Source organism: Amorphoplanes digitatis, from assembly GCF_014205335.1.
In the GTDB taxonomy this organism is placed as follows: Bacteria; Actinomycetota; Actinomycetes; order Mycobacteriales; family Micromonosporaceae; genus Actinoplanes; species Actinoplanes digitatus.
This window is the reverse complement of record NZ_JACHNH010000001.1, coordinates 5307481-5365151: the sequence shown is the minus strand read 5'-3', so window position 1 is coordinate 5365151 and position 57671 is coordinate 5307481. Positions and strand designations below refer to the sequence as shown.

General features: G+C 71.8%; 49 protein-coding genes and 2 pseudogenes (1 of these 51 running past the window's edge). 27 read left to right on the top strand and 24 right to left on the bottom strand.

The features are described from left to right. Positions 1-175 precede the first annotated feature (175 nt). From BJ971_RS23420 to BJ971_RS23395, 6 genes and pseudogenes are all read left to right on the top strand, one after another. A complete protein-coding gene (locus BJ971_RS23420; RefSeq protein WP_184995375.1) occupies positions 176-3844 on the top strand; it encodes a nitrate reductase subunit alpha in 3669 nt (1222 codons plus the stop codon). Further along, on the top strand, positions 3844-5511 hold the full coding sequence (narH, locus tag BJ971_RS23415; RefSeq protein ID WP_184995374.1) for a nitrate reductase subunit beta: 1668 nt from the start codon (positions 3844-3846) through the stop codon (positions 5509-5511). The genes BJ971_RS23420 and narH overlap by 1 nt, the downstream gene beginning before the upstream one ends. After that, positions 5508-6134 (top strand): nitrate reductase molybdenum cofactor assembly chaperone, encoded by a 627-nt coding sequence (gene narJ / locus BJ971_RS23410; RefSeq protein WP_184995373.1) that lies wholly within the window; start codon positions 5508-5510, stop codon positions 6132-6134. Before narH ends, narJ begins: the two co-directional genes overlap by 4 nt. Next, entirely contained in the window at positions 6131-6853 is a 723-nt protein-coding gene (narI, locus tag BJ971_RS23405; protein WP_184995372.1) for a respiratory nitrate reductase subunit gamma, read from the top strand. Before narJ ends, narI begins: the two co-directional genes overlap by 4 nt. Then, positions 6850-8049 carry an MFS transporter gene (locus tag BJ971_RS23400; RefSeq protein WP_184995371.1) on the top strand — a complete coding sequence of 400 codons (1200 nt, stop codon included), beginning with the start codon at positions 6850-6852 and terminating at the stop codon, positions 8047-8049. Before narI ends, BJ971_RS23400 begins: the two co-directional genes overlap by 4 nt. A gap of 222 nt (positions 8050-8271) precedes the next feature. Further along, positions 8272-8772 (top strand): annotated as a pseudogene (locus BJ971_RS23395) (LuxR C-terminal-related transcriptional regulator); the annotation flags it as partial. On the opposite strand, the gene BJ971_RS23390 reads toward BJ971_RS23395, so the two are convergent. Then, positions 8723-11065, bottom strand: a complete 2343-nt coding sequence (locus BJ971_RS23390) for a M48 family metalloprotease (RefSeq protein ID WP_184995370.1) — start codon at positions 11063-11065, stop codon at positions 8723-8725. The pseudogene BJ971_RS23395 and the gene BJ971_RS23390 sit on opposite strands and share 50 nt — an antisense overlap. 62 nt (positions 11066-11127) lie before the next feature. After that, positions 11128-11613: a hypothetical protein gene (locus tag BJ971_RS23385; protein WP_184995369.1), complete on the bottom strand. Its 486-nt coding sequence runs from the start codon at positions 11611-11613 to the stop codon at positions 11128-11130. A 213-nt stretch (positions 11614-11826) separates the two neighbouring features. Here BJ971_RS23385 and BJ971_RS23380 point away from each other — a divergent pair, with 213 nt between their 5' ends. The 4 genes from BJ971_RS23380 to BJ971_RS23365 all read left to right on the top strand — a co-directional run bounded on the left by BJ971_RS23380 (position 11827) and on the right by BJ971_RS23365 (position 17713). After that, positions 11827-12360, top strand: a complete 534-nt coding sequence (locus tag BJ971_RS23380; protein WP_184995368.1) for a DUF1269 domain-containing protein — start codon at positions 11827-11829, stop codon at positions 12358-12360. A gap of 175 nt (positions 12361-12535) precedes the next feature. Further along, positions 12536-15340 (top strand): cation-translocating P-type ATPase, encoded by a 2805-nt coding sequence (locus tag BJ971_RS23375; RefSeq protein ID WP_203709621.1) that lies wholly within the window; start codon positions 12536-12538, stop codon positions 15338-15340. A 17-nt stretch (positions 15341-15357) separates the two neighbouring features. Continuing rightward, complete coding sequence (gene ppk2 / locus BJ971_RS23370) at positions 15358-16218, top strand: polyphosphate kinase 2 (protein ID WP_239087783.1); 861 nt, start codon at positions 15358-15360, stop codon at positions 16216-16218. Between the two features lie 4 nt (positions 16219-16222). Further along, positions 16223-17713, top strand: coding sequence for an MFS transporter (locus BJ971_RS23365; RefSeq protein WP_184995366.1), 1491 nt, complete (start codon positions 16223-16225; stop codon positions 17711-17713). Here the strand turns inward: BJ971_RS23365 and BJ971_RS23360 are convergent. Further along, entirely contained in the window at positions 17710-18528 is an 819-nt protein-coding gene (locus BJ971_RS23360) for an alpha/beta fold hydrolase (protein WP_184995365.1), read from the bottom strand. The two genes, BJ971_RS23365 and BJ971_RS23360, sit on opposite strands and share 4 nt — an antisense overlap. Before the next feature lie 166 nt (positions 18529-18694). Between BJ971_RS23360 and BJ971_RS23355 the strand changes: the two genes are divergently transcribed. The 4 genes from BJ971_RS23355 (at position 18695) to BJ971_RS23340 (ending at position 24254) form a co-directional block, all read left to right on the top strand. Further along, the gene (locus BJ971_RS23355; RefSeq protein ID WP_184995364.1) at positions 18695-20134 is read left to right on the top strand and encodes an anaerobic C4-dicarboxylate transporter family protein; all 1440 of its coding nucleotides are present in this window, start codon (positions 18695-18697) and stop codon (positions 20132-20134) included. A 31-nt stretch (positions 20135-20165) separates the two neighbouring features. After that, complete coding sequence (pcp, locus tag BJ971_RS23350) at positions 20166-20813, top strand: pyroglutamyl-peptidase I (RefSeq protein WP_184995363.1); 648 nt, start codon at positions 20166-20168, stop codon at positions 20811-20813. Positions 20814-20904: 91 nt separating this feature from the next. After that, the gene (locus BJ971_RS23345; protein ID WP_184995362.1) at positions 20905-23079 is read left to right on the top strand and encodes a two-component system sensor histidine kinase NtrB; all 2175 of its coding nucleotides are present in this window, start codon (positions 20905-20907) and stop codon (positions 23077-23079) included. Beyond that, complete coding sequence (locus BJ971_RS23340; protein WP_184995361.1) at positions 23076-24254, top strand: HDOD domain-containing protein; 1179 nt, start codon at positions 23076-23078, stop codon at positions 24252-24254. Before BJ971_RS23345 ends, BJ971_RS23340 begins: the two co-directional genes overlap by 4 nt. Here the strand turns inward: BJ971_RS23340 and BJ971_RS23335 are convergent. From BJ971_RS23335 to BJ971_RS23310, 6 genes are all read right to left on the bottom strand, one after another. Continuing rightward, positions 24214-25407, bottom strand: coding sequence for an HD domain-containing phosphohydrolase (locus BJ971_RS23335; protein ID WP_184995360.1), 1194 nt, complete (start codon positions 25405-25407; stop codon positions 24214-24216). The two genes, BJ971_RS23340 and BJ971_RS23335, sit on opposite strands and share 41 nt — an antisense overlap. Positions 25408-25447: 40 nt before the next feature. After that, on the bottom strand, positions 25448-27043 hold the full coding sequence (locus tag BJ971_RS42250; protein WP_184995359.1) for a PAS domain-containing sensor histidine kinase: 1596 nt from the start codon (positions 27041-27043) through the stop codon (positions 25448-25450). A 97-nt stretch (positions 27044-27140) separates the two neighbouring features. Next, on the bottom strand, positions 27141-27635 hold the full coding sequence (locus tag BJ971_RS23325) for a GNAT family N-acetyltransferase (RefSeq protein WP_184995358.1): 495 nt from the start codon (positions 27633-27635) through the stop codon (positions 27141-27143). Positions 27636-27707: 72 nt separating this feature from the next. Further along, positions 27708-28715: an ABC-2 membrane transporter-related protein gene (locus tag BJ971_RS23320; protein ID WP_184995357.1), complete on the bottom strand. Its 1008-nt coding sequence runs from the start codon at positions 28713-28715 to the stop codon at positions 27708-27710. Beyond that, a complete protein-coding gene (locus BJ971_RS23315; RefSeq protein ID WP_184995356.1) occupies positions 28712-29590 on the bottom strand; it encodes an ABC transporter ATP-binding protein in 879 nt (292 codons plus the stop codon). Before BJ971_RS23315 ends, BJ971_RS23320 begins: the two co-directional genes overlap by 4 nt. Then, positions 29587-29973, bottom strand: a complete 387-nt coding sequence (locus BJ971_RS23310) for a GntR family transcriptional regulator (protein ID WP_184999052.1) — start codon at positions 29971-29973, stop codon at positions 29587-29589. The genes BJ971_RS23315 and BJ971_RS23310 overlap by 4 nt, the downstream gene beginning before the upstream one ends. 126 nt (positions 29974-30099) lie before the next feature. Between BJ971_RS23310 and BJ971_RS23305 the strand changes: the two genes are divergently transcribed. The 3 genes and pseudogenes from BJ971_RS23305 to BJ971_RS23295 all read left to right on the top strand — a co-directional run bounded on the left by BJ971_RS23305 (position 30100) and on the right by BJ971_RS23295 (position 31671). Next, the gene (locus BJ971_RS23305) at positions 30100-30831 is read left to right on the top strand and encodes a DUF7873 family protein (protein ID WP_184995355.1); all 732 of its coding nucleotides are present in this window, start codon (positions 30100-30102) and stop codon (positions 30829-30831) included. A gap of 25 nt (positions 30832-30856) precedes the next feature. Beyond that, a pseudogene (locus BJ971_RS23300) lies at positions 30857-30951 on the top strand. A 318-nt stretch (positions 30952-31269) separates the two neighbouring features. Further along, a complete protein-coding gene (locus BJ971_RS23295; protein WP_184995354.1) occupies positions 31270-31671 on the top strand; it encodes a YunG family protein in 402 nt (133 codons plus the stop codon). On the opposite strand, the gene BJ971_RS23290 is transcribed toward BJ971_RS23295, so the two are convergent. From BJ971_RS23290 to BJ971_RS23270, 5 genes are all read right to left on the bottom strand, one after another. Continuing rightward, positions 31638-32693, bottom strand: coding sequence for a glycoside hydrolase family 6 protein (locus BJ971_RS23290; RefSeq protein ID WP_239087782.1), 1056 nt, complete (start codon positions 32691-32693; stop codon positions 31638-31640). The two genes, BJ971_RS23295 and BJ971_RS23290, sit on opposite strands and share 34 nt — an antisense overlap. Before the next feature lie 21 nt (positions 32694-32714). Beyond that, positions 32715-34664: a radical copper oxidase GlxA gene (gene glxA, locus BJ971_RS23285; RefSeq protein ID WP_184995352.1), complete on the bottom strand. Its 1950-nt coding sequence runs from the start codon at positions 34662-34664 to the stop codon at positions 32715-32717. Next, on the bottom strand, positions 34661-36373 hold the full coding sequence (locus tag BJ971_RS23280; protein WP_184995351.1) for a glycosyltransferase family 2 protein: 1713 nt from the start codon (positions 36371-36373) through the stop codon (positions 34661-34663). Before BJ971_RS23280 ends, glxA begins: the two co-directional genes overlap by 4 nt. A gap of 513 nt (positions 36374-36886) precedes the next feature. Then, entirely contained in the window at positions 36887-37978 is a 1092-nt protein-coding gene (locus BJ971_RS23275; RefSeq protein WP_184995350.1) for a hypothetical protein, read from the bottom strand. 92 nt (positions 37979-38070) lie between these two features. After that, positions 38071-38295 carry a hypothetical protein gene (locus tag BJ971_RS23270; RefSeq protein ID WP_184995349.1) on the bottom strand — a complete coding sequence of 75 codons (225 nt, stop codon included), beginning with the start codon at positions 38293-38295 and terminating at the stop codon, positions 38071-38073. Between the two features lie 129 nt (positions 38296-38424). Between BJ971_RS23270 and BJ971_RS23265 the strand changes: the two genes are divergently transcribed. Next, positions 38425-39240 carry a sugar nucleotide-binding protein gene (locus BJ971_RS23265; RefSeq protein WP_184995348.1) on the top strand — a complete coding sequence of 272 codons (816 nt, stop codon included), beginning with the start codon at positions 38425-38427 and terminating at the stop codon, positions 39238-39240. Positions 39241-39243: 3 nt separating this feature from the next. Here BJ971_RS23265 and BJ971_RS23260 read toward each other — a convergent pair whose 3' ends face one another. The 3 genes from BJ971_RS23260 to BJ971_RS23250 form a co-directional block, all read right to left on the bottom strand. Further along, the gene (locus BJ971_RS23260; protein WP_184995347.1) at positions 39244-40230 is read right to left on the bottom strand and encodes a helix-turn-helix domain-containing protein; all 987 of its coding nucleotides are present in this window, start codon (positions 40228-40230) and stop codon (positions 39244-39246) included. Positions 40231-40343: 113 nt separating this feature from the next. Beyond that, entirely contained in the window at positions 40344-44045 is a 3702-nt protein-coding gene (locus BJ971_RS23255) for a S8 family peptidase (protein ID WP_184995346.1), read from the bottom strand. Positions 44046-44204: 159 nt separating this feature from the next. Further along, a complete protein-coding gene (locus tag BJ971_RS23250; RefSeq protein WP_184995345.1) occupies positions 44205-44408 on the bottom strand; it encodes a hypothetical protein in 204 nt (67 codons plus the stop codon). A 540-nt stretch (positions 44409-44948) separates the two neighbouring features. Between BJ971_RS23250 and BJ971_RS23245 the strand changes: the two genes are divergently transcribed. From BJ971_RS23245 to BJ971_RS23235, 3 genes are read left to right on the top strand one after another with little or no spacing between them, the layout of a single operon-like run. After that, positions 44949-45887: a phosphotransferase family protein gene (locus tag BJ971_RS23245; protein WP_184995344.1), complete on the top strand. Its 939-nt coding sequence runs from the start codon at positions 44949-44951 to the stop codon at positions 45885-45887. 53 nt (positions 45888-45940) lie between these two features. Beyond that, positions 45941-46702 (top strand): SIR2 family NAD-dependent protein deacylase, encoded by a 762-nt coding sequence (locus tag BJ971_RS23240; RefSeq protein WP_203709610.1) that lies wholly within the window; start codon positions 45941-45943, stop codon positions 46700-46702. Between the two features lie 30 nt (positions 46703-46732). After that, positions 46733-47335 carry a hypothetical protein gene (locus BJ971_RS23235; RefSeq protein ID WP_184995342.1) on the top strand — a complete coding sequence of 201 codons (603 nt, stop codon included), beginning with the start codon at positions 46733-46735 and terminating at the stop codon, positions 47333-47335. A 4-nt stretch (positions 47336-47339) separates the two neighbouring features. On the opposite strand, the gene BJ971_RS23230 is transcribed toward BJ971_RS23235, so the two are convergent. From BJ971_RS23230 to BJ971_RS23220, 3 genes are read right to left on the bottom strand one after another with little or no spacing between them, the layout of a single operon-like run. Further along, positions 47340-47963, bottom strand: a complete 624-nt coding sequence (locus BJ971_RS23230; protein ID WP_184995341.1) for a DJ-1/PfpI family protein — start codon at positions 47961-47963, stop codon at positions 47340-47342. A gap of 2 nt (positions 47964-47965) precedes the next feature. Then, the gene (locus BJ971_RS23225; RefSeq protein WP_184995340.1) at positions 47966-48931 is read right to left on the bottom strand and encodes a GlxA family transcriptional regulator; all 966 of its coding nucleotides are present in this window, start codon (positions 48929-48931) and stop codon (positions 47966-47968) included. Between the two features lie 55 nt (positions 48932-48986). After that, positions 48987-49832 (bottom strand): slipin family protein, encoded by an 846-nt coding sequence (locus tag BJ971_RS23220; RefSeq protein WP_184995339.1) that lies wholly within the window; start codon positions 49830-49832, stop codon positions 48987-48989. A gap of 316 nt (positions 49833-50148) precedes the next feature. On the opposite strand from BJ971_RS23220, the gene BJ971_RS23215 reads away from it, so the two are divergent. Both BJ971_RS23215 and BJ971_RS23210 read left to right on the top strand, forming a co-directional pair. Beyond that, positions 50149-50358: a hypothetical protein gene (locus BJ971_RS23215; RefSeq protein WP_184995338.1), complete on the top strand. Its 210-nt coding sequence runs from the start codon at positions 50149-50151 to the stop codon at positions 50356-50358. 192 nt (positions 50359-50550) lie between these two features. After that, on the top strand, positions 50551-51108 hold the full coding sequence (locus BJ971_RS23210) for a hypothetical protein (protein WP_184995337.1): 558 nt from the start codon (positions 50551-50553) through the stop codon (positions 51106-51108). On the opposite strand, the gene BJ971_RS23205 is transcribed toward BJ971_RS23210, so the two are convergent. Next, a complete protein-coding gene (locus BJ971_RS23205) occupies positions 51075-52580 on the bottom strand; it encodes a two-component system sensor histidine kinase NtrB (RefSeq protein WP_184995336.1) in 1506 nt (501 codons plus the stop codon). The two genes, BJ971_RS23210 and BJ971_RS23205, sit on opposite strands and share 34 nt — an antisense overlap. Positions 52581-52896: 316 nt before the next feature. On the opposite strand from BJ971_RS23205, the gene BJ971_RS23200 reads away from it, so the two are divergent. After that, on the top strand, positions 52897-53751 hold the full coding sequence (locus BJ971_RS23200; protein WP_184995335.1) for a hypothetical protein: 855 nt from the start codon (positions 52897-52899) through the stop codon (positions 53749-53751). A gap of 8 nt (positions 53752-53759) precedes the next feature. Here BJ971_RS23200 and BJ971_RS23195 read toward each other — a convergent pair whose 3' ends face one another. Further along, a complete protein-coding gene (locus tag BJ971_RS23195; protein WP_184995334.1) occupies positions 53760-54674 on the bottom strand; it encodes an SMP-30/gluconolactonase/LRE family protein in 915 nt (304 codons plus the stop codon). Positions 54675-54784: 110 nt separating this feature from the next. Between BJ971_RS23195 and BJ971_RS23190 the strand changes: the two genes are divergently transcribed. After that, entirely contained in the window at positions 54785-55318 is a 534-nt protein-coding gene (locus BJ971_RS23190; protein ID WP_184995333.1) for an Lrp/AsnC family transcriptional regulator, read from the top strand. Here BJ971_RS23190 and BJ971_RS23185 read toward each other — a convergent pair. Continuing rightward, positions 55315-55617, bottom strand: coding sequence for a hypothetical protein (locus BJ971_RS23185; protein ID WP_184995332.1), 303 nt, complete (start codon positions 55615-55617; stop codon positions 55315-55317). The two genes, BJ971_RS23190 and BJ971_RS23185, sit on opposite strands and share 4 nt — an antisense overlap. A 115-nt stretch (positions 55618-55732) precedes the next feature. On the opposite strand from BJ971_RS23185, the gene BJ971_RS23180 reads away from it, so the two are divergent. Continuing rightward, entirely contained in the window at positions 55733-56089 is a 357-nt protein-coding gene (locus BJ971_RS23180; protein ID WP_203709608.1) for a winged helix-turn-helix transcriptional regulator, read from the top strand. A 45-nt stretch (positions 56090-56134) separates the two neighbouring features. Continuing rightward, on the top strand, positions 56135-56704 hold the full coding sequence (locus BJ971_RS23175) for a carboxymuconolactone decarboxylase family protein (protein ID WP_239087767.1): 570 nt from the start codon (positions 56135-56137) through the stop codon (positions 56702-56704). On the opposite strand, the gene BJ971_RS23170 is transcribed toward BJ971_RS23175, so the two are convergent. Next, positions 56691-57671: the 3' portion of a hypothetical protein gene (locus BJ971_RS23170; protein WP_184995331.1), read on the bottom strand. The gene runs 18 nt beyond the window's last position; only the last 981 of its 999 coding nucleotides appear in the window; its start codon lies beyond the right edge, outside the window; the stop codon is at positions 56691-56693. The genes BJ971_RS23175 and BJ971_RS23170 overlap by 14 nt on opposite strands.

Below are 57671 nucleotides of genomic sequence, written 5' to 3'. Positions count from 1 at the left end.
CGCGGGATCGTACGCGATCGCCGGCCCCGTCCGCGCGACTTCCGGTCACCTTCCGCTGGCCCGGTGTGCCTGCCGGATTCGGGACCTTCGGCCCCTGTGGATCCGGCACGATCGGAGTGGAGTGATCCCCGGATCGCGTGATCCCACGGGTCCGTGGACTGGGGGACTGAGGCACATGGCGGGCGCGGCCGAGGGTGCGGGACGGGCACTACTGGCGGTGGGCGGGCTGGTGCGGCGGGCCGAGGTCTCCGCCGACGGCCGGACGCTGCACCAGATCGGCGGCCGGGAGGCGGACGCGTTCTACCGGGACCGTTGGTCCTACGACAAGGTTGTCCGCTCCACGCACGGCGTGAACTGCACCGGGTCCTGCTCGTGGAAGGTGTACGTCAAGGACGGCATCATCACCTGGGAGCAGCAGCAGACCGACTATCCCAGCGTCGGCGCGGACCGGCCGGAGTACGAGCCGCGGGGCTGCCCCCGCGGCGCGGCGTTCTCCTGGTACACGTACTCGCCGACGCGGGTGCGCTACCCGTACGCGCGGGGTGTGCTCGTCGAGATGTTCCGCGAGGCCAAGGCGCGCCTGGGCGGCGACCCCGTCGCCGCCTGGGCCGACATCCAGGCCGACCCGGAGCGCCGGCGGCGCTACCAGCGGGCCCGCGGCAAGGGCGGGCTGGTGCGGGTGAGCTGGGACGAGGCGCAGGAGATCGTCGCCGCCGCGCACGTGCACACGATCGCGCGGCACGGACCGGACCGGGTGGCGGGGTTCTCGCCGATCCCGGCGATGTCGATGGTGTCGCACGCGATCGGCGCCCGGTTCCTGTCGCTGATCGGCGGCTCGATGCTGTCGTTCTACGACTGGTACGCGGACCTGCCGGTGGCGTCGCCGCAGATGTTCGGCGACCAGACCGACGTGCCCGAGTCGGGCGACTGGTGGGACGCCTCGTACCTGGTGATGTGGGGCTCGAACGTGCCCGTCACGCGTACGCCGGACGCGCACTGGATGGCCGAGGCCCGCTACCGCGGGCAGAAGGTCGTCGTGGTGTCGCCGGACTACGCCGACAACGTGAAGTTCGCCGACGAGTGGCTGCCCGCGCAGCCCGGCACCGACGGCGCCCTCGCGATGGCGATGGGCCACGTGATCCTCAAGGAGTTCTTCGTCGACCGGAGCACGCCGCGGTTCGCCGACTACGTCTCGCGCTTCACCGACCTGCCGTACCTGATCACGCTGGAGCCGGTCGAGGGCGGCGGCCACCGGCCCGGCAAGTTCGTCACCGCCGCCGACCTGGGCGAGGCCGGCGCCGAGGCGGCGTTCCGGCCGGTCGTGTGGGACACCGTCACGGACGCGCCGGCGGTGCCGAACGGGTCGCTGGGTGACCGGTTCGGCGAGGCCGGCGCCGGCCGGTGGAACCTCGACCTCGGCGCGATCGTGCCCCGGCTGGGCTGCGCGGGTGGCGCCGCCGTGCAGGTGGCGCTGCCCCGCTTCGACAACGACACGCCGGAGCTCATGACGCGCGGGGTGCCGACCGTGCGGGTGGCGGGGAGGCTGGTCACCACCGTCTACGACCTGATGCTCGCGCAGTACGGCGTGTCGCGTCCCGGCCTGCCGGGTGTCTGGCCGAGCGGCTACGACGACCCGGCGGTGCCGTACACCCCGGCGTGGCAGGAGCCGATCACCGGCGTGCCGGCGGCCGCGGTGGCGCGGATCGCCCGGGAGTTCGCCGACAACGCCGAGCGCTCGGGCGGCCGGTCGATGATCCTGATGGGCGCGGGCACCAACCACTGGTTCCACTCCGACACCACCTACCGGGCGATGCTGGCGCTGACCACGCTGACCGGCTGCCAGGGCGTCAACGGCGGCGGCTGGGCGCACTACGTCGGGCAGGAGAAGTGCCGGCCGGTGACCGGCTGGTCGCATCTGGCCTTCGCACTCGACTGGGTACGCCCACCGCGACAGATGATCGGCACCGCCTTCTGGTACCTGCACACCGACCAGTGGCGCTACGACCGCTACAGCGCCGACGTCCTCGCCTCGCCGCACGCCAAGGGCGAGTTCACCGGCCGGCACACCGCCGACCTGCTCGCCAAGTCGGCGCGGCTGGGCTGGATGCCGTCAATGCCCACCTTCGACCGCAACCCCCTGGACCTGGCCGAGGAGGCCCGGGCCGCCGACCCGGACGACCCGGCCGGCTACGTGGCGCGGGAGCTGGCCGACGGCCGGCTCGGGTTCGCCTGCGCCGACCCGGACGCGGAGCGCAACTGGCCGCGGGTGCTGACCGTGTGGCGGGCGAACCTGCTCGGCTCCTCGGCCAAGGGCAACGAGTACTTCCTGCGCCACCTGCTGGGCACCGACGCGTCCCTGCGGGCGCGGGAGACGGAGCCGGACAAGCGGCCGCGGGACGTGGTCTGGCACGACGAGGCGCCCGAGGGCAAGCTCGACCTGCTGCTGTCGCTGGACTTCCGGATGACCTCGACCACGCTCTTCTCCGACGTGGTGCTGCCCGCCGCCACCTGGTACGAGAAGCACGACCTGAACACCACCGACATGCACCCGTTCATCCACGCGTTCACCCCGGCGATCAGCCCGCCGTGGCAGACCCGCACCGACTTCGACGCCTTCCACGGCATCGCCAAGGTCTTCTCCGAGCTCGCCGGGCCGCGCCTTGGCGTGCGGGAGGACCTGGTCGCGGCGCCGCTGCTGCACGACACCCCCGACGCCATGGCGACACCCGGCGGGGTCGTGCGGGACTGGAAGACCGGCGAGGCGCCCGCGGTACCGGGAAGGACGATGCCGAAGTTCGTCGTCGTGGAACGCGACTACGGCGCGGTCGCCGCGAAGCTGGGCGCGCTCGGGCCGCTGCTCGACAAGCTCGGCACCACCACCAAGGCGGTCACCGTCGACGTCAAGCCGGAGATCGAGTTCCTGAAGAAGGTCAACGGGACCGTGCGCGGCGGCGTCGCCGACGGCCGGCCCCGCCTGGACACCGACATCCGCGCCTGCGAGGCGATCCTCGCGCTGGCCGGCACCACCAACGGCCGGGTCGCCACCGAGGGCTTCGAGTTCCTCGAACGGCGTACCGGTCGTAAGCTGGCCGACCTGTCCGCCGAGCACGAGGGCAAACAGATCCGTTTCGCCGACTGCCAGTCCCGGCCGGTGCCGGTGATCACGAGCCCGGAGTGGTCCGGCAGCGAACACGGCGGGCGCCGGTACTCGCCGTTCACCATCAACGTCGAGCGGCTCAAGCCGTGGCACACCCTGACCGGACGCCAGCACTTCTACCTCGACCACGACTGGATGCAGGAGCTCGGCGAGGAGCTGCCGGTGTTCCGGCCGCCGCTGGACATGCACAAGCTCTTCGGCGAGCCGCGCCTGGGCGGCAACGGCGAGCTGGAGCTGACCGTCCGCTACCTGACCCCGCACTCGAAGTGGTCCATCCACTCCGAGTACCAGGACAACCTCATCATGCTCACGCTGTCGCGGGGCGGGCCGACGATGTGGATGAGCGAGGCCGACGCCGCGAAGATCGGCGTCACTGACAACGAGTGGATCGAGGCCGTCAACCGCAACGGCGTCGTGGTCTGCCGCGCCGTGGTGACGCACAAGATGCCCGAGGGCACCGTCTACATGTACCACGCGCAGGAGCGGGTCATCGACGTGCCGAAGGCCGAGACCAACGGACGCCGCGGCGGCATTCACAACTCGCTGACCCGGCTGCTGATCAAGCCGAGTCACCTCATCGGCGGGTACGCGCAGCTGTCGTTCGCGTTCAACTACCTCGGCCCGACCGGCAACCAGCGCGACGAGGTCACCGTCATCCGCCGCCGATCGCAGGAGGTCGAGTACTGATGCGTGTCATGGCGCAGATGTCCATGGTGATGAACCTCGACAAGTGCATCGGGTGCCACACCTGCTCGGTCACCTGCAAGCAGGCGTGGACCAACCGCTCCGGCGTCGAGTACGTGTGGTTCAACAACGTCGAGTCCCGCCCCGGGCAGGGCTATCCGCGTACGTATGAGGACCAGGACCGGTGGCAGGGTGGCTGGACCCGGACCCGCAGCGGGCGGCTCAAGCCCCGCGCGGGCGGCCGGATCAAGAAGCTGCTCAGCATCTTCGCCAACCCGAAACTGCCGGCCATGCAGGACTACTACGAGCCCTGGACCTACGACTACGAGCACCTGCTCACCGCGCCGGCCGGGGGCACCGACACGCCCGTGGCCCGGCCGAAGTCGCTGCTCACCGGCGAGGACACCAAGGTCACCTGGTCGGCCAACTGGGACGACTCGCTCGCCGGCGGCAACGAGATCGCCGCCGGCGACCCGGTGCTCCGGCAGCTCTCCGATCAGGTACGCCAGGAGTACGAGAAGGCGTTCCTGTTCTTCCTGCCCCGCATCTGCGAGCACTGCCTCAACCCGTCCTGCGCCGCGTCGTGCCCGTCGGGGGCGATCTACAAGCGCGCCGAGGACGGCATCGTGCTGGTCGACCAGGACCGGTGCCGGGGCTGGCGGATGTGCGTCACCGGCTGCCCGTACAAGAAGATCTATTTCAACCACCGCACCGGCAAGGCCGAGAAGTGCACGTTCTGCTTCCCCCGCATCGAGATCGGGCAGCCGACCATCTGCTCCGAGACGTGCGTCGGCCGGCTGCGCTACCTCGGCCTGATGCTCTACGACGCCGACCGGGTCGGCGCGGCCGCGGCCGTGAAGGACGAACACGACCTGTACGACGCCCAGCGCTCGGTGTTCCTCGACCCCCACGACCCCGAGGTGGTCGCCGCGGCCCGCGCGGCGGACATCCCGGACGACTGGATCACCGCGGCGCAGCGGTCACCCATCTGGGATCTGATCATGAAGTACGAGGTGGCGCTGCCGCTGCACCCGGAGTACCGGACCATGCCGATGGTCTGGTACATCCCGCCGCTGTCACCGGTCGTGGACATCCTGCGCGACACCGGTCACGACGGCGAGGACCTGAACAACCTGTTCGGCGCCGTCGATGCGCTGCGCATACCCGTCGACTACCTCGCCGGGCTGTTCACCGCCGGCGACCCCGGCCCGGTGACCGGGGTACTGCAACGCCTCGCCGCGATGCGCGCCTACCAGCGGCGGATCAACCTCGGCGAGGAGCGCGACGAGTCGCTCGCCTCCACCGTGGGGATGACGGGGCAGCAGATGGACGACATGTACCGCCTGCTGGCGATCGCCAAGTACGAGGAGCGTTACGTCATTCCGGCCGCGCACGCCGAGGACGCCCACCACCTGGAGGCGCTGGGCACCGAGTGCAGTCTCGACTTCGAGGGCGGCCCGGGGATGGGTGGGTCGGGGCCGTTCGGTGAGGCTTCCGGCACCCCGGCGCCGATATCGGTGGAGAACTTCCACATGCTGCGCGACCGGCAGACCGCCGACTCGGTCGCCGCGCCGGAGGACAAACAGGCCCGGGTCAACCTGCTCAACTGGGACGGCAAGGGCCACCCCGAGGGGCTGTTCCCGCCGAGGAAAGACGAGGGCGCGCCGTGACCGCCGAGCCGGCGTGGCGGGCCGTCGCCGCCCGCGCCGCTTCGCTGCTGCTGCGCTACCCGGACTGGGACGTGCTGGCGGCACTGCCGACGCTGGAGGCCGCGCTCGGCGGCCTGCCGGCCGCGGTGGCACACCCGCTGCGGCTGGTCGCCGAGCATCGCGGGCACACCGATCCGGGCAGGCTCGTCACCGCGTACGTCGAGCTGTTCGACTTCCGCCGCCGGTGCTGCCTGCACCTGACCTACTACACCGCGGGCGACACCCGCCGGCGGGGCGAGGCCCTGGTGCTGTTCGCCGGTGCGTACAAGGCGGCCGGCCTGCGCGTGGTCGACGGCGAGCTGCCGGACTACCTGCCGGCCGTGCTCGACCTCGCCGCCGCCGCCGACGACGGCGGGTGGCGGCTGCTGCGGGAGAACCGGGTCGGGCTCGACCTGCTTGCCAAGGCGCTCGACGCCGAGGACTCGGTGTACCGCCACGTCATCGCGGCCGTCCGGGCGATGCTGCCGCCCGCGCAGCCGGGTGACATCGCCGCCGCGATCCGGCTGGCCCGGACCGGGCCGCCGGTCGAACAGGTCGGCCTGGAGCCGTTCGGCCCCGTCGACACCACCGGAGGCCGCAGATGAGCACCCTGCTCTGGGTCGTCTACCCGTACCTGGCCGTCGCCGTGCTCGTCGGCGGTCTCATCTGGCGCTACCGCTACGACAAGTTCGGCTGGACCACCCGCTCCTCGCAGCTCTACGAGTCGGCGGTGCTGCGCTGGGGCAGCCCGATGTTCCACTTCGGCGTCCTCATGGTCCTCGTCGGCCACATCGGCGGCCTGCTCATCCCGAAGTCGTGGACCGAGGCCGTCGGCGTCACCGAGCACGCCTACCACCTGATGGCCGTGTTCGTCGGCACCGTCGCCGGATTCTGCACCCTGATCGGCATGGCCATCCTCATCGCCCGCCGCCGGTTGACCGGGCCGGTCTTCGCCGCGACGACCAGGAACGACAAGGCCATGTACGTGGTGCTCGCCGCGGTGATCGTCCTGGGCCTGTTCGCGACGCTCCGGGCGAACGTCGCCGGTGACGGCTACGACTACCGCGAAACCATCTCGCCGTGGTTCCGCTCGCTGTTCTACCTCAGCCCGGACCCGGAGATCATGGCCGGCGTCCCGTTCGCCTTCCAGATCCACATCATCGCCGCGTTCGCGCTGTTCGCGTTCTGGCCGTTCACCCGCCTCGTGCACGCCTTCAGCGCGCCCGTCGGCTACCTGACCCGCCCGTACGTCGTCTACCGCAGCCGCGACGCCCGCGCCGGCCTGCGCCCCGCCCGCCCCGGATGGGAGGGCCCGCCGCGATGACCACAGCCACCACGGCGAAGCGCGGTGCCACGCTGAACCTGGCGCTGGCCACCGTCGGATTCACGATCAACTTCTGGGCCTGGGCGCTGCTCGGCCCGCTCGGCCCCGGCGTCAAGGAACGCCTCGGCCTCAGCTTCGCGGCGCAGTCGCTGCTGGTCGCGGTGCCCGTCGTGGTGGGCTCGCTGGGCCGCATCCCGGTCGGCGCGCTCACCGACCGGTACGGCGCCCGGATCATGTTCCCGATCGTCAGCCTCGCCACCATCGTGCCGGTGCTCACCCTGACCGTCGTGTCCTCGTACCCGGCGCTGATCGTCACCGGGTTCTTCCTCGGCATCGGCGGCACCACCTTCGCCGTCGGCGTGCCGCTGGTCTCCGGCTGGTACCCGCCGGCCCGCAAGGGCTTCGCCATCGGCGTCTTCGGCATCGGCACGGGCGGCACCGCCATCGCCAACTTCACCACCGTCAAGCTCGCCGAGACCTACGGAAAGAACACCCCGTTCGTGCTCGTCGCCGCCATCCTCGCCGGCTACGCCGTCATCGCGGCCCTGTTCATCCGCGACGCACCCGGCCGGCAGCGGCCCGCCGGCTCCGCGTGGGCGCGCACCGCCGAGGTGGGCCGGCTCGCCGTGACCTGGCAGCTCTGCTTCCTGTACGCGGTGAGCTTCGGCGGCTTCGTCGCGTTCAGCGTCTACCTGCCCGCGTACCTGCGTACCGTCTACGAGCTGAGCGCCAACGACGCCGCGCTGCGCACGGCCGGCTTCGTGGTGCTCGCCGTCATCGCCCGGCCAACCGGCGGATGGCTCTCCGACCGGTTCCACCCGGTGCCGGTGCTCGTCTGGTGCTTCTCCGGCACCGCACTGTTCGCCGTCGTCCAGGCGTTCCAGCCGGCGCTGATGCCCGTCGCCACCATCGCCTTCCTCGGCCTGGCCGCCCTGCTCGGCGCGGCGAGCGGCGCCGTGTTCGCCCTCGTCGGCAAGGTCGCACCCACCGACAAGGTCGGCACCGTCACCGGCGTCGTCGGCGCCGCCGGCGGGCTCGGCGGCTTCGTGCCGCCCCTGGTCATGGGCTGGGTGTACGGCGTCGAGGGCTCCTACGCCATCGGGCTCATGCTGCTGTCCGATGTGGCCCTGGCGGCCGCCGTCTACACCGCCGTCAAGATGAGCGGCCTCGCCCGCGCGGGTCAACCTGGGCGGTAGGCCACCTACCGCGCGGGTATGACGACCGGCCCGGCCCGGTCGGCTAGGGTGCGGCGATGCACCCCCAGGAAGCCCAGGTACGGCGGGGTACTGGGACGTTGTCGCGGTTCACCGGGCTGGGCGAGCGGCGGCCGGTCCTCGTCGACGTGATCGCGGCGGCGGCGGTCGCCATGGTCAGCCTGATCCTGGTCATCGGGCAGCAGCCGCAGGAGTACCGGCGATTCGACGCGCTCGATCCTCGCCGCGGCCGACGGCCACCCGCCGCGGATCCTGATCCTGACCACCTTCGACCTCGACGACTACGTCTACGCGGCGCTGCGCGCCGGCGCGAGCGGCTTCCTGCTCAAGGACACCCCGCCGGAGCGGCTCATCGCCGCGATACACCTGATCGCGGCCGGCGACATGCTCTTCGCGCCGACCGTCACCCGGCGGCTGATCGAGGCGTACGCCCGCCGCTCCCGGCCGGAGCCGGAGCCGGTCGACCTGGGCGGGCTCACGGCCCGGGAGTCCGAGGTGCTGCGCCTTGTCGCCCGCGGCATGAGCAACACCGACATCGCCGGGCGGCTGGTGGTCAGCGAGGCGACGGTGAAGACGCACCTCAACCGGACGATGTCCAAGCTGGGCCTGTCAAGCCGGGCGCAGGCGGTGGTGGTCGCGTACGAGAGCGGCCTGGTCACCCCAGGGCATGCTCCAGCCAGACGCGGTAGGCCGGGGGCAGGATGAGTGCGGACAGGAACACGATGGCCACGACGAGCAGACCCAGCGCGACGCCCGCGGGTATGCCGATTCGGGCCGGCGCCGCGTTCGCCGATTCACCGTCGGCGCCGGTGGGAGGCCGAGCCCGGTACCGGCGGTGCAGTGCGCCGAGCGCGCTGGCGGCGACCAGGGCGGGAACCGCGACGAGCAGGGCCTGCATCATGATCCAGTGGGCCCGGATGCCGAGCAGTCGCAGGGTCATGCCGTCGAGGCACTGCCCCGTCGGCGGCGAGGTTCCCGCGAAGTCGGCGTAGCAGGCGAACGGACCGGCGATGTAGGTGTCCACGGCCGCGGCGAGGACCGTCGTCAGGCAGGCGGTCAGCACGACCAGTACGGGCCGGTATGGCCCGCGGCGGGTCACCACCACGGTCATCGCGACGGCGACGGCGACGGCGACGGAGGCCAGGACCAGGGTGGCGTTGTCGTAGACCGTGACGAAGGGGACTCCGCCGTCGTCGGCCGCTCGCACCCGGCCGGGCAGGACCTGCCTGGCCAGATAGGGTAGTGCCGCTACGGCGACGGCCAGGCCCGCCGCGCAGGTGATTGCGGCGACGATTGCCGGCCCCAGAGGGATCGGCCGGGACCGTGGGCGGCCGAGACCGGCCAGCACGGGTATCAGCCACATCAGCATCAGGCCGGGCAACGTGAACGGGTTGTACACCAGCAGCGCCATGGGCCAGAAGTCGGCCCCGGCCACCGCCGTCACCCATGCGTACCATCCGATCTGCCCGCCTGCCGCGGGTGAGCCACCCGATTCGGCGGCGAAGCCGTCCTCGAGCAGGGCGGTGCGGAGCCACACGGCGAACCAGACCGCGCCCACGAGAACCGTGACCGCGACGATGGCCGGCATCGCCCAGTGCGGAGGATCGGGCCGTCGGAGCACGCCCCGGGCTGCCGATGTGGCCCAGGCGGCAAGGAACACCGCGCCGATCGCCAGCACAGACGTCGAGATGAGCGATGACGACAGGCTCGTCGAGAGTCCGGAGACAGACGCCTCCCGCAGGTTCAGGAAGGTTCCGGCCAGGTAGCCGCCGACCATGGCGACGGGGTACAGCAGCCACGTCCGCCACGTCGGCGTCGCCGCCGGATCCCGCGCCGTGGTCCGCCAGATCGCGGCGGCGAGCAGCCCGGCCGCCGGCCCACCCACGACCAGCCCCACCGCCGACACGGCCAAACTGGCATCGGCAAGGATGGTCGTGCCCACCAGGAAGCCGACGTTGGCGCAGACCAGGCCGGCGGCGATGCCGATGCCGGCCAGTTCCCAGAAGCCGGCCGGGTACCACCGGCCGGGGTCGCGGACCGCGTCCAGGCGGTGCCGCGGGTGGGGATGGGTGCCCCATCGGCGCCACGCCGGCGGTGCGGGTAGGCGGCCGAGCACCGAGGGCAGTGCGCTGCCGGCGCCGTCGACCGCCGCGGACGTCGCGTCCGCATGGGTCTCCCGCTCCCGCAGGATGGCGTTGCGGGTCAGGTAGACGAGCGCGGTCAGCGCGGCGAGGGAACCGAGCCGGTAGGCGGCACCAGCAGGGTTGTGCGCGAACGGGAAATCCTCCCAGCGCCATTCCAGCGGCGCGATGAGCAGGCCCGGATGCAGCATGAGGACGAGGTACGGAAGCACAACGACGACGACGAACGCCCTCCAGGTGCCGACCGCGAAGTAGGTCTTGTCCACGTCGGAGTTGCGCAGGTGAGCCAGCTCGTGCAGCACCACGGCGCGGAACTCCGCCGGACTCGTCGCCCGCAGTATCACCAGCCCGGCGTCGATCTGGACGTACCGATGCCACGGCAGGCCGAAGGCCTGGCCGCCGGCGGTCCCGGCGTACGGAGCGAGTCGCCAGTCCGGTGGGCGGGGCAGCCCGATCTGGCGACTGAGCCGGTCGAGGTCGCCGACCAGCGCGGCCTGACCATCGGCCGTGAGGCTTCTGAGCCGCCGTCGGCGAACGATCCACCATGGATGGGTGAGATAGGCGACGGTGGCCGCCCCGAGCAGCACCACCACGCCCGCGCCGACGAACGCCACCCGATCGAGCGTGACCGGATTCATGCATGACTGCAGGCGCCGGCTGGCCTCTCGGATCTTGCGTGGGTCGGCCGTGGCCAGCGCCGCCGGTAAATCGGCGTCGGCCTGGCACACCTGCAAGGCATCGTTGAGGTGCGCCGCCTTGGCCGGGAGGAGGAGATAGATGCTGATGAAGGCCAGCCCGCTGGTGGCCACTACGGCGGCGATGAGCAGTAGGAAGCGCAACAGCGATGCGGTCGGCACGTTGCCTTGACCGCGGACAGGCGCCGGCGGGGCATCCTCCGCGCGGTCAGGCGCGGGCGGCATCACGTTCCGTCTTGGGTCAGGCCCTGCCCGGCGACGGCGTCGGCGATGAGCTCGGCCTGGTCGGCCGGCACGCCGCCCTTCAGCGCGACCCGCTCGACGATCTGCCGTACGTGTGACCACTGCTCGGCGGTGAGCACCAGTTCCGGGCCCGGCGTCACCTCCGCGGCCGCGCCCCGCTTGAACAGCCGCCGCAGGGCCGCGGCCGTGACTTTCGTGCCCCGCTCGGCCGCGCTCTCCACCAGGTAGCGGACGGTCTCGTTCGTGGCCGCGAGCAGCACCGGCGTGAGCAGCACCGTCAGCTCCGGCAGACCGAACGCCAGCGGGCCGAGGGCCTTGTCCCGGTCCCGGCGGCTGAACCCGCTCGGATCCGCGAAGTACGCGTCGCTGAGGAGCAGGAACAGGTCGCCCTGTTCGGCGGGGGAGAACTCCGCGACCAGCGGTTCCGCGAGCTCGCGTAACAGCGCCTCATCCAGGTCGGCACTCAACGGGCACCTCCGGTGCAGGGATCCCAGGCGCATCAGCATAGTCAGTGCTCGATGGCTGGGAGTGCCGCTCGGCGGTGTCTCGATTGGAGTGTCGGGACGAAACGGAACGCCCTCCTCCGGTTGCGCTTTTCATCTGCGGGGAGTGAGGCGGTGTCCGTTTTGTCGGGCCATCGTCATCGGGGGACAGGAAGTCGGCCTGAGAAGGGGACGAGCATGGCTATCGACACGTTCATGGTCTTCGTCGCGGTGTATCCCGATGCCGCGGCCGCGGAGGCGGACTACGAGCTGGTGAAGGACCTGCATACCGAGGCGAGGCTGATCGACGCCTACGACGCCGCCGTGGTGGAGCGGCGCGCCGACGGCAAGGTGAAGATCGTCAAGAAGCACGAGACGCCGACCAGGGTCGGCGGGGTGCTGGGCGGCGGCGTCGGGCTCGCCACCGGCCTGGTCGTCGCGCTGTTCCCGTTCGCGGCGATCGGCGGCGGCCTGCTGGCGGCCACCGCGGCCGGCGGGGCCGTGCTCGGGTCCGTGGCGGGCCACGCGGCGGCGGGGATGAGCCGTAAGGACCTCAAGGAGCTCGGCGAGCACCTCGACGAGGGCCAGGCGGGGCTGGTCGTGGTGGCGGTCTCCGACATGGGCGCCAAGGTCGAGCGGGCGATGAAGCGCGCGGCGAAGGTGGAGTCCCGGCGGCTGGAGGCCGACACCGCCGCGATCGAGCAGGACGCCAAGAACGCCTCCGCCGAGTAGACGGAGCACCATCGGCGGGACCCGCGCCCGGCCTCTCCGGCGCCGGGTCCGCCGATGATGCCCGGCCTGGCCCGGAAACCATCCCCGTCGGATGAGGAGTACCCGTCACCATCGGGTGACTCTTGGCGGGCATGTCGGCGGGACCCACCATGCCGACAGTGCGAGGGGGACCTCAGTGACGAACGGCACCAGCACCATCGAGCAGAATCCACCCAGCACGGCCGGCGGGCAGCAGACCTGGTATGCACAGGACCCCGCCGCGGTGCTGACCGCGCTGGGCAGCGACGCCGAGCACGGGCTGAGCCGCGCCGAGGCGGCCACCCGGCTGTCGCGGTACGGCCCGAACCAGATCGCCCGCGAGAAGCCGCCGTCGGTGTGGGCCATCACGCTTCAGCTGGTGCGCGACCCGATGAACCTCATGCTGATCGGCGTCGTGGTGGTGAGCCTGCTCATCGGCGAGGTCTCGACGGCCGTCATCGTCGGCCTGCTCATCGCGCTGAACCTGGTCCTCGGCGTCCGTCAGGAGCTGACGGCCCGGGCCAGCGTCGACGCCCTGTCGAGGATGCAGGTGCCCGAGGCCCGGGTGCTCCGCGAGGACGAGACGGTGATCGTGCCGGCCGCCGACCTGGTGCCGGGCGACGTCGTGCACCTGGAGGCCGGCGACCTGGTGCCGGCGGACGGGCGCCTGCTGCGCGCGGCCACGCTGGAGACCCAGGAGGCCGCGCTGACGGGGGAGAGCGCACCCATCGCGAAGAACGCCGCCACCCTGCCGCCCGGCGACGTCGCGCTCGGCGACCGCGCCAACATGGCGTTCCAGAACACCTCGGTCACCCGCGGCACGGCCGCGATCGTAGTCACCGAGACCGGTATGCGCACCCAGATGGGCCAGATCGCGACCCTGCTGACCGGGGTGACCCGGACGCGGTCGCCGTTGCAGCGCGAACTCGACTCGCTGACCAAGGTGCTGGGCGTGGTGGCCTGGACGGCGGTCGCCTTCATCGTCGCGGTGGGCTGGATTCGCGGCATGGAGCTGGACGAGCTCCTGCTGCTGGGCACCGCCATGGCCATCTCGGCCATCCCGACCGGCATGCCGGCGTTCGTCTCCGGCCTGCTGTCCGCCGGCGCCAAGGACCTGGCGCAGGCCAAGGCCGTGGTCAAGAACCTCACCGACGTGGAGACCCTGGGCGCCACCAGCGTCATCAACACGGACAAGACCGGCACGCTGACCATGAACGAGATGATGGTGTCCGTCATCTACGCCGACGACACCTGGTACTCCGTGGAGGGCGAGGGCTACCGCAAGTCCGGGCGGATCACCTCGGTCGCCGGTGCCCCGGTGCCGGACTTCACCAACCTGGCCATGGGCGTCGCCCTGGACAGCGACGCCACGGTGCGCGACGACGGCGGGGTGGTCGGCGACCCGACCGAGGCGGCCCTGGTGGTGCTCGCGGCCAAGCTCGGCGTCGACGCGGAGGAGACCCGGCGCGCCTATCCCCGCCTGGCCGAGGTGCCGTTCGACTCCGACTACAAGTTCATGGCCACGTTCCACCGGATCCCGCTGGGCGGAACGGAACGGGTGATCGAGCTGGTGAAGGGCGCACCGGACGTCGTGCTGGCCCGCTGCGCCTGGGCCGGCGGCCCGCTGCGGGAGCAACGGACGCCGATGGCGGAAGCGCGCGCGGGCATAGAGGCGGCCAACCAGCGCATGGGCGGCCAGGGCCTGCGGGTCCTCGCGTTCGCGGCGCGGTTCGTCGAACCGGACGAGCTGCCGGCGGTGGAGGCGGACCCGATGTCGCTCACCCGGGAGCTGGGCTTCGTCGGCATGGTCGGGATCGTGGATCCGCTGCGCGCCGAGGCCAAGCAGGCCGTCGGTGTCGCGCTGCGCGCCGGGATCGACGTCCGGATGATCACCGGGGACCACGCGGTCACGGCCCGGGCCATCGGTGAGACGCTCGGCCTCGGCCCGGGCGCGATCAGCGGCGCCGAGCTACAGGAGATCTCCGACGAGGAGCTGGTCCGGCGGCTGCCGCAGCTGCACGTCTTCGGCCGGGTCACGCCGCAGGACAAGCTGCGGCTCGCCCGGGCGATGCAGGAGCAGGGCTCGATCGTCGCGATGACCGGCGACGCGGTAAACGACGCCGCGGCGCTCAAGCAGGCCGACATCGGCGTGGCGATGGGCAGCGGCAGCGAGGTCACGAAGCAGGCCGCCCGGATGATCCTCACCGACGACAACTTCGGCACGCTGGTGCACGCCGTCGAGATCGGCCGGCGGGTCTACGACAAGATCGTGGCGTACGTCCGGTTCCAGATGACGCAGCTGCTGGGGCTCGTCATGCTGTTCGTCGCGGCCACCGCGTTCAACATCAACGAGGGCGTCGCGCTGACCCCGTCGATGGTGCTCTACCTGCTGTTCACCGCGACCGCGGTCGGCGTGATCGTGATCGCCGTCGACCCGGGCGATCCCGAGGTCATGCGGCGGCCGCCGCGCGATCCGCGGATCACCATCACCAACCGCGGCGCCGTCCTGCTCTGGCTGCTCTACGCCGCCGCGCTGTTCGTGGCCGCCCTGGTGCCGCTGGTCGCCGGCCCGGACGCGCCGAGCACGACCGCGCCCAGCGCGTCGCTGACCATGACGTTCGTGGTGATGGGGCTCGGCACGGCGTGCAACGCGCTGACCAACCGCCGCGACCCGGCCACCGGGCTGGGCCCGCCGATCCTCAAGGCCGCGGCGATCGCCCTGATCACCGTCGCCTTCGTCGTCCTGGCCACCCAGGTCGAATTCCTGCGGCAGAGCCTGCTCACCCAGCCGCTGACCGGTCCGCAGTGGCTGGCCGGCATCGGGCTCGCGCTGGTCCTGCCGGCGGTCATCGAGACGGTCAAGTGGATCCGCCGCTCGCGGACGCCCCGGGCGCCGCTCGACGTACACCTGGCGGTCGAACCGCGGCGCGCGCGGGCGGACGACGTGCCGGCAGCCGGCTGATCAACGGAGGAACCGACATGGCCAAGCACCAGCCGACCGCCGACCGCGGGGCGGACGAGACCGCCCTGATGGCCGAGCTCGAGTCCGGGGGCGGCAAGCCGCAGCCCCGGATGAAGCGCAAGGAGTACCTCCGCGAGCTGCGCCGCCTGCACGGCGAGCTCGTCGCCATGCAGGAGTGGGTGAAGAGCACCGGCGCGAAGATCTGCGTCCTGTTCGAGGGGCGCGACACGGCCGGCAAGGGCGGCACCATCAAGGCGATCACGGAACGGGTGAGCCCCCGGACCTTCCGGGTCGTCGCCCTGCCCGCGCCGAGCGAGCGCGAGCGCTCGCAGATGTACCTGCAACGGTACGTGCCGCACCTGCCCGGCGCCGGCGACGTGGTCATCTTCGACCGGAGCTGGTACAACCGTGCCGGCGTCGAGCGGGTGATGGGATTCTGCACCGAGGAGCAGGCGAAGGGTTTCCTGCGGGTCACCCCGGACGTCGAGCGTGCCATCGTGGACTCCGGGGTCATCCTGCTCAAGTACTGGCTCGAGGTCGGACCGGACGAGCAGACCAGCCGCCTGGAGAGCCGCATCAACGACCCGCGCAAGGTCTGGAAGCTGTCCGACCTGGACCTGCTGTCGTACAGCCGGTGGTACGACTACGCCCGCGCCCGGGACGAGATGTTCCGCGCCACGGACTCGGCCTGGGCGCCCTGGTACGTGGTGCACAGCGACGACAAGAAGCGGGCCCGGCTCAACATCATCAGCCATCTGTTGAGCAGCGTTCCCTACACCCCGCTGGAGCACCGGGACGTGACCCTGCCGAAACGGCAGAAGGCACACGGCTACGACTCCGGCCATCTGATGGTCCGGCACATCCCGACGCCGTTCTGAGCCGATGACCGACATCAATTCGAGGCCCGCCGCGGGTCGCGCGGCCGGCCTGGGCGTCCTTGTCGCGGCGTGCGTGTCGGCGCTTGTCGTCAACGCGAACACCTCCGCGGTCACGATCCTGCTCCCGGCGATCAGCGCGGACACCGGCGCGCCGCTCGACCAGCTGCAATGGGCGGTGACCGGCTACATGCTGGTCGGCGCCGCGGTGATCGTGACCTCGGGCGCCCTTGGCGACGTGCTGGGCCGCCGGCGGGTGTTCCTGGCCGGGCTCGTGCTGTTCGTCGCCTCCTGCGTGCTGATCGCCCTCGCCGGCAGCGGCGGTGGGGTGATCGCCGGCCGCATGATCCAGGGTGCCGCGGGCTCGACGATCCTGGCCTGCGGCATGAGCCTGCTCTCGGCGGCCTCGTCGGGCGCGGCCCAGATGCGGGCGATCACGCTGTGGGGCGCCGCGTCCGCGGCGGGCGCCGCCGCCGGCCCGCTGGTCGGTGGCCTGCTCGTCGACGCGACCGGCTGGCAGGGCCTGTTCTGGATCGACGCGGCGATCGCCGCCGCGCTCATCCCGGTGACAATGTCCCGGGTCTCGGAGTCCCGCGACCCGAACCGGTCCCGCTCCATCGACATGGCCGGCACGGTGCTGATCGCGGTCGTCCTCGTCCCGCTGGTCCTCGCGCTCAGCGAGGGCAACACCTGGGGCTGGGCCTCCCCGGCGACGCTGGGCTGCCTGCTCGTCTCGGTGCTCGCCGCCGTCGCGTTCGTCGCCGTCGAGCAGCGGGTCGCGGCGCCGATCGTCGACCTGCGGCTGCTGCGCAACGTGGTGCTGGTCGGCGCGACGCTCGCGATCCTGCTCGTCGCCGGCGCCATCAACGCACTCATGTACCTGCTGAGCCTGTACTTCCAGGACCCCGCGGCGTTCGGGATGAGCGCGCTGGAGGCGGGCCTGGCCACGCTGCCCGCCGCGGCCGCCATGATCGCGGTCACCCCGCTGATCACGCCCTTCGCTGTGAAGATCGGGCCGGGCCTCGCGGTCGCGATCGGATTCGCCCTGGCCGCGGTGGGCTTCGCCGCGCTGGGGTTCGTCACCGCCTCCTGGTCCTACGCCGCGTTCGTCCTGCCGCTGGTCGCCGTCGCCATCGGGCTGGGGCTGGCGAACGGCCCCGCGTCCGCCGCCTCGACCGCGGTGGTGTCCACGGACGAGGTCGGGCAGGCGTCCGGCATCTCGAACATGGCCCGCTACATCGGCGGTTCGCTGGCCGTCGCCGCCGCGGCGACGGTATCCACCGCGGTCACCGACGCACACCGCGCGGCCGGCGACCCGGCCGGCGTCGCGCTCGCCGCCGGCCTCTCCCGCGCCGCGCTCCTGATGACCGTCATGTCCGCCGCCGGCATCGTGCTCGCGCTGATGGTGCGGCACCACCGCGCCACGCAGGCGCGCGCGGTCGACCGCGCCGCGGCCGCGGCGGCGACCACGCACACCATCCCCACCGAGCCGCGCTAGGGCCGGAACTGGAGGATCCGGGCGATGCCCGGCTGGTCCGGGTCGTCGGTGATCTCCCGGCCGTCGAGCCAGCAGCCGATCAGGTGGGCCAGCTCGCCGGGGTGGCTGAAGTTCATCGCGTGCGCCGCGCCCTCGATCGCCGCGATCGTCAGGTGCGGCGGCGCCAGGCGGCCGACCTCCTGCACCCGCCGGGGCGGCGGCATCAGCGGGTCCCGGGTGCCGACGACGGCGAGCGTGGGCACCGGCGTGCGCAGCATGCGCTCGAGCGAGGGGAACCGGACCAGCTCGCCGAACAGGTGCAGGGCGTTCAACGGTCCGAAGTGCAGGTAGTCGGGGAGCACCACGCGGATCATGCGCGGGTTCTCGCGCCAGGCGTCGCGCGCGAGTTGCAGCAGGGCCCGGGCGAGCGGCTGGTTGTGCACCCCGCCCGCGGGCGAGGCGAGCACGACGCCGGCGACGCGCTCGGGCGCGCTGTGCGCGACCTCCAGGCACACCGGCCCGCCCATCGAGTTGCCGACCAGCACCGCCCGCTCGACGCCGAGCGCGTCGAGGAGTTCCAGGAGCGCCCACGCCAGCGAGGAGATGCCGAGGGTGTGACCCCAGCCGGCGCTGCGACCGTAGCCCGGCAGGTCGGGGACGAACGTCGTCGCGCGGTGCGCCAGGGCACCGGCGGTCGGCAGCAGATAGCCGCCGGAGACCGCGAAGCCGTGCACGTGCACGATCGGGGTCGAGCCGGGTATCTCCGGGCCCCGGCGCACGAAGACCGGGCGCCCCTGAACCTCGACCCGCAGCTCCTGCCAACCCGCCTCGGCCATGCCGCCAGTGTCACAGACGACGACGGGCGGCCAGCCCATCCGGAACGGATGAGCGTACGGCCGATCTCATGGCCATGGATCGATCATCCGTTCCGGATGATCCCCGTGCGTGACGCGGATGTGATCGTGTGCCAAAGCTGGCGGCGCACGCCGAAGGGTGATCGACATGGATGTGATCTTCATACTCGAGGCGCTCGTCGTACTGGGCGCGATCGTGATGGGTACCCGGGTCAGCGGCATCGGCGTCGGCCTGTGGGGCGGGGTGGGCACCGCCGTCCTGGTCTTCGTCTTCGGCGAGGCGCCCGGCGATCCGCCGGCCACCGCGGTGGCGATCATCCTGGCCGTCGTGACCGCGGCGGCAATGATGCAGGCCGCCGGCGGCATCGACTGGATGGTGATGGTCGCCGCGCACATCATCGAGCGCCACCCGCGGCAGATCACGTTGATCGCGCCGCTGACCGCGTTCGCGTTCACCATCGGTGCGGGTACCAGCAACATCCTCTACCCGCTGATGCCGGTGATCTACGACGTGTCCTACCGCAACGGGATCCGGCCGTCGCGGCCGATGTCGGTCGCGGTCGTCCAGTCGGGCATCGCGCTCGCCGCGTCTCCGGTCTCGGCGGCGATGGCGGCCATGCTGACCCTGACCGAGGTCTCGCCCTACAACTTCGGCCTCGCGCAGATCCTCGCGGTGACGATCCCCGCGTGCCTGATCGGCATCGTGGTCACCTCCCTGGTGACCAACCGGCTGGGCGCCGACCTCGACAAGGACCCCGAGGTGCAGCGCAAGATCCAGGAGGGACTGCTCGCCCCGCCGCAGCCGGTCCTCGCCACGGCACAGCGGGCCACGGTGGCCGCGTCCGGCTCCACCGGCGACACGGTGTCCGGCTCGGCCGGTGACCCGGTCGACGGCCCGCCCCCGGTCCCGGCCTCGGCCGCCCTGACGGCGACCAAGCAGGGGCGCAACTCGGCGCTGGCGTTCCTGACCGGTGTCGTGCTGATCGTCGTGCTGGGGCTCTTCTCCAGCCTGCGGCCGTCCTGGGAGGTCGACGGCGAGTCGGTGACGCTCGACATGACAAGCACCATCGTGATGGTGATGTTCGCCGTCGGCGTCGCGATCCTCTTCCTCGGCCGCCCCGACGTGAAGGAGGTCCCGAACATGTCGGTGTTCAGGGCCGGCATGGTGGCGGCGATCGCGCTGTTCGGTATCGCCTGGATGACGGCGACCTTCATCAACGCCCACGAGGCGGTCATCGTCGACACGGTCGGCGGCTGGGTGAACAACTACGTCTTCCTCTTCGCCGTCTCCGTCTTCATCGTCGCGGCGCTCACGACCAGCCAGTCGGTCGCGACGCGGACGATGGTCCCGATCGGCCTGGCCGTCGGCCTTCCGCCCGGCGTGCTCACGGGCATGTGGGCCGGCGGCCTGGCCGGCGTCTACGCGCTGCCCACCGGCGGCCCGCAGATCGCGGGCGCGAACTTCGACCTCTCCGGAACCACCAAGCTGGGAACGAAGCTGATCGACCACAGCTACTTCGTGCCGAACCTGGTTCTCTCGGTCACCACGGTGGCCGCCGGCGCCACGATCGGCGCGATCTTCTTCTGATCCCGGTCAACGACGTGCGAGGGAAGACGCGATGAGGATTCTGGTAACCGGGTTCGATCCGTTCGAGCACGAGCCGATCAACCCGTCCTGGGAGGCGGTGCGGCGCCTGCCGGACAAGGTCTCGGACGCCGAGATCATCAAGGTGCAGATCCCGACGTCGTTCGCCCGCTCGCCCGAATTCGTCCGGGACGCGATCCTGCGGCACGACCCGGACGTGGTGGTCAGCGTCGGCCAGGCGGGCGGGCGCTTCGGTATCAACCCGGAGCGCGTCGCCATCAACCTCGACGACGGGCGCATCGCGGACAACGACGGCTACCAGCCGATCGACACCCCGATCCGGGCCGACGGCCCGACGGCCTACTTCAGCTCCCTGCCGGTCAAGGCGATGGTCACCGCCATCCGCGCGGCGGGCATCCCGGCCGCCGTCTCGAACACCGCCGGCACGTACGTCTGCAACCACATCATGTACCAGATCCTCTACATGATCGATCGCGAGTTCCCCGGCAAACGGGGCGGCTTCGTCCACGTGCCGTACATCGCCCAGCAGGTCACCGACAAGCCGAACCAGCCGGCGCTCAGCGTCGACGACCTGGTGACCGCGCTGACCTCCGCGATGGCCGCGATCGTGGAGTACCGCGACAAACCGGACGAGCACAGCGTCGGCGGCGCCACCCACTGAGCCCGGTGTTCCCCGCGCGGGACGCGGTCGACTCTGCGACCATGGGCGATATACACCTTGGGCCCGGTAAGTCGTGGCCCGGAGGGCGGCGATGGCTCCTGCGACGCTGCTGGCACAGCGCTGGCTTCCCGGCATCGACACGATGCTGGGGCAGGTACGCACGCTGTTCGTCGGCATCGTCCTCGCCTGGCCCGTGTTCGGCCTGTGGGGCCTGGCCCAGGCCAGCGGCCGCACGGCCGCGGTAGGCGCGGCGGCGGCCCTGCTGTTTCCGGCCTGGATCGTTGTCGGCTACCGGCGGCAGGATTTCCCGGCGTGGAGCTGGATCGGTGAGGGCGCCTGCGTCTGCCTGATCGCCGCCGCCTGCAACCGCGGGGCGACCATCGGTCTGATCTTCGCCTGGATCAGCTTCCGGTCGCTCTACGGCGGCTTGCACGAGAAGTACCTCGCCGGATCCGTCCTGTGCGGGCTCGCGGTGGTCTCCGTCCTGGTCTTCGGCAGCGAACTCGGCGACGCCGTTCCGCTGCTGTTCACCGCGCTGCTGCTGCTCGGCGTGAACCACGCGCTGGCGCGGGGCTGCATCGCCCGGGACCGCAGCGCGTACCGCCGGCGCGCGATGGCGTCGGTCGGCAGCGGCCTGGTCGCCGCCACGACCCGGGCGGAGGCGATGAGCGTGACGATGCGGGCCGCGCTCCGGATGGATCGCGCGGTGAGCGCCGCGCTCATCTTCAAGATCGCCGGTCCCGCCCTGCGCGTGGCGGCGGTGACCGGCCAGGTGGGCGCCGGCGTTCCCGACTGGGTCACCGAGCTGGCCCGGCTGCCCGATGCCGTCCGCGCCGAGCTGCGGCCGGACGGGTACGCGATCATCGAGGGTGCCGCCGCCGCCGAGGCGGCCGAGGTCCTGCGGCTGCCCCGGCGCGACGTCATGGCGGTCGCGCCGCTGACCGCGCACGGCGCCGTCTTCGGCATGCTGGTGCTGACGCTCGACCGGCGGCCGGCCGGCGACCTGTCCGACGCGATGGTCACCCTGGCGGACGGCGCGGCCCTCTCCCTCGATCAACTGCTCAGCCGGACCCGCCTGAGCATCGTGGTCGACAACTCTCCCGACGCGCTCATCCTCGCCGCCGAGGCGGGCTCCATCCGCGTCGTCAACCCGGCGGCGTGCACGCTCCTGGGCTGTCAGGACGCGGAGCTGATCGGTCGCAACCTCTGGTCGCTGGTGCACCGCGACGATGTGGCCACCCTGCTCGGCGCCGATTCGCCGCGGACGGCGGTGCCGTGCCGGATCCGCGGCCGCGACGACGCGGGATGGCTCGAGGTCGAGGCGCAGCTGAAGCACGTGACCGAGCACGACGGTTCCCGGAGCATCGTCTTCACCGCGCGGGACGTCTCCGAGCGGCACCGCCTCGAGCTGGAGCTGCGGCACGCGCAGAAGCTGGAGTCGGTCGGGCGGCTGGCCGCCGGTATCGCCCATGAGATCAACACTCCGATCCAGTTCATCGGCGACAACCTGCGCTTCCTGGAGTCCGCGTTCGCGGATCTGGATCGGCTGTGTGCCGCATACCGGGAGCTGGTCGCGGCGGGGCCGGACGCCGCCGGTTTCGAGGCCACGCGGCGCAAGATCGATGACGTGGCGACCGAGATCGACATGGAGTTCGTGATGGAGGAGGTGCCGGCCGCCATCTCGCAGACCCTCGAGGGCGTCGGCCGGGTGGCGAACATCGTGCGCGCGATGAAGGCGTTCGGCCACCCCGGAACGGAGGAGAAGGTCCCCTCGGATCTGAACGGGGCGATCCGGAACACGCTCATCGTCGCGGCCAACGAGATCAAGTACGTCGCCGACGTCGAGGCGGACCTCGGCGATCTGCCGCCTGTCTGCTGTCACGTGGGCGACATCAACCAGGTGGTGCTGAACCTGGTGGTCAACGCGGCCCACGCGATCGGCTCGGCGGACCGTGGCCGCGGCACGATCTCGGTGCGCACCCGCCTGGACGACGACGGGTACGCCGTCATCGAGGTGGCCGACACGGGCACGGGCGTGCCTCCGGAGATCGCCGACCGGCTCTTCGACCCGTTCTTCACCACCAAGGAGGTGGGTTCGGGCACCGGCCAAGGGCTGCCCTTGGTGCGCAACCTGGTGACCGACCGCCACGGCGGGACGATCGACTTCACCAGTACGGTGGGTGAGGGCACGGTCTTCACGGTGCGGTTGCCCGTGGGCGGCACCGGCGATCCGCGGCACGGTGACATGGCGGAGGCGGTGGTGTGACCGGCCGGCCGCGCGTTCTCTTCGTCGACGACGAGCCCCGGATCCTCGCCGGACTGCGGCGCATGCTCCGGAGTCACCGCGACCGCTGGGACATGTGCTTCGCCGAGGGCGGCGAGGAGGCGCTCGCGGCCCTGCGGGAGAACCCGTGCGACGTGATCGTCTCGGACTACCGGATGCCCGGCATGAACGGCGCGGAGCTGCTGGAACGGGTCCGCGAGCAGTATCCGACGACGGCGCGGGTGATCCTGTCGGGCCAGACGAACGAGGACCACCTGGCGAGCGTCATGGCGCTGGCACACGAGTTCCTCTCCAAGCCGAGCACGCCGGAGCAGCTGGTCGCCTCGATCGAACGACTCATCGGCGGCCGGGACCGGGCGCCCATCCAGTCGCTGCCCAGCCCGCCCGGCACGCTCGTGGAACTGATCGACGCGTTACAGGGCGACGACACGGCGGCACGCTCCGTCGGCACCATCATCGAGGGCGATCCCGCCCTCACGGCCAAGGTCCTGCACCTGGTGAACTCGTCGGCCTACACCGTCGGCCGCGAGGTCAGCGACGTCGGCCAGGCGGTGGCGCTGCTGGGCCTGCACACGATCCGCAGCCTCGTGATGATGCACGACCTGATCCGCACCTTCGACGTCGCCGGCGGGCTACCGGTCGAATGGATCGAGGGTGTGAAGCTGCACTCCGTGGAGACGTCCCGGCTGTGCCGGATGTTCGCCGCGGGCACCGGCTGGGAGAGCACCGCCGCCACCGCGGGCCTGCTGCACGAGGTGGGGCAGCTGGTCATCGCGGCGACACGGCCGGAGGAGTTCGCCCGGACCCTCGCGCTGTGGCACCGCAGCGGGGAGACCGCCGAGGCGACCACGCTGTGCGCCGCCGAGGCGGTGACCCTCGACGCGTGTCACATCGACGCCGGCGCCGATCTGCTGCGCTTCTGGGGCCTGCCCGGTTCGGTGGTCGAGGCGGTGGTCGGCCACGCGGCTCCAGAGCCGCCGGAGGCGGTCGTCGACCCCGGCACCGCCGTCGCCCTGGCGCACCTGGTGGTGGAGGCCGACCTCGGCGCGGTCTGCGGCCCGTTCGACGGGCCGGCACTCGACGAGGACCGGCTCGGCGAGGCCCCGCGCGAGGCGGTCAGCCGGTGGCGCCGGGAGCGTTCCCGGCAGCGGCGCTGACGCCGGCCTCGTCCATGACCATCAGCGGCTCGGCGATCCCATCGTCGAGCGCGGCGAAGTTCTCCAGCCGGCGGTAGAGGGCGACGGTGATCTCGTGCCCGGCGTCGACAAGCAGCCGGCCGGAGCGGCCGCGGGCGGCGGCGGCCAGGACCATGCCGGTCTCCAGGTCGGCCAGCTTGACGGCGCGGACGGGCGCGGCGGACGCGCCGGTCTGCGCGAGGGCGTCCAGCAGCACCGGATCGTAGAGGCCGGCGTGCGAGCGCATCGTCGCGTACGCGGCGGTCGGCGACGGTTCCCGGGTCAGCAGCGCGTCGTGGTCCAGGACCAGCCGCAGCAGGCGACCGCCGAGGGGTATCCGCGCGCCCGCGACGCCGTCGTTCGGGGTTCCGGAGCCGTCGAATCCCTTGCGCGAGTAGCGGATCGCGTCGGCCACCGGTTCCAGCCGGGGGATGGGTGCGATCAGTTGTTCGGCCACCGCGGGCAGCCGGTCCACCATGGTCTGCTCCGCCGTGCTCAGCTCCTCACCCGTCTCGAGCTTGGCGGCCACGCTGGGCGGCAGCGAAACGGCGCCCAGCTGTGACATCTCGACGGCCAGTTCCAGGGCCCAGCGGTCCTCCACCTCCAGCCGGTCGAGGACCACGGCCGCGATCCGGCGCATCCGGCTCGCGCGACCGAACGCGGCCGGGCTGGCCAGGGAGAGCACGTCGGTGAGCGCCTTGACGCTGCCCCGCAGCGTGCGTTCCAGCAGTTCGGCCTCCGCCACCACCAGCCGGTGCTGTGTCACGCATTCGCGCAGCGTGGCGATCATGGCGTCGGTTTCGATCGGCTTGAGGAGCATGCGGAACACGCGCCCCTCGTTCACCGTCGTGGCGGCGTCGGTGAGGCTGGCGTGGCCGGTGAGGAGCACCCGGGTGCTGGTCGGCGCGACCTTGGCGGCCGCAGCCAGGAACTCGGCGCCGTTGATGCCGGGCATGGCGTAGTCGGACACGATCACCTCGAACGGCCGGTCCGGCTTGAGGGCGAACAGTCCGTTCGCCGCGCCGACCGCCGTCTCCACAGCGAACTCGCGCCGCAGCTGCCGCCGGAGCCCGTCGAGCAGGTTCGGCTCGTCGTCGACCAGCAGGATCCGGGGCCGGTCGACGGTGTTGGTCATGCCGCCGAATATATCCCTTGATGAGGTTAAATCAGGCGGATTAGGCAGGCTTGCCGTCGATGGGTAGGCGCAGGGTGAAGACGGTGCCCTCGCCCGGCGTCGAGCTCATCTCGATCGACCCGCCGTGCTTCTCCAGCACGGCACGGGCCAGCGGCAGACCCTGCCCGGTGCCCTTGCCGACGTCCTTGGTCGTGAAGAACTGGTCGAAGATCGACGGCTGTACGTGCTCGGCGATTCCCGTGCCGTTGTCGGCGAAGGCGATCACCGCGGTGGAACCCTCGAGCGCGGAGCTGATCCGGATCTCGCCCCGCCCGCCCTTCTCCTTCACGGCGTCCGCGGCGTTGACGAGCAGGTTGAGGAACACCTGGTTCATGTCGCCGAGATGGCACAGCACCGGGGGCAGTTCGCCCAGCTCCAGTACCACGTCGGCGACGTACTTGACCTCGTTGCGGGCGATAGTGAGTGTGGTACGGACGGCCTCGTTCAGGTCGGCGGCGGCCGGCGCCGCGGAGCCCTTGTGGCTGAACGACTTCATCGCGCGTACCAGTGAGGCGACCCGTTCGATGCCCTCCAGGCTCTGGCTGACCGCCGCCGGGATCTCGTCGACGAGGTAGTCGATGTCCGCCTTGACCTCGGCCGCCTGCGCACGCCGGATCCGCTCGGCCCACTCCAGCTCGCCCAGGTCCGGTGCCAGGCATTCGCGGTAGGTCCGCAGCAGGTCGAGCATGTCCTGGTACGAGTCCGCCAGGAACCTGGTGTTGTCGCCGACGAACTGGATCGGAGTGTTGATCTCGTGGGCCAGCCCCGCCGAGAGCTGCCCGAGGGACTCGAGCTTCTGTGCGTGGCGATGCTCGAGCTCGGCGCGCCGCACCTCGGTCATGTCCCGGAAGGTGATCACCGCGCCGGGCCTGCCGTCGCCCACGTCCAGCGGCGCTATCGAGCAGGTGACCACGAACGTCGAACCGTCCTTGCGGGTGAACGCCTCGTCGAGCCCCTGCGCGGACCGGCCGGACATCCTGGCCCGCCGCACCGCGCAGTCGTCCTCAGGTCGCGGCGTGCCGTTGGCGTGGGCGGCGTGCATTGTCGCGTGTGCCGGCCGGCCGAGCAGCTCCTCCTCGCGCCAGCCGAGCATCTCCGACGCGGCACGGTTCATCGAGGTCAGCCTGCCGTCGCCGTCGACGGTGAACAGGCCGTCGGCCATCTCGTTCATGATCACGGACCGGAACGCCTGCGCCTGTTCCGCCCCGGCGACCTCGTCCCGCAGGGCCGCGTGCTCCTCGACGTCCGTTCCCGTCGCGATCCACCGCCGGACGAGACCGTCGGCGCCGCGGTCGGGCGCGAACCGGACGCGGTGCCGGCGAAACGATCCGTCCGCGCGGCCGATGCGGCAGTCGACCTCGTACGGCCGCGGATCCGCCCCGGCGATCGCCGCTCGCAGTTCCACCGCGGCGACGTCGTCCGGGTGCAGGACCGAGAGCCACCGCGGGCCGGCGTCGGCCCCGGTGTACCGCGCGGCGTGCGGGTTGGCGTACTGGATCGTCCCCGGTGCGGAGATCACCCAGATGCTGTGCGGCACGGCGTCGGCGAGCCAGCGCACGTCGATGTCAGACCCGTGCTGACCTGGGTGAACGGACACGGTCGGCCCTTCTGTGACCGAGGCGCGGTCGGGCCTCTCGATGACTCTTCGGCCGGCCCGGCAACGGCCTGAGTCCGTGGCGGGTGCGAGACGGTGGTCAGCCGTCGCCGACCTGGCTGAGGAAACGCCGCTCGAGCCGCCCCGAGGCCGGATCCCGCTTCACCTCCGCGGTGCCGGCCCAGCCCGACCGCTCGTAGACAGCGATGGCCCGCTCGTTGTCGGCGATCACCCACAGCTCGAGCCGCTCGCGGCCGATCGCCCGCGCGTGCTCCGCCACGCCGCGCAGCAGCCGGGTGCCCACGCCGGTGCCCCAGTCACCGGGGTCGACGGCGAGATAGAACAGCTCAAGGGTCCGCGCGCGGGGCGCGAACAGGGCGAAGCCCACCGGGCGGCCGTCGCGCCGGGCCAGCAGCAGCCTGGCACCGGCCAGGTCGAGGCGCCGCCGGATGCCCGGCGCGGTCTCCTCGACGGTGGCCGGCTCCGGGTCGCCGTCGCGGCGCGCCTTCGCGCGGGCCCAGATCGCCGCGGACTCGCTCACCGCGTCCGCCCCGCTGGCCTCGGCCACCTGCACCACACCGTCCGGGCTGTTCACCCGGGCATTCTCTCAGGGCCGGGCACCCCGGCGGCGGCCACCCGTGCGGCCGCCGCCCCGGTCCACACAGGACTACGTGAGCCGGCGCCGGATCCACCACAGGCAGAACCACGACATCGCCAGGGTCAGGCCGACCAGGATCCCGAACTCCCGCCATTGCAGGGCCCAGAACCGTGCCTCCGGTACGTAGACCTGCTCCTGCCGGAGGTTCTGCGTCGCCAGCCACTCCTTGCAGGCGCCCATGCCCTTGTTCGCCTCCGGGCCGCACTCGGCGGGGTCCACCGGGCCCTTGAACGTGTCGCCGGCGGTGTTGATCACCCGGTTCGAGAGTATCCAGGCGCCGGTCACCGACGGTTCCAGCTCGACGTGGGCGTCGTTGCCGCCGATTCCCAGCCCCGCCAGCCGCTCGAAGTCGGCCGCGGTGGTCGACGTCTCCGGCTGCGCCAGCGCCGGCCGCACCAGCAACGGGGCGGCCACCTGCAGGAGCCCCACCACGAGCAGCGTCAGCGCCATCGCGACGACGGTGCGCCGCAGCAGCATGCCGAGCGTCACGCCGAGGACGAAGGCGAACACGGCGTAGCCCACCGGGACGACACCGCGCGCGGCGAAGACGATAGGGCCGATCCGATTCCCGTACGCCCGATCGATCGGTGCCGACCAGAGCGTCATCGCCAGGCTGATCAGGCCGGCGAGCAGCGCGACCGCCACGGCGCCCGCGGCGAGCTTGACCAGCAGCCAGCGGCGCCGGGAGACGGTCTGGCTCCACACCATCCGGTACGTGCCGGTCTCCAGCTCGCGGGCCACCATCGGCGCGCCCCAGAAGAGCCCGACGAGGGCGGGCAACAGGTACATCGCGGCTATCCCGGCGTAGTAGACCGCGGCCGCCGCGGTCTGGCCCGCCTGCGCGAGGAAGCTGTCGGCGAGGTCCTCGCAGTTGGCCTGGCACGCGGTGAAGCCGCTGGTGCGCGCCAGTTCGGTGAGCCCGGGCCAGGTGAGCGCGACGCCGGCCAGGATCAGGAGCAGGATCGCGGCGCCGGAGAGCGCCTGGATCCGGGACTGCCGCCAGGTCAGCCAGATCATCGCTGCCCCTCCAGCACCCGCACGCGGCCGGCGGCCGCCTCGCTCATGTACGCCAGCACGATGTCCTCCAGATCCAGGCGGTCCACCTGCCACGACGGGTCGTCGATCGGCGCCGTGCTGCGCACGATCAGGGTGGACTGAACGTCGGTGTGGCTCGCCTCGACCACGGCCCGGCCGCCGCCGAGGTCGGCCGGATCACGGCGCGGTCCGACGAGCCGGTGGTGCGTGGCGATCAGCTCCTCGACGTCCCCGGCCACCCGGACCCGGGACTCGCAGAGCACGATCAGGTAGTCGCAGACCCGCTCCAGGTCGGCGACCAGGTGCGACGACATGACGACGCTGACGCCCTGCTCCGCGGTGAACTCCATCAGCCCTTGCAGGAAGCCGCGCCGGGCGAGCGGGTCGAGCGCCGCCACCGGCTCGTCGAGGAGCAGCAGGTCGGGGCGCTTGGCCGCGGCGACGGTGAGCGCGAGCTGGGCACGCTGGCCGCCGGAGAGCTTGCCCGCCTTCTGAGTGCGGTCGAGGCCGACCTGGGCGACCCGCCGCTCGGCGAGCGGCGCATCCCAGGACGGGTTCAGGTGCGCGCCCATGCGCAGGTGCTCGGCGACGGTCAGCCCGGCGTAGACCGGGGTGTCCTGCGCGACGAAACCCACGCGGGGCGAGCCGCTCGCCGGCCGCTCGCCGAGCACCCGGATCTCGCCGGTGGTCGGCGCGAGCAGCCCGCAGGCCAGTTGCAGCAGGGTCGACTTGCCGGCGCCGTTCGGCCCGACCAGGCCGACGACCCGGCCGGCTGGCACGTCGATGGTGCAGTCGGAGAGTGCGGTGCGGCGCCCGTACCTGTGGGTCAGGCCGACCGTCTCCAGTGCGCTAGTCATGCTCTCGCCTCCGAAAAGCTGCGAAAGGTGCTGAGGAACAGCGCCTCGATGCTCTCGTCGTCGAGACCCGCGGCGCGGGCCTCGGTCAGCCAGCGCTCCAGCTCTTTGCGCAGCGGCTGGTGGGCGACGGAATCGTTGCCGAGCGTCCGGGTCACGAACGTGCCGAGCCCCGGCCGGGCGGAGACCAGGCCCGAGTACTCCAGCTCGCGGTACGCCTTGAGCACCGTGTTGGGGTTGATGGCGACCTTGGCCACCACCTCCTTGACGGTGGGCAGCTTGTCGCCCTCGTTCAGCACGCCCAGCCGCAACGCGTGCCGCACCTGCTGGACGAGCTGCAGGTACGGCGCGACGCCCGAGCGGGCGTCCAGATGGAACTCGATCACCATGAACCTCTATTCATCTAGGCAACTAGCACAATAGCTATGGGTGGCCCCCAGGGGAAGACCGAAAACGGGTCGGGGAGGGTGTCCGGCGGGTGCTACGGTTCCGCACGCCGAAAGGGGACATCCGTGCCGAAGCTGAACCAGATCATCGCCGTGGAGAAGGGCGTCAAGAGCAAGTCGTTCGCCGACCTGAGCGAGGCTCACCACGCCGTGCAGAAGACCGGCCCGCTCGCCGGCATCTCCCGGACGTACCAGCCGAAGGACGAGGAGGGCGAGCAGCTGCCCGCCGAGTCGACGCGGGTGCAGATCAAGGCCGAGGACATCCTGCGCGGTGTCTCGGGCACGCTGACCCGGCTGTTCGACGTCACCGCGACAAAGGACTGGTCCAACTGTGTGGCGCGCGCCGACGTGGTGGTCGACGGCCGCACCATCGCCGCCCAGGTGCCGGTGACGTACCTGCTGTTCCTGGAGAAGCAGCTCGTCGACCTCCACACGTTCGTGAAGAAGCTGCCGGTGCTCGACGCGGCCGAGACCTGGCTGCGCGACGATTCCACGGACAGCTGGCGCACCGAGCCGGTGCGCACCAACCGCACCAAGAAGGTGCCGCGCAACCACGTCAAGGCCGAGGCGACCGAGAAGCACCCCGCGCAGGTCGAGGTGTACTACGAGGACGTCACCGTCGGTTACTGGACGACCGTGAAGTTCTCCGGCGCGCTGCCGGCGAAGCGGGTCAACGAGATCCTCGAGCGGGTGCTGGCGTTGCAGACCGCGGTCAAGTTCGCGCGCGAGGAGGCCAACAACACGGAGGTCGCGGACCAGCGGGTCGGCGCGGCCGTCTTCGGGTACCTCTTCGGGTAGCCGTCATCGATTCCCCCGTGGGAGCGCGGGGGTGCGCCGGAAACGGCGCGAAGCTGACAGCTGAGGCTGAAGCTGAATCCACCGGTCACAGTGCGGGTTCGAGTCCCGCCCCCCGCACCACCGCGCGGGGGTAGCCCAACTGGCAGAGGCAGCCGGTATGAGACTCAGATTCTCGCTCCAATGTCAGCATTCACCACTGATCACCAGGTCGACCGGGCACGGACGATGACAGCGGATGCCGGTTCAAGTCCGGTCCGCCGCGCTTCGAGCGGCGGTAGTTTAATGGCAAAACCCGATGTCGTGACGAATGATCCGGGCCCTTAAACGTGCTGGTGTGTGCAATTCGGTGGTCTCCAGAGGCCCGGGGATTGGCCATATCCCCGGGCCTCGCCATCGCCTGTTGACCCTCGAGAAGGTCGAGGGCCCAGCATCTTGCTCATGGACACCGAACTGCTGAGAACGACGCTGCTGACCGCCTGGGGACCCGACACCTGCGACCCGCACGACCTCGCGGACTGGCGGCCGGAGAACCCGTCGCGGGGTCAGTGCGGGGTGACGGCCCTGCTCGTGCAGGACCTGTTCGGCGGGGAGCTGGTCCTCGGCGAGGTCCTCGTCGACGGGGTCAAGGTCGGCCACCACTACTGGAACCGGCTGCCCGGCGGCCGCGACGTCGATCTCACCGCCGACCAGTTCCACCCGCCCGAGGTGGTGACCGGCGGCGTGGTGCGGCGGCGCCCGCCGGGTGCACCGGCGCGCTGCCGCGAACAGTACGAGCTGCTGCGCCGGCGGGTGCTCGCCGCCCTGGCTCAGCCCCGGTGGCCCGCCAGTTCCAGCGCGTAGCGCTGATACCACCTGCCGGCCGGCGGGGCGCCGGCGGTGCAGGCGCCGTCGGACTCGCCGGGGCGTTTGATCCACAGGTAGGCGTCGACGAGCGGGTGTCCGGTCTCGACGGTGGGCGCCGCGCCGAGGGCGCGCCCGGGCGGGTTGCACCAGTGGCGGTCGCCGGCGCCCTTGAGCGCGGGCCCGTTGCCGTTGCGGCTGGTGTCGACGACGAAGTGCGCGCCGCCCAGCAGGCCCGACAACGTCGTGCCGTACGCGATGTTGTCGGCGGTGTGCTCGAAGTTGGCGACGTTGAGGGCGAAGCCGTGCGCCCGGTCGATGCCCGAGGCCCGCAGGGCCGGGGCGATCCGGTTCGGCTCCACCCAGGTCGGGTTGCCGGCATCGAGGTACACCCGCACGCCGGGCACCGCCCGGAACGCGTCGACGGCGGCGCCGAGCAGCCGGTAGCGGTCGGCCGCCGCGGCGGCGTCGAGGCAGCCCTCGGCGGCCTGTGCGACGGCGTCCGGCTCGAGCACCACGATCGCCCGGTGGCCGGCAAGCGCACCCGCGACGGCGCCGACCCAGCGCCGGTACGCGGCGGCGTCCCGGGCGCCGCCCCCGGAGTGTCCCGAGCAGTCGCGTCCCGGCACGAAATACACGGAGAGCACCGGGACCCGGCCGGCCGCCGCGGCCGCGCGCACCAGCCGGCCGGCGCGGTCGGCGTACCCGGGTGCGTCGTCGGCGAACCAGGCGGCGGTCGGCTGGTCGGCGATCCGGCGGATCGCCGCGGCCTCGCCGGTGCGCCCCGCGGCCTCGAGCCCGCGCAGCTCATCGGTGGCCAGGCCGGAACGCTCGGCGAACAGCGGCCAGCCCGCGAGCCGCCCGGCCGGGGCGGCCCCGGCCCCCGTCGGATCCGGGGCCGCCCCTCCGGTGCCGGCCTGGTTCGTCCCGACCCCTCCCGGGACGAACCAGGCGACCGTGCCGAGCAGCAGCGCGGCGCACAGGGCGACCACCGCCGGCGATGGCCGGCGGCCGCGTGGCACTCGGGCGTGGTGGTGCATGGCTCAGCGCACCCGCACCCAGCGGCCGGTCGACGGCACGCCCTTGTCGTCGACGAGGTAGAGCAGGTACCAGCCGGAGGGGACCAGGCCCCTGGCCTTCGGGATGGACAGGGCCAGCCCGCCCGGCGCGGGGGTGACGTCGAGGGCGACGGAGCGCTGGTCCACGTCGGTGACGTGGGTGACGGCGCTGGGGCGCATCAGCCGTGCGGCGCGGATGCGCCCGGCGTCGGCCGTGGCGAACGTGACCGTCGTGCCTCGCTGGACGGCGTCGGGCCCGGCGCCGACCGTGGGACGCTCGCCCTTGTACAGGTACGGCGGCGAGTAGACCTCGACGCGCTGCTCGAACGTGCCGGGGTTCTTCCCGGTGGGGTCGTAGAGCGGGTCGCTGCCCAGCGTGATGACCCGGCCGTCGGGGAGCAGGATCGCCTCGGAGTGGTAGTTGCGTCCGATCGTGGAGTCGGCGGCGTCGGCGAAACGGTTGCCGGCCGGGTCGTAGATCTGGGTGTTGAACAGGTCGCTGCGGGTCTGGCCGCGGTATTCGCCGCCGCGGTAGCCGGAGGAGCCGCCGGTGGTCAGCACGGTGTCGTCGGGCAGCAGCACGGTGCTCAGGTAGCGGGCGGGCTGCGGCAGGTCGGGGCCGGGCCGGTAGGCCGGCTTCGGTTCGTCCAGGTCGGCGATCGCGGTGCGCCGGGTGGAGACCGGTGATTCGCCGACCTCGCCGCCGCCGAAGATCATCACCTTCTGGTCCTGTGCGGGCGGCAGCAGTACCGAGGAGCTGGTCTCGGTCATCCGTGGGTCGGGCAGGCCGGGTACGACCTGGAACTTGTTGTTCGTCAGGTCCCACAGGCCGGGGGTGCGGCCCTCGGTGTCCGAGCCGTAGCCGGAGTTCGAGCCGGAGAAGAAGAGCCGGCCGTCCGCCACGAGGTGCAGGGCGGGGTAGGTGGGGAAGACGCGCTTGAGCTTCGGCGCGTCGACCCAGCGTCGCTGCCCGGTGAGGTAGCGCTCGTTGTCGCCGGGCAGCATCCGGCCGAACCCGTCCAGGCCGGAGACGGCGAGGACGTCACCGTTCGGGGTCTCGGCCAGGGTGGGGTACCAGCGGGGCTTCACCATGTCGCCGACGCGCTGGTAGCGCTCGGTGACCGGGTCGAACTCGTAGGACGTGTTGTCGCCGCCGTACTCCTGCTTCTCCCGGGTGATCTTGTCCGCGAGGCCGTAGAGGTTGCGGCGATCGGCGCCGGCGAGCCCGGTGAGGGCGTACTGGGCCGGGCCCCGGACGGTGGCGGCGTCGCCGGCCCGCTCGGCGTCGACCCAGACCTCGGCCTCGCCGGCGTGGGTCATCACAGCGTCGCCGTGCTTCATGGTGGTCGCGGCGGGCACGGTGACGTCGGCACGGGTCAGGTACACCAGGCCGGTCCGGCCGGTCAGGCGGGTGCCCTTGGGGAAGAACCGGGGCCCGCCGGCGGCCGACTCGTTCTTGATCTTCATGACGCCGGCCGGGTGGTCGATGTCCTTCTCGAGGACCTCGTAGGACTTGGTGCCCCCGGCGACCAGCAGGTTGCCGCTGGCGAGGAACGTGTGCCCGGCGCAGAACACGTCGGTCGGCGTCGGCACCTCGGTGAACTCGTCGTGGGCGGGGTCGAAGAGCACGGTACGGAACGTGCCGGCCTCGAAGTTGTCGCGGTTGTTGCCGCTGCCGGCGATGATCAGAACCTTGCCGGTACGCAGCAGCGCGGCGTGGATGGCGTTGACCCGGAAGTTCTCCGGCACCGGCAGGCGCGACCAGTGTCCGTACCGCTGCGTGTAGGACAGCCGGTTGATCTGGAACTCGTGCAGGGCCTCGGCGCCGAAGGCCACCATGGGCCGGTTGACGACGACCAGGACGGTCAGGACCAGCAGGGCGACGAATCCGCTGAGCAGGCGGCGGGTCGCGGTCGGACGGGGACGAGGGCTCATGCGTACGACTCCACGGGATTGAGGGCGGTCGTCCGGCCCCGTGCCAGCCAGATGGCCGGTGGGAGGAGACAGATGACGAGGTTGAGCGCGGGCCAGGCCCACATCGCGCCGTGCACATGCCCGGCGATCGGTGCGACGGCAAGCAGCGCGACGTAGAACGCGGCCCAGCGCAGGCCCGGGGCGAAGGTCAGCAGCCGGTCCGGGCTGGCCGAGTCGCCCTTGGGCGTCACCACGAAGTTGCTGCGCCGGCGCAGCACGGCGCCGAGGAACGACGACACGTAGATCGGCGTGGACAGCGTGGACACCAGCATGCCGGCGAGCCCGGACGAGCCGGCGTCCTCGTGCGGGCTGATGTTGTGCCGCCGGTTCCAGACGTAGAGGCCGACCTGGAACAGGGCCGCGTCGACGTAGAGCATCAGCCACACCTCCTGCGGCACCTGCACGCCCTTGGCGCCCAGCACCAGGTAACAGGCGGCGTTGGCGGCGCCGAGCAGCCAGGCCAGCGCGGTCAGCGGGTAGTAGGACAGCAGCAGCGCGTAGTGCAACGACCGGCGTACGCCGAGCCGGCGCACCACCTTGCCGAAGGACGTGACGGCCACCTCGTCGGTGCCGCGCGACCAGCGGTACTGCTGGCTGAAGTAGTCGGTCCACGACGACGGTCCCTCGCCGACGGCGAGCACGTCGGGCGTGTAGACCGAGCGCCAGCGCCGGCCGGTCCGCGGGTTGCGTCCACCGTGCACCGCGAGGCTGGTGGCCATGTCCTCGGTGATGGAGTCCTGTAGGCCGCCGATGCCGCGCAGTGCGGAGATGCGTACGGCGTTGTTGGTGCCGACGAGCATGGAGACGCCGAGGCGGTTGCCGGCGCGCTGGAGCAGGGAGTGGAAGAGGTATTGCTGTGATTCGGCCCAGCGGGTCACGACGTTGTCGTAGTTGCCGTAGATCTGTGGGCCGACGACGAAGGCGACGTCGGGGTCGCGGAAGTAGCCGAGGAGTCGTTCGCAGAAGTTGGGTAGTGGTACGTGGTCGGGGTCGACGGAGACGAAGACGTCGTACTGGTCGCCGTTGGCGTCGACCCAGGAGTTGTAGTTGCCGTGTTTGGTCTTGGCTTTGAAGGCGCCGGTGGGGGTGTTGTACTCGGGCCGGCCTTTGCGGCTGAAGTGCTGGACGCCGATGTTTCGGCACATCTGGCGTACCTGGTCGTCGTCGCCTTCGTCGAGCAGCCAGACGTCGTAGCGGCCGGCGTGGCGGATGGCCCGGGCGGCGCGCAGGGTGCGTTCGACCATGTCGACGGGTTCCTTGCCGGGCACGATCGTGGTCAGGAACGCGACCCGCAGGTCGGCCTGCGGCACCACCGGAACCGGGTCGCGGGCCCAGAGGGTGGCCAGGCACAGCGTCACGACGTTGACCAGCCGGAACAGCTCGATGAGCGCGGTCGCCACGATCATGAAGATGGTGGCGGCGTACAGCCCGGGGTGCAGGGTGCGCTCGGGGACCTCGATGGACGAGAGCAGCCAGGCGAAGAACGTGCTCTCGAACGCGAACGCGAAGAGCGTGATCAGCACGGTGGCGATCGGCCGGCGCCGGGCCAGCGGTCGCATGCGGACCCGGTACCCGTCAGCGGGCGCGGGCTCGGCCTGGCCCGCGAGGACGCTGAAGCCGGCGTAGTTGTAGCCGTCCGTTCTGCCGGAGGGTGTTTCTGTGACGCTCATCGACGGTTCTCTCACCTCACGGGCGGTCGCCCGGTTGAAACGGAGTGTCACCGAAAGTGACTGGAACGGAATGGCCGGTGACCGTCCTTTACGGACCGCCGTAAATGCCAGACGTATTCACGCGTTTATTGGCGTGATAGTGGTCCGGCTCCTGAATGCGCCCCGACAGTTCCATACGAGGACGGCGGAACCATAAATGTGAACCTTAAACGTGAGGGGCGACACGTGACCAGCGAGTAGAGATATACGCGGTGTAGTCGATCGATGTCCGCGGCACCATTTTGATATGTCGCGGTTGCCCGAATCATAGTGCGCAGTGGCTTTCGAGAGGTCTGTAACTGCGCAGGTCACGCTGACCGCTTCGCCATAATCGACTGTGGACCGCCATGCGTGGCTTGCGTCGGGCGTCACGTTCTGTGATGGTCGTTACAGGGAATTGCGGGCCGATCGCGCGATTAGAAAAAGGTTCATAATCGGGCTCCACCCAGCGTCCACGCGGGAGGGAAATGGTCGTCAGCGCATTTCGCCGCCACGGCGCCAAACGGCTCGGGCGGCTCGGCGCCGGATTCTGCTCAGGATCGCGTCATCGCCCTGGTCCGCCCGCCGTCGCAGGGACTCGGCGTGCCCCAGCATGCCGACGATGGTGTCGATCGCGGCCCGGAGCACCTGGCCGTCGTCGAGCTCGTCCGGGGTGGTCGCCTGCCGCACGCCGGCCGGCCGGAGCTCCGCCAGGGCGCCGACCACGTGGCACGGATATTCCCGCAGCTCGGCGATCTGGCGCTCGGCCAGCTCGCCCACCCAGCCGGCCCGGTCGAGCCCGACACCGATCCGCATCTCGTTCCCGGCCTGCTTCAGCACGGCGTCGACCAGGTGGTGCTGCACGACCCGCTGGTACGGGGTCCGGTGCGGATACCTGTCGCCCAGCGCCTGGTTGACCCGGCGGAGCACCTCGATCTCGGCGGCGCCCAGGGACGGGTTCGACGTGGGCGCGGCGAGCTCGCAGAGTCCGTCCGGGATGCCCATGACGCCGGCGAACCGGTGCCAGAGCAGGTCACGCGGTGCCGCCGGCCCCGGAACGGTCAGCAGGTGCCGCCGGGCGGGCGGTACCAGGTCGCCCCAGCGGCGCAGCATCCGGTTCGCCGTGTGCAGCTCCCAGAACGCCTCGAACCTGCCGTGCTCGACGTCGTGCAGGAACGTCCCGAACCGCCAGACCCGCCGTTCCCGGATGCTCTGCTGCCACATCGACGGGAACGTGCGCCAGAGATCCCTGCCCGCCACCAGGATGTGCACCTCGGCGGGCTCGAGGCTGGACACCGCGCGTTCCGCCTGCGCGGCGGTGGCGCCGCCCAGCGCCTCGTTGCTGATGATGACGTCGCCCGGCCACCCGGCGGCCTCCCCGGCCATCCGGTCCCAGGTCCAGGTGGCGCCGGGGTCGCGCCAGGACACCTCGCGCAGGTCGGTCATGGCGTCGTCGTGCGCGGACCGGGTGCCGGGGAGCAGGATGCCGGCGCGTCTCAGCCTCGGGTGGTTCTTCCAGAGCACGTCCTGCACGAAGGTGCTGCCCGTCTTCGGCGCGCCGACGTGCAGGAACACGCGTCTGGCCATGCCGCCCCCGTGATCACCCGCGAATGTTGACCGCCAGGGTGGCATATCGAACGGACGCGGGGAACCAAAGGAGCCAACGTTAACCGGACGGCCTACTGTGCGACTTTCGCCATTTCCCTGATGGCGACGGCGGCCCGGACGAACGCGTTGTCGGCGAGGTCGCCGATGGTCTCGATGCCGAACGCCTGCCGCAGACCCTCCGCCTCGGCCTCGGAGATGCCGGACAGCGCCGAAACGGGTGCGTCGACGAGGTCGACAAGCTGACTCGATCGATACTCCTCGTCGAGAATCGCGTCGAGGTTCACGGAGACTGCCATCGGTGTTTCCTCCCTCGTGCGTCGGGCGCCGGCCGGACGCGGCCGGGCCGCAAGCCGATGTTCCCACACCGGGGTGGTCCTTTGTAGATCCGACAACGGGGTGGTGGGCCGGCGGTAGGGTCCGTGCACATGACCAGAAGGATCTTGATAACCGGCGCGTCGGGGCACCTCGGCTCGCGGCTCGCGGAGCGCGCCGCGGCCGGATGGTCGGTGACCGGCACGTACTTCAGCAGCACCGACACCAAGGGCTACGACCGGCTCGACGTCCGGGATCCGGCCGCGGTCCGCGACCTGATCGATCGGGTACGGCCGGACGCGGTCATCCACACCGCGACGGGGCGCGACGACTGGCGGGTCATGGCGGACGGCGCCGCGCACGTGGCCGTCGCGGCGGCGGCGGCGGACGTCCGGCTGGTACACGTGTCCAGCGACGCGATCTTCTCCGGCGAGGCGGTCGAGTACGACGAGTCCGCCCTGCCCGACCCGGTGTACCGCTACGGCGCCGCGAAGGCCGCCGCCGAGACCGCGGTCCGGGCGATCCGCCCCGAGGCGGCCGTGGTGCGCACCTCGCTGATTCTCGGCGACGGCCGCGGGCAGCACGAGACCCTCACCCACGACCTGATCCGCGGCGTACGCCGCGGCGCGCTGTTCACCGACATGATCCGTAAGCCGGTGCACGTCGACGACCTGGCCGACGCCCTGCTGGAGCTGGCCGCCGGCGACTACCGGGGCGTACTCAACGTCACCGGCCCGGAGGCGATCGACCGCTACGAGCTGGGCGTCCTGACCGCCCGCCGCGCCGGCCTCGACCCCGCCCGGATACCCGCCGGGACGATCGTGGGCTCCGGCCTGCGGCTACCCACCGACGTGCGGCTGCGCACCGACCGGGCGGTTGCGCTGCTGCGTACCCGGCTGCGCGGGGTGCGGGAGTTCATGGCCGGCTGAGGGTCATCCCCAGTCGTGGCGGGCGGCATACCAGCCGAGCTGCATCCGGCTCTGCACCCCGGCCAGGTCCATCAGGTGGCGCAGGCGGCGCTGGAGCGTACGCAAGGAGAGGTCGAGCTGGGTGGCGACCGCCTGGTCGGTGAGCCCGGCCAGCAGCAACGCCAGGATCTTGCGGTCCAGGGCGGTGGGTGCGTCCGCCTCAACGTCCTGTGCCCGCTGCCCGCCCTCGCCGTCGAGCGCGGACACGTCGAGCGGATGCGCGTGCCGCCACACGATCTCGAACAGCGCGTCCATCGCCGTCAGCAGGCCGGCGCGGTGCAGCAGGACCGCGCCGGGCTCCTCGCCGGGCGTGACCGTCAGCGGCACCAGGGCGAGTTCGGCGTCGGCGAGCATCAGCTTGATCGGCAGCGACTCGACCACCCGCACCTCGACGCCGTCGCGCAGCGATTCGATGGTCTCGGCGACCACGCCGGGTTCGGCGAGCGCCGGCCGGTCGATCACCACCCGGTAGCGCACGCCCTGCGCCACCATCTGCGACTCCACCGGGTTGGCGCCCGGCGGCACGGCGACGAACGGCGTGGTGACGAAGCTGCGCACCTGGCTGCGGGCGGCGTGCTGCACCTGGGCGAACCGGTGCCGGATCGCCTCGACGCCGGTGACCACCTCGATCAGCTCGCTGATGCTGCGGCCGGCCATCGCCTTGCGGTGCTCCTCGGCGAGGGTGACGAGCGCCAGCTCGGCGCTGCGCAGCTCCGCACGCCGCTCGCTGATCATGGCGCCCAGCGCGATCGCGGGCGGCGCCGCGGCGAACGCACCGTCCGGTGTGGACTTCACCAGGCCGCACGCCATCAGGTTCGACAGCGCCGCCTCGACCTCGGGCGCGGGCACGTGCAGGGCATCGCCCAGCTCGGCGGGGCCGGCCTGCGCGCGTGCGGCGAGCGCACTGTAGACCGCCTCGTCCTCGGGGTTCAGGCCCAGCGCACCCAGCATCGGTGCCCGTCTCCTCTCCACCCGTAGACGCGGAGAGAGTATGCGCCACGCGGGCGCGTCCTGCACAGACCCGGGCCCCGGGACGTCGCCGCCCCAGGGCCCGTCGAGCGGTCTCACCGGAGGCCGTACGCCCGGATGATCTCCTGCTTGATGGCGAAGCCGGCGTCGGTCGTGCCGGCGGCACGCACCGACACGTAGCCACCCGGCTGCCTCGGCAGCCGGAGCGCGCCGTTCCACCAGCCGCCGCCCTTGCGCAGGGTCACCGGCTGCCAGGTGGTGCCGTCGTCGTACGACACCTCCAGCGTCACCGCGGTGACGTTGCCCGTTGCGGGTCCGCCGCCGGCCTGGGGGATCGGCTTGACGCGGATCTCCTCGGTGCGGCCGGCCCGGGCGTCGCCGTGCAGGTCGGTGTCGAGGCGGTACTCCATCTGGAGCAGCGCCATCGGCTCGAACCGGTCCGAGTCGTTGGAGCTGGAGACGAAGTCCCACTCGGTGTGCGTACGGGTCGACAGCCGCCACTCCTCGGCCGGGCGGGAGGCGTCCAGCACCAGGTGGTAGGGGAGCGTCCCGGGCGGGACGGCCTTCCACTGCAGCGACGACGACAGCTTGTTCTCGTGCAGCAGCTTGTCGCCCTGGTACAGCTTCAGGTTGGTCGGCACCGAACCCCATTCGAGGTTGCCGCCGTGCTCCAGGTGGTCGGCGGACGGGCTCCAGGCCTGCACGTTGATGGTCATGAAGTCGCGGTAGCGGCTGTTCTGCACCGCGAACGTCCGGTTGAACGCGGGCCGGACGGCCGGCGCGAACCAGTCCAGCCGGGTGGCTCCCTTGGCGTACGTGTTGCGGTTGGAGCTGTCCGTCCAGGTGCCCTGTGCGTGCGTCTCGTGCCAGAGCTGCCCCGGGGTGACCCATTCGGTCCGGGTGGAGGGGTGCCACTCCCGCTCGGGGAACCCGAGACCCGGGATGAAGGTCACGTCGTACCGGCCGCCGCTGCCCTCCATCGCCTGCGTGGGGTTGTAGTAGTGCGCGTCGATCCGGGCGAGGTCGTCGGTGCGCGGATGGTAGGTGAGCGCCTTGTCCGGCACCTTTCCGGAGTACGTGCGGGTCAGGTCGTAGAGGTAGGTGGCGTACGGCACCTGGTTGGTGACGAGGTGCCGCCTGCCGGTCCTGGCCAGGGCGACCAGTTGCGCGCCGGCGTCGCGGTGCACGGTGGCGACCGTGATCGGCGACGCGCCGACCGACTCGTTGAGCACGCCGGCGCCGTCGTTGACGACAAGCAGCAGCTTCGCGCCGGCGGCCACGGCGGCGGCGGTACGGTCCGGTGCGCTGACCGCGGCGCTGCGGGTCACCACCACGGCCTTGCCCTTCGCGTCGAGCGCGGCGTAGTCCGAGGCCGCGCCGTTGCCCGCGTACACGGTGGTCAGGAGGTCCCGGCCGGCGGTGAGGGTGCTGCCCGGCTGGACGGTGGCCTCGACGGGCCGCAGCCCGAGGGCGTCCAGGCTCAGCAGCGGCTCACCCCTGCGCCACCGGTTGACCATCGTGAACGAGCTCTCGGTGACCTGCTCGGTCGGCGAGAGGTACAGGTCGTCGTACTTGACCGGAATCTGGAACGCGTCACGGAAGCTGTCGCCGCCGGCGTACCCGACGGTGTAGTCGATCCGGCGCTGCCGGTCCTGACTGCGCCGGGGCGTGGTCGTGTCCAGCAGGCGCGCCTTGCCGGCGTCCAGGACGACGGTGGCTCCCGAGTCCTTGAGCACGGTCTCCGGATCCACCAGCACGGCGAAGCCCAGCGAGTCGGCCCGCTCGCCCGGAACATCCAGGAACGACTCCACGGTGTACGTGCCGGGCGGCATCCGCAGCGTCTGCTCACCCGTGACGGTGTAGTAGTACGGGTCGGGATCGCCCGCCTTCTTCACCACCACGGTCGAGGTGGCGGGCCTGCCGTCGCGGCCGAGGAGCTTGACCTTCAGGTCGTACCGCTCGTCCTCCTTGATCAGGCCGAGTGAGGTCCGGGTGACCGCGGCGCCGGTGGCGGCGTCGGTGCCGACGAGGTAGCCGGTGAACTGGCCGCCGCCGCCCTTTGTCGGATCGCCGGTGACGGGGACGCTCGCCTGGCCGCCGGCGGGGACCGTCACCGATGCGGCGCCCGCCGAGAACGGGCCCGTTCCGGTGGTGGCGAGGTTCAGGGTCACGTCGGTGGCGCCCGGGTTGGTGAACGTCACCTGCCTGGTCACCGGTGCGTCGGTCGGCTCGTGCGGCCAGTCGAAGTTGCCGAAGAAGACCGGGCCGGATGCCCGGACGCCGCCGCGGACGGCGGCGGCGACGTCGACACGGCCGGTGCCGACCTGGTACGGCGTGTAGCCGGCGGCCAGGCCCTTCGCGCTGCTCATCAGCGCTTCCTTGAGCTGTCGGCCGGACCAGTCGGGGTGGCGCTGCGCCAGGATCGCCGCCGCGCCCGACACGTGCGGCGTCGCCATCGAGGTGCCGCTGATCGACCGGTACGCGCCGGTGCCGGTGGTCATCTGCTGCGAGCGGGCGGCCGTGATGTTCACGCCGGGCGCGGTGATGTCCGGCTTGAGCGCGCCGCTGCGCACCAGCGGACCGGTGCTGGAGAAGGCCGCCAGGCGGTCCTGTTTGTCGACGGCGCCGACGGTGAGTGCGCTCGCGGCCGCGCTGGGCGAGCCGATGGTCTGTGGCCCGCTGTTGCCGGCCGCGATGACGAACAGCGTGCCGTACTGCGCGGACAGGGTGTCCACCGCGACCGACATCGGGTCGGTCCCGTCGGAGAGCGTCGAGTCGCTCAGGCTCATGCTGACGATGTCGGCCCCGGACGTGGCCGCCCACTGCATGCCGTCGAGCACCCACGAGTCCTGGCCGGAGCCGTTGTTGTTGAGGACCTTGCCGACGATGAGGTCCGCGCCGGGCGCGACACCCTTGTACGAGCCGCCGGAGGCCGCCCCGGTGCCCACGATCGTCGAGGCGACGTGCGTGCCGTGGCCGTTGACGTCGGCGGTGTCCTCGCCCGGCACGAAGCTGACCTTCTCGTCGATCTGAGCGGCGAGGTCGGGGTGGCCGGCGTCGATCCCGGTGTCCAGCACCGCGACCTTGACCCCGCGCCCGTCGTAACCGGCGGCCCAGGCCTCGGGCGCGCCGATCTGCGGCACGCTCTCCTTGAGGTTGGTGGTGACCCGCCCGTCCAGCCAGAGCTTGGACACCCCGCCGCCGAGCGCGGCGGGGGCCTTGCCCGCGCCCGGCGCGATGGTGGTCCAGAACGAGCGGGTCTGCTTCTTGTCCACCGCGAGCGCCGCGGCACCGACCCGCCGCAGGTCGCGCACCAGCCTCGCGCCCTGCGGCGTGACCGGCTCGGCGGCGCGTGTCTTACCCGGCGGATAGGTGCTGATCACCGGCACGGTCGCGGCCTTCGCGTCGTCGTAGCCCATCTCGATGAGATCGGTGACGTTGAACAGCCGCCGGTCCAGCCGGTCGCCGCTGAGCAGGGGCAGGATCTCTTCGGGCAGGACGAACAGGTCGCCGCCGCTCTGCTGCATGCGGACGCCGCCGACGGCGTTGTCGGGCCGGTCGACGTCGACCGTCTCGGTGCCGCCGGCGGACGCCGTCACCGTGACCACGTCGCCGGTGATCAGCGTGACCGTGTGCCGGGACTGGGGCGCGGCGGTGGGGGACGGGCCGGGGGAGGTGGCGTTCGCGGGTGCCGGGATCGCGGCTGTCGCGGCGGCGATCAGGCCGGCCGCTGCCGCCGCGGCGATAAATCGGCGCCGCGCCGGTCCAGGTGCGGGTGGCTGCGTGGGGGTTGGCATGCGAGAAGTTCTATCTCTTTGCCGGAAGCCCGTGAACACCGACGGCTGGCGGAGTCGCGCCAGGGCGCAACTCCGCCATCTATCGAGTTTTGTCCGGCGGCGACCAGCGCGCGGCCCACCATCCACCCAGGACGCTCCCGACGGCCGTCGGGAGTTCCGCTACGGCGCGGCGGGCAGCTGACCGTCGACGTCGGTCAGCATGGAGGAAAGGGTGCGGGCGTACCGCTCGGCGGCGGAGGCGGTCGCGGCGGCCACCCTCCGGCGCTCGCCGGGCAGGGCCGCGTGTCGTCCGGAGAGTTCGCGGCGCAGCGCTTGCAGCTCGGACAGGTGGCAGTCCAGCAGGTTCAGGATCTCGCCGTGCATCACGACACCTCACTCGACGATGCGTTGCTCCTAGCGGGCCGCGCGGCCCTGTTGGCAGGAAGGGAGTGGCGCGATCCGCTGGACCGGCCCCACTCCGCCGATCCTGCACGACGGGGACCGGCCCAGCGGTGCAGCTACTTCTTCTTGTCCTTCTTCTTGTCCTTCTTGGACTTCTTGGACTTTTTCGCCATGACCATGCTCCCTTCTCCTCGTCCGGGCGGGCGGCATGGTCCGGCCACGGCCGCCCCTGACGCAGGTGAACCTGCGATCAACGTCAGGTGACCGAAGGATCTACGATCAGCAACGTCTCCGTCACGGTAGCGACTGAGATCCAAAGTTGCCAAGAGGCCGTCGCCACCCCTTTTTGGGGACTTCCGCCCGGTCCCATCCCGGCGTCGTTTCCGGCCTTCCACATGCCGGGAATCGTTGCCACGGCACGGATTCGGCCCGCTTCCGCGCGCCGGCAAGCCACGAATTCCCGGCCGACCTGGAAGGATGTACAAGATCCCGAAGGAGGCCGGGCATGGAGATCCGAGACCCGTGGCATCGCCGATGACCGACCTGCGGCAGGCGCATCACCTCGCGCGGGTGATTGTGGAGGCGGCCCTGGGGCGGGACCCCGGCGTCATGACGCCCGCGGAAAGTCTCTCGCATCACGTCTACGTCGGCGCGGACATCGTCGTGAAAATCATTCCCGTGGCGGGCCACTCCCGGCTGGACCGGGAGATCGCGCTGGCGCCCGCCCTGCCGGCCGGCATCACCGCCCCGCTGCTCGACAGCGGCCTGCACCGGCTGGACGGGCGCGAGGTCCGCTACGCGTGCTACGCCCGCGCGCCGGGTGTCGCTCCCGGCGCCGGCCTGCCCGGCGCCGACGCCGCGACCGCGCGCTCCCTGGCCGGGCAGGCGGTTCAGCGGCTCGGCGCGCTGCACCGCTGGCGTCCGGCCGGCCACGCCGGGCGGACGCTGGGCGAGCCGCTCGACCACGGCGGTTTCGTCAGCCGGGCGGCGCTGCTCGCCGGGGTCGAGAGCCTCGCCGCCGCGGACCGGGACGGGGTCGTGCGGCGCCCGCTGCTCGACGGCCTCACGGCGATCGCCGAGGGCGCGCCGCCACACGCCCGGTCGGTCGTCCCGGTGCACGCCGACTGCCACTGGGGCAACTGGCTCGCCTCCGGCGGCGACGTGACGGCGCTGCTGGACTTCGAGTGGGCCCGGCTCGGCGAGCCGGTGGACGACTGGTTCTTCCTGATCGCGGACGCCGGCCCGCACCTGGAGACGGTCCTCGACGTCATCGCCCGGGAGACGGTGACCTCCCCGGAGGTCCTCCGCGCGGAGTGCGAGGTCCGGGAGGCCGCCTACCTCACCTCCGACCTCGTCATCGCGCTCGCCGACCCGGTTACCCATGCCCGGATGGGCGCCGCGCGCCTGAGCCGCCTTGAGGAGGTGGTCACCGGCGGCGCCTGGCGGCGCCCGGCCCGCTGACGCCCTGGTAAATGGCTCGTCGGCCGACCGCCCGCTGCCTACCATCGACAACCGTGAACAGCAACTACTTCGATGGAGTGGAACGGGTGGCGGTGCTCACCGGCGCCGGCATCTCGACGGACTCCGGTATCCCGGACTACCGGGGGCCGGCCGGCGTCTGGACCCGGGATCCGGGACTGGTCAAGGCGTTCACCTATCAGTCCTTCATGGCCGACCCGGCGGTCCGGGCGGCGTTCTGGGACACCTATCTCGACAGCCCGGCCTGGAGTGCCCGGCCGAACCCGGCGCACCGCGCGCTCGCCGGGCTGGAGCACTCGGGGGTGGCGGTGCGCGTGCTGACGCAGAACGTCGACGGGTTGCATCAGGGCGCCGGCTCCAGCGCGCGCAAGGTGCTCGAGCTGCACGGCTCGATGCACGAGGTGGTCTGCACCGGTTGCGGCCGGCGTACGCCGAGCGGGCCGACGATGGCCCGGGTCCGGGCGGGCGACCGCGATCCCCGCTGCGCCGACTGCGCGGCGATCCTGAAGCTGGCCGTGGTGCTGTTCGGTGAGCACCTCGATCCCGCCGTCACCGGCCTGGCCGGGCGGATCGCGGCCAACGCCCAGCTCATGCTCGCGGTCGGCAGCTCGCTCGGCGTCGAACCGGTCGCCTCGCTGTGCGCCGTGGCGGTCAACGCCGGCAACCGGCTGGTGATCGTCAACCGTGACCCGACCCCGTACGACGACCTCGCCGCCGAGGTGATCCGGGAGCCGATCGGCGTGGCCCTGCCGCGGATCTGTGCCGCGGTCGCGGGCGCCACCCCGGTCTCCGGATAGCTGTCGGGCGGTCGCGCTACCCTGCCTGGCGTGTTCGTCTTCGGCGACAGTGATCAGCCCGAGGACTCCCGCCCGCGGCGCCGGGGTCTGTGGCTCGCCGCCGCCGTCGTGACCCTCGCGGCGGCGGCGCTCGCCGTGGCCGGTGCCACCTGGTATGCGGGCCGGGGCGAGGCGACCGGCGGATACTCGTGCGCGTTCCTGGTCGGCCCGGACGAGGCCGAGGTGAAGGCGGCCGAGGAGCTCTGTCACCGCAAGGCGCGCGACCGGGTCCGGCGGGCCGACATCGTCAACCCGGGGCCGATCGGCCACGAGGGCACCGCCTGGTTGATGCGCGACGCGCTCCATCGCGCCTTTCTCTGCCCGCCGCCCGGGCCGGTCGGCTGCGATGACCGGGGCGCGCTCCGGGCGGCGACCGACGCCGACGTGGCGACCGCCCGGAACGCTCTCGGCGCGGCGGGCCTGCCCGACAGCGTCGTCCGCCTCGCCACCGGCGAGGATCCCGCGCCCGCCGGCGCCCTGGTCTACTCGTTGCTGATGGGCGACGGCTGCGTGGTGGGCTACCTGGACCTGGCCTCCGGCGACCAGTGGTACGAGGTGGCCGGCCTGCTGCCCAACGGCCGCTGCCTGGCGTGACGCCTCAGCCGATCAGCCCGAGGGCGCGCTCGGCGATGCCGGCCGGCGCGGTCGCCGGCGAGCCGGCGTCGAACGGCGGCCGCGGGTCGTACTCCATCGCCAGCTGGACGGTCTGTGCCGTCGCGACGTCGGTCATCCGGGCCAGCATGGTCAGGGCCATGTCGATGCCGGCCGATACGCCGGCGGCCGTGATGATCCGGTCGTCGATGACGACGCGTTCGCTCACGGGTTGCGCGCCGAACCCCGAGAGGTGTTCGAGCCAGCCCCAGTGAGTCGTCGCCCTCCTGCCGTTCAGCAGCCCGGCGGCGCCCAGCAGGAACGATCCGCTGCACACCGACGTCGTCCAGCGGGTGCGCTCATGGGCGACCGTGATCCAGTCGATCAGGTCCTTGTCCTGGAGCGCCTCGACGGTGCCCGGCCCGCCCGGTACGACGATCACGTCCGGGTACGGCAGGTCCGCATAGGACTTCGTGGCGGTGAGGGCGAGGCTGCCCTGGTCGTCGAGGACCGCACCGGGCCGGGCGGCCACGAAGGTGACCGTGAAGCCCTCGGTGAAGGCCAGGACCGTGTAGGGCCCGACGGCGTCGAGCGCGGTGTAACGGGGGTACAGCGGGATGGCGATGTGCATGTTCACAACTCCTCGGCGTGGAAGCGGCGGCGGTAGTCGCCGGGTGAGATCCGCCAGTGCCGGCGGAAGATCCGGTAGAGGGTCTCCGGGCCGCCGAGCCCGGACTCCCGGGCGATGCGGTCCAGCGGGTCCGCGGTGACCTCCAGCCGCCGGCGGGCGGCCTCCGCCCGGCTGCGCTCGACGTACCGGCCCGGTGACATGCCGGTCTGCGCGGTGAAGAGGCGGGAGAAGTGGCGTTCGCTCATCGCGCTGCGCCGCGCGAGGGCGGGCACGCTCAGGTCACCCGTGGGGTTGTCGTCGATGAACGCCTGAAGCTCGCGGAACCGTTCGCTCGGCGGCGTGCTGGCCCGCATCGGCGTGCTGAACTGGCTCTGCCCGCCGGGTCGTTGCAGGTAGACGACCAGGCCCCGGGCCACCTGGCGGGCGAGTTCGTGCCCGTGGTCCTCGGCAACGAGGGCGAGCGCCAGGTCGATGCCCGCGGTGACACCGGCGGAGGTCCAGACGTTCGCGTCCTTGACGTAGATGGCGTCCGCGTCCACCCGCACCTGCGGGTAGCCGGCGGCCAGCCGGTCGGCCGCGAGCCAGTGCGTGGTGGCGCGCCGGCCGGTGAGCAACCCGGCGGCGGCGAGCAGGAAGGCGCCGTTGCACACCGAGGTGATCCGGCGGCAGTGCGGAGCCAGCCGGGCGATCTCCGCGACCAGCTCCCGGTCGGCCGGGCAGGCCGACAGGGTCAGCCCGCCGACGACCAGCAGGGTGTCGATCGGGCCGGTGAGCCCGGCGAGGGGTGTCCGCGCGAGCGCGACGATCCCGTTCTGCGCGCTGACCTGCCCCGCGCGGACGGCGGCGACCTCCAGGTCGTAGCCGTCCGCGCGGGTGAGCAGGTTCGCGGTCGCGAAGACGTCGGCCGGTCCGGCCAGGTCGAGCAGCTGAAAGCCCTCGAAGATCACGACGACGGTACGGCGGTCCATGCCGTCGATCGTCGCGGGCCGCCGATCGTGGCGTCAACGACACGAATATTGCAAATCAGGCCACGCCGTCGCTGTGCTTGTCGAACCCGATGTACAGCCGCGCCGCGGCGTTGGTGCCCAGCGCGCCGAGAGTCTCGAGCTCGCGCAGCCGCAGCAGGGCCGGGTGCTGCGCGTAGGCCTCGGCGGCCTCGGCGAGCCGGCGCAGGGCGTCGACCTCGGCCTCGGTCCGGATCCGCTGCGCCGCGGCGTCACCCTCGGCGGCCAGCCGCGTCGACTCGACCCGGGCCTGCGCGGCGACCCGCTCGGAGTCCGCCTTCGAGTTCGCCTCGAGCGCCTCCCGGTCGGCGCGGGTACGCGCCTCGACCATCTGCGCCTCGGCCATCCGCTGCGCCGTCAGCACCCGGTTCATGATGTCCTGGAGGTTGCCCGGGAACACCAGGTCCTTGACGTCGGCGCGAATGATCTCGATGCCGTAGCCGGCGGAGACGCCCTCCACGTCGCGGAGGATGTCCTCGCTGAGCTGGTTGCGGTTGGTCAGGATGGCCTCCAGCGTCATCGACGCCAGGGAGCGCCGCGCCGCAAGCTGCACGTCGCTGTACACCCGGTCGCCGTAGTCGGCGACCTTCTCGATCGCCGCGACCGGGTCGACCACCCGGAAGTGGGTGATGATGTTGACCCGGACCGCGACCTTGTCGGCGGTCAGGATCTCCTGGCCCTTGATGTTGAGCTCGCGCTCGCGCAGGTCGACCGGGACGACGTCGACCCGCGGCAGCCGCTGCCCGGGGTACCGGCGGGCGGGCAGGCGGTAGCGGCCCGGCTCGAGAACCTGGTCGAAACGGCCGTCGACGTAACGGAGACCACGGAAACCGCTGCGAACGATCACCTCATGGCGATTGGACATGACTCACCTCTGTTTCGGGGAAATCCCCGAAGCGAATGGGAACGAAGGGTGGCCCCGTAGCGGATCCGATGTGAAGGATCGGTCGCCAGGAGGGCAGCGGACCAGCTTGGTGTGATCGCCAGTGCGTCCGTTGTGGTAGGCGCTTGCTTCTGAAGCCGCCGGGGCCGCAATGAGAATGACAAATGCGCCGGGCGGCCACAACGCAATTTCCGGGAATGGCCGGACGGCGTCGACCGAAAGGACACCCAAAGGCGTACGCCGATCCTTGCGGGACGCACGCGTGCGAGTTCCGCACGCTCGATGAAGGAGGAAGCTCATGCAGCGACGGATGGCCGTCCTGGGCCGCGCACTGTTCGTACCGGTCGCGATCGCGGTGGGTGCCCTGGCCGTGGCGGTGTCCGCGCACCTCGGTGGCGTGGCGTCGCCGTCCGACGGCGGGACGAGCGCGGCGCTGATGCCGCTGATCGGCTCGGGCACCCACCCGGTCGAGGCGACGGTGGACTCCTGGGGCGTCGGCAACGGCTGACGCGCGGGGGGCCCGGCTCCGCCGCCGGAGCCGGGCCTCATCTCGCCATGCAAGTCCTCTCATTCGGTGAGAGAAGTTACGTTCTCTTTGCAAGCTCTTGCAGAACGCGGAATCCGGCCTAGGCTGTCGCTGCCGATCCTCCAATGAGGACGACGGCTCGGACGTCATCACCGCGAACTCTCCAGGAGATCCATGCGCTCGATCAGCAAGACCCTGTTCGCCCTGCTCACCGGCGTCGCGAGCGTGCTGGCCGCCGCGAGCCCGGCCGCCGCGGGTGCCTCGCCGCCCCGGGAGCTAGGCGGGCTCGACCTCGGCGCGTACTGCCGTTCGCTCGGGAACGCCGGCGCCGTCCTGGCCGGCTCGACCGCGTACGACTGGCACTGCGCCGCCGCCGACGGCGGCCGGAGCGATCTCACGTTCGACGCGGCCTGCCGCTGGACCTACGCGACCGGCGACGCCGTCGACCGCATCGGCGACTTCCGCGATCCCACCTCGGTCAAGTGCTGGCAGGTCGCGCCCGGCGCCGTCGCGCCGGACTTCGAGAACTACTGCACCTCCACCGGTCACAGCGCCGCGGCACTCCTCGGTACCACCGTCTACGACTGGCGGTGCGTCAACCACAGCCGCGGCGGGCCGACCTACTTCTCGGTCGACGTCCTCGCGGTCTGCCGGAAGACGACCTCGGTGACCGCCACCGTCGAACGGTTCGTCAACTACTACGACGCGCGCACCTGGCAGTGCCGGGTCTGAGCACCGGAGGGTGACGACGGCTCGTCCGGTGGGGCCAGGGGCAGCAGGATCTCGAAGGTGGTGCCCACCGCCGGCTCGGAGGTGACGGTGATGGTCCCGCCGGCGTCGGTGACGATGCCGTACACGGTGGCCAGCCCGAGGCCGGTGCCGTGCTGTTTGGCCTTTGTGGTGAAGAAGGGTTCGAAGATGTGCGCGGCGACCTCCGGGGGCATGCCGGTGCCGGTGTCGGCGACCCGGAGCCGGGCGTAGCGGCCGGCCGGCAGCGACGGCTGCCGGGCCGGCTCGTCGGCGACGTCGACCGGCGCGGCCTCCATGGCGATCACACCGCCGTCCGGCATCGCGTCGCGTGCGTTGATCACGAGGTTGAGCAGGATCTGCTCGCTCCGGCTGCGGTCGGCCCGGATGATCACGGGTTCCTCGGCCAGGTGCGCGACCAGTTCGATGTGGGCGCCGATGCTGCGTTGCAGCAGGGCGCGGGTCTCGTCGATCACGGAGTTGAGGTCGATGAGCTCCGCGTTGGCGGGCTCCTTGCGGGCGAAGAGCAGCAGCTGCCGGGTCAGGTCGCGGGCCCGGTCGGTGGCCGCCCGGGCCCGGCCGAGATCGTTTATCGTCTCCGGGTCGGTGGTCCGCTCCAGGGCGAACTCCAGGTAGCTGAGGTTGATCGCGAGCAGGTTGTTGAAGTCGTGCGCGATGCCGCCGGCGAGCTGGCCGAGGCTCTCCAGCCGTTCCGCGCGCGCGGAACGTTCGAGGATCTGCCGGCGCTCGCGCTCGGCGCGCTTGCGGCCGGTGATGTCACGCTCGATCCCGGCGCCGCCCACCACGGTGCCGTCGCTGTCGTGCACCGGCGACACGCTCGTCGTCACGTCGATGACCGTGCCGTCCTTGTGGATCCGCTGGGTCTCCAGCAGGCCGACGGCCCGGCCCTCCTCGAGCTGGGCCAGGGCCGCCGCCAGGCCCGCCGCCCGCTCGGGCGGCAGCACCAGCGTGATGTTGGCGCCGATCGCCTCCTGCGCCGTCCAGCCGTACAGGCGCGTCGCGCCGTCGTTCCAGGTGGTGATCCTGCCCTTGAGATCGGTGGTGATGATCGCATCCTCCGACGACTCCACGATGGCCGCGAGCATCGACCGATTCTCGGCGGCACCGCTGCCGCGACCCTCCAGGACCTGCTGCCGGCGGGCGACGGCCATGCTGAGCAGAGTCGTCCCGGCGACCACCGAGAGCACCGTCACCTGGGCGACGCTGCCGGACAACCCCTGCCACGACGACGTGGCCCAGGCCACCAGCGCGGCGAACACCCCGACGGCGGCCACCGCCAAGGGCCGCGCCGAGGCCGCGGCCAGCACCAGCCCGAGCACGACGACCCCGGACATCACCGCCCGGGGCGGTGTCGCGAGCTCCACGACGCCACCCGCGACGATCAGCAGCATCGCGGCCGCCAGAACCCCGGCGTGCCGCCAATGCGCTTCCCTCATCGCGGCCCCCTGGAACAGCTGCGGCACCCACGGGCCTGAGCTGGACACGAACGAGCGGCCGGGCGACGGCCAGACGTCCCGCTGGTCTGTGCTGAAACACCGGCCCCGGCGGTAGTCGGCCCGGCCCTTGCGCCCAGCGCGGGGCGGGCCGTGCACCCCAGGATCCCACGCACCCGGCCGGCGAGCCGCCGAACCGGCCGAATCTGCCCCGCGGCCACCATTACGGCGCCGTCGCTTCATCGGTTGATGACGGGAACCCGATTCTCTGCCGAAGGAGCACGTCAGCGTGGGCTCAGCCCGGTCGCCTCTTCTGTTCGTGGCGCAGGACGACACGGTCGTCATCGTCTCGACGCTGCCCCTGAGGGTCTCGGGCGGGCCGGCCGAGATTCGTCGCTGGGGTCCGGTGGTGGCGATGTCTCCGGCGGCTCCGGCCCGGGGAGGGTGGACGGGACGAGAGGTGCGTGGCTTCGGCGTGCTCTGCGTGATGGCGGCGTCCCTCGTCAGCTGCTTCGGAGCCCGGTGGTGGCCGGCGCTCGCGTTGCCAGGCCTGGCTCTGATCGGCCTTTCCCCCTTCGCCGGCACCGAGCGCAGGCGCGGATCGGTTGTCCGGCCCGACGACACCCGGCCTGCGGCGGCGCACCGGGTCCTCGTGACCGCGGACGGCAGGGCGGCGCTGGCGGGCGTCGTCGCGGTGGCTGAACGCAGCTGCGCGGCCTGGCCGGCGCTCGGGACGATGCTCGACCTGCCGTCAGCTGAGCATGCGCTGGCTCAGTCGATCTTCAACCTCGCCGGCCTGATCGAACGCCGGGAGCGGCTGCGGAAGGCGCAGGACGATCTCCGGGCCCAGACGTGCGCGGGGCTCCCGGAGAGCAATCCGGCGGTGCGCTCGTTGGGAATCCAACAGGACAGGATCGACCGCGCGTTGTCGGAGCTCGACGCGGAGATCGCCCGGCGGACGACGGCGCTGGAGAACGTGGCGAGCGTGAGCGAGGACTTCGTCTGCGAGGAGGCGCTGCGCCGGGCCACCCGGGACGCGGAGCGGGTGCTGGCCGAGTTCGCCGACGAAGATCCGCCTTCACGGCCCGGGCCGAGCGAACGGCTGGCCGAGGAGATCGAGGTCGTCCTCGCCGCGTATCGCGAACTGATGGATCTCTCGGACGGCCCGGCGTAGCCGCGCGGCTACGCCGACGGATATTGGGCGCCGTTGATCGTCACGCGGAGCGAGTACACGCTGGTGCCCGCGGTGATGAAGAGGTGGTTGCGTTTCGGGCCGCCGAAGGTGAGGTTGGCGACCGGCTCGGGCAGCAGCAGTTTGCCGATGAGGGTGCCGTCGGTGTCGAAGCAGTGCACGCCGTCCCAGGCGGCGGCCCAGACCCGGCCGGCGTCGTCCAGGCGCAGGCCGTCGAAGCGCCCGTTGTCGCACTCGGCGAAGATCTTCCCGCCGGTCAGGTCGCCCTCGGCGGTGACGTCGAAGACGCGGATGTGGCTGGGTTCCTGCCGGGTGTCGGCGATGAAGAGCCGCCGCTCGTCGGGGGAGAAGGCCAGGCCGTTGGGACGGCAGAAGTCGTCGGCGACCACCCGCAGGTCGCCGGTGGACGGGTCGAGCCGGAACACGTAGCAGGCGCCGCCGAGTTCGCTCTCGGCCCGGCCGCCCTCGTAGTCGCCGGCGATGCCGTAGGTCGGGTCGGTGAACCAGATCGTTCCGTCGGCGCGGACGACCACGTCGTTGGGGCTGTTGAGTCGCCTGCCCTGGTAGCGGTCGGCCAGCACGGCGACCGTTCCGTCGTGCTCGGTGCGGGTGACGCGCCGGTTGCCCTGCTCGCAGGTGACGAGCCGGCCCTGCCGGTCGACGGTGTTGCCGTTGGCGTAGCCGGACGGACCGCGCAGGACGCCGACGGCGCCGGTGGTCTCGTCCCAGCGCAGGAGCCGGTCGTTGGGGATGTCGCTCCACACCAGATAGCGCCCCGCCGGGAAGTACGCCGGACCCTCGCTCTTGCGCGCGCCGGCATGCAGCCGTTCGAGGACGAAGTCGCCGTCGATGTAGCGGAAGCGCTCGTCGAGCATCCGGAACTCGGCGGGGATGGTCTCGGCCATCGGGCCCTCCTCGTCGTGAACTGATGATGTTCGGGTAAGAGCTAACACCTCCGAATCTGGTACGGTCAACCGTCAAGTCGGCTAGTTCACGTTCTGCGAGAGAGGGTTCGATGGACGATACGGACCGGGCGCTGCTGGCGGCGTTGCAGGCCGACGCCACGCAGGCGTACGCGGCACTCGGCAAGGCCGTCGGGCTCTCGGCGGGGTCGGCGCACGAGCGGGTGCGCAAGTTGCGCGAGCGCGGCGTCATCACGCGCACCACCGTCGACGTCGACCCGGCCGCCGTCGGCGGCGGCGTCCTGGCGTTCGTGATGCTCCAGGCCAACGCGTGGATGGGGGACCAGCCCACCCGTGACGCGCTCGCCGCCATCCCCGAGATCCAGGAGGCGCACATCGTCGCGGGGTCGGCGTCGCTGCTGGTGAAGGTCCGCACCTCGACCCCCGAGCAGTTGCAGGCCGTGCTGCGCCGCGCGTTCGGCGTTCCCGGGGTCACCGGCACCGAGACCATCGTCGTGCTGGAGACGTTCTTCGAGCGGCCGTTGAACGTCGCGGGTCCGAACCTGGCTGGACGGCGCGAGCCGGGCGCCCCGCCCGTCGATGACGGAGGGACGCCCGGCTCGGGGCGAAATGCGGGTCCGGCCTAGAACTGGCCGGGCACGTCGAGCTTGCGGTAGAAGGTGATCTCCGGCGGGCCCTGCGCGCCGGCCTCCTGCATGACCCGCGGGATCTCGGTCTGGCTGTCGAAGAACTTCTGGAACGTGGCCTCGTCCGGCCACTCGTCGATCACGAGGACCTCGTCGCCCGCGGCGGCGAAGGTGTGCCGGGTGGCGCCGACCGCCTGTCCGGCGGCGGAGATGCCTTCCATCAGGCCGGGATTGGCGTCGGTGAAACGTTCGAGGGCGGTCGCATCGGCCTTGAGACGCAGGATCATGATTACGGGCACGTGACCTCCAGAATCTCCTGAGAAGTCCACTCTATGCAGTCGTGGTGACTTATCTGATGCGATTCACTACCACGAGTGACGGGGTGGCAGACTCGCCCGAGGAAGGTGGACAGTCGTGTCGGTGCCCAGGCCGGGAAGGCCGGTTCGAGGATCCAGCACCGGCCGGCCGCTGATGGCCGCGCTCGACCTGTTCGGGCGCCGGTGGAACCTGCGCATCGTCTGGGAGCTGCGCCACGGCGCCGTCGGCTTCCGCGCGCTACAGCAGCGCTGCGACGACATGTCCTCCAGCGTCCTGCGGCAACGGCTCACCGAACTGCTCGACGCCGGGCTCGTGGAGCAGCGGCCGGACGCCGCGTACGCCCTGACCGAGCTCGGGCACGGCGCCTACCGCGCGCTGCGGCCGCTCGCCCGGTGGTCCGGCGAGTGGGCCTCGGCCCAGGTCGTGGACGACCCGCCTGGTGCTTCTGATTGAGAAGCGTTACGGTGCTTCTGAATCCGAAGCATCGGAGGTGGCGCCGTGGCTCGTGTCCCACCGCTCGACGCCCCATACGCGGCGGACGTCGCGGCACAGCTCGCAGCGATGATGCCCGCCGGCACGCCGCCGATCGGGCTGTTCCGGACCCTCGCCCGCAACCTGCCCATGACGGTCGCGATGAGCGACTGGGGCAGATATGAGCTCGGCCCCCGGATGTCGCTGACGATGCGGGAGCGGGAGATCGTCATCGTCCGGACCTGCGCGAGGTGCCGCTGTGAGTACGAGTGGGGCACGCACCTGATGTTCTTCGCGGACCGCGTACGGCTCACCCGCGATCAGATCGCCTCGCTCACCGACGGGTCGCCCGAGGATCCCTGTTGGACCGTCGGTCGCGAACGGGTGCTGATCCGCGTGGCGGACGCGCTGCACGACACCTCGGACGTCGGCGACGAGCTGTGGCGCGCCGCGCGGGACGTCCTGGACGAGCCACAACTGCTCGACCTGCTCCTGCTCTGCGGGTGGTACCACGCGATCAGCTTCGCCGCGCGGGCCGCCCGGGTCGCACCGGAGCCGGGCGCCCCGCGCTTCGCCGAGTTCCTCAGGAGCCCTTGACCCGTACGCCCTCGGCGAAGCGGACGACGTCGTCGCGGGAGAGCGGTATCCGCTCGGCGTCCCAGTCGAGTTCCAGCACGCGGCCCGCGCCGAGGTCGACCCGGAGCAGGCCGGCGCCGGCGTAGTAGGCCGCCCGGTGGCCGCCGATCGCCAGGATCTCGTCCGCCTCCGCGGAGTCGAACGGCTCCCTGGTCGTGACGAGACAGAGCCCGCGGGGTGAGCGCTGGAAGAGCTCGGGGTCGTCGGTGTCCGGTACCTTCTCGTCCGGCGGCGCGAGGCAGGCCATCCCGCTGCTCTGGTGCTGCAACGTCAGGCCGGGCGGCACGGCCGCGAACGTGTACGGCGCGGCGTCGCCCGCGACCCGGCCCGGGCGCAGCCCGGCGGCGAACCGCAGCACCTGCGCCTCGGTGCGGGGCCCGAAGCTGACCACCTGTACCCACCGCCCGTCGGCGAGGCGCCACCGGACCCCGACGTACGGCTGACTGCCGGGCGTCCCCGCGTCGGAGTCCCCGGCGGTGCGTACGGTGGCGCGCCGCCCACCGACGGAGCCCGAGTGGTCCTCCTCGCCCTCCGATTCCCAGGTACCCGGCACCGGGCCGACCTCGGCGGAGAGCACCGAACCCGGCCACTCGTACTGGAGCACCGTGTTGGTGCCCATCAGGATGACCTCGGGCCGGCCCGCTCCGTCCGGCAACCAGCCCGGGGACAGGGGAAAGGCGGGCTGCTCCCAGCGGGGGACGTCCCACCCGACGGCGGAGGGTGAGCCGGCGGGTGGCCGCGGCGGCCGCTCGGACCCGCCGGCCAGCAGCGCCGGCACGGCCACCACCGCGGCAAGGGCCAGCGCGGCCGCCCCGCCGGCGATCAAGGCGCGGCGCCGGCGGTCGCGGGCCACCCCGGCGGTGACGAGTCCGAGGAGGTCCGGCCGGGACGCCGGTTCCGCCGCCCGGTCCCGCAGGACGGTACGCAG

Excerpts from the sequence above, each read along its gene's own strand:
- BJ971_RS23320 (WP_184995357.1), bottom strand. The coding sequence starts at position 28,715 with ATGATCTGGCTGACCTGGCGGCAGTCCCGGATCCAGGCGCTCTCCGGC.
- BJ971_RS23220 (WP_184995339.1), bottom strand. The coding sequence starts at position 49,832 with ATGTCCAATCGCCATGAGGTGATCGTTCGCAGCGGTTTCCGTGGTCTC.
- BJ971_RS23355 (WP_184995364.1), top strand. The coding sequence starts at position 18,695 with ATGGATGTGATCTTCATACTCGAGGCGCTCGTCGTACTGGGCGCGATC.
- BJ971_RS23250 (WP_184995345.1), bottom strand. The coding sequence starts at position 44,408 with ATGCACGGCGAGATCCTGAACCTGCTGGACTGCCACCTGTCCGAGCTG.
- BJ971_RS23420 (WP_184995375.1), top strand. The coding sequence starts at position 176 with ATGGCGGGCGCGGCCGAGGGTGCGGGACGGGCACTACTGGCGGTGGGC.
- BJ971_RS23195 (WP_184995334.1), bottom strand. The coding sequence starts at position 54,674 with ATGGCCGAGACCATCCCCGCCGAGTTCCGGATGCTCGACGAGCGCTTC.
- BJ971_RS23270 (WP_184995349.1), bottom strand. The coding sequence starts at position 38,295 with ATGGCAGTCTCCGTGAACCTCGACGCGATTCTCGACGAGGAGTATCGA.
- BJ971_RS23345 (WP_184995362.1), top strand. The coding sequence starts at position 20,905 with ATGGCTCCTGCGACGCTGCTGGCACAGCGCTGGCTTCCCGGCATCGAC.
- narI (WP_184995372.1), top strand. The coding sequence starts at position 6,131 with ATGAGCACCCTGCTCTGGGTCGTCTACCCGTACCTGGCCGTCGCCGTG.
- BJ971_RS23210 (WP_184995337.1), top strand. The coding sequence starts at position 50,551 with ATGCGCTCGATCAGCAAGACCCTGTTCGCCCTGCTCACCGGCGTCGCG.
- pcp (WP_184995363.1), top strand. The coding sequence starts at position 20,166 with ATGAGGATTCTGGTAACCGGGTTCGATCCGTTCGAGCACGAGCCGATC.
- narH (WP_184995374.1), top strand. The coding sequence starts at position 3,844 with ATGCGTGTCATGGCGCAGATGTCCATGGTGATGAACCTCGACAAGTGC.
- BJ971_RS23225 (WP_184995340.1), bottom strand. The coding sequence starts at position 48,931 with ATGGACCGCCGTACCGTCGTCGTGATCTTCGAGGGCTTTCAGCTGCTC.
- BJ971_RS23400 (WP_184995371.1), top strand. The coding sequence starts at position 6,850 with ATGACCACAGCCACCACGGCGAAGCGCGGTGCCACGCTGAACCTGGCG.
- glxA (WP_184995352.1), bottom strand. The coding sequence starts at position 34,664 with ATGAGCCCTCGTCCCCGTCCGACCGCGACCCGCCGCCTGCTCAGCGGA.
- BJ971_RS23275 (WP_184995350.1), bottom strand. The coding sequence starts at position 37,978 with ATGGCCAGACGCGTGTTCCTGCACGTCGGCGCGCCGAAGACGGGCAGC.
- ppk2 (WP_239087783.1), top strand. The coding sequence starts at position 15,358 with ATGGCCAAGCACCAGCCGACCGCCGACCGCGGGGCGGACGAGACCGCC.
- BJ971_RS23335 (WP_184995360.1), bottom strand. The coding sequence starts at position 25,407 with ATGACCAACACCGTCGACCGGCCCCGGATCCTGCTGGTCGACGACGAG.
- BJ971_RS23215 (WP_184995338.1), top strand. The coding sequence starts at position 50,149 with ATGCAGCGACGGATGGCCGTCCTGGGCCGCGCACTGTTCGTACCGGTC.
- BJ971_RS23190 (WP_184995333.1), top strand. The coding sequence starts at position 54,785 with ATGGACGATACGGACCGGGCGCTGCTGGCGGCGTTGCAGGCCGACGCC.
- BJ971_RS23280 (WP_184995351.1), bottom strand. The coding sequence starts at position 36,373 with ATGAGCGTCACAGAAACACCCTCCGGCAGAACGGACGGCTACAACTAC.
- BJ971_RS23260 (WP_184995347.1), bottom strand. The coding sequence starts at position 40,230 with ATGCTGGGTGCGCTGGGCCTGAACCCCGAGGACGAGGCGGTCTACAGT.
- BJ971_RS23365 (WP_184995366.1), top strand. The coding sequence starts at position 16,223 with ATGACCGACATCAATTCGAGGCCCGCCGCGGGTCGCGCGGCCGGCCTG.
- BJ971_RS23295 (WP_184995354.1), top strand. The coding sequence starts at position 31,270 with ATGGACACCGAACTGCTGAGAACGACGCTGCTGACCGCCTGGGGACCC.
- BJ971_RS23360 (WP_184995365.1), bottom strand. The coding sequence starts at position 18,528 with ATGGCCGAGGCGGGTTGGCAGGAGCTGCGGGTCGAGGTTCAGGGGCGC.
- BJ971_RS23380 (WP_184995368.1), top strand. The coding sequence starts at position 11,827 with ATGGCTATCGACACGTTCATGGTCTTCGTCGCGGTGTATCCCGATGCC.
- BJ971_RS23230 (WP_184995341.1), bottom strand. The coding sequence starts at position 47,963 with ATGCACATCGCCATCCCGCTGTACCCCCGTTACACCGCGCTCGACGCC.
- BJ971_RS23315 (WP_184995356.1), bottom strand. The coding sequence starts at position 29,590 with ATGACTAGCGCACTGGAGACGGTCGGCCTGACCCACAGGTACGGGCGC.
- BJ971_RS23205 (WP_184995336.1), bottom strand. The coding sequence starts at position 52,580 with ATGAGGGAAGCGCATTGGCGGCACGCCGGGGTTCTGGCGGCCGCGATG.
- BJ971_RS23265 (WP_184995348.1), top strand. The coding sequence starts at position 38,425 with ATGACCAGAAGGATCTTGATAACCGGCGCGTCGGGGCACCTCGGCTCG.
- BJ971_RS23255 (WP_184995346.1), bottom strand. The coding sequence starts at position 44,045 with ATGCCAACCCCCACGCAGCCACCCGCACCTGGACCGGCGCGGCGCCGA.